Annotated in this window: 55 protein-coding genes (2 of these 55 running past the window's edge); 34 read left to right on the top strand and 21 right to left on the bottom strand. The window is 58.9% G+C overall.

What is annotated here, in order from left to right; genetic code table 11:
• Positions 1-717, top strand: partial view of an endonuclease III gene (nth, locus tag Q666_RS39045; RefSeq protein ID WP_023002447.1) — the 3' portion only. The gene continues 99 nt to the left of window position 1, outside the view; only the last 717 of its 816 coding nucleotides appear in the window; the start codon falls outside the window, past its left edge; the stop codon is at positions 715-717.
• A gap of 23 nt (positions 718-740) precedes the next feature.
• Positions 741-1,262 carry a GNAT family N-acetyltransferase gene (locus Q666_RS0132860; protein WP_161633274.1) on the top strand — a complete coding sequence of 174 codons (522 nt, stop codon included), beginning with the start codon at positions 741-743 and terminating at the stop codon, positions 1,260-1,262.
• Positions 1,263-1,287: 25 nt separating this feature from the next.
• Here the strand turns inward: Q666_RS0132860 and irrA are convergent, their stop codons facing one another.
• Positions 1,288-1,722 (bottom strand): iron response transcriptional regulator IrrA, encoded by a 435-nt coding sequence (gene irrA / locus Q666_RS39050; protein ID WP_023002449.1) that lies wholly within the window; start codon positions 1,720-1,722, stop codon positions 1,288-1,290.
• A gap of 420 nt (positions 1,723-2,142) precedes the next feature.
• Here irrA and fabA point away from each other — a divergent pair, with 420 nt between their 5' ends.
• From fabA to fabI, 3 genes are all read left to right on the top strand, one after another.
• Positions 2,143-2,649, top strand: a complete 507-nt coding sequence (fabA, locus tag Q666_RS39055; protein ID WP_023002450.1) for a 3-hydroxyacyl-[acyl-carrier-protein] dehydratase FabA — start codon at positions 2,143-2,145, stop codon at positions 2,647-2,649.
• Positions 2,650-2,788: 139 nt separating this feature from the next.
• Positions 2,789-4,012 carry a beta-ketoacyl-ACP synthase I gene (gene fabB, locus Q666_RS39060; RefSeq protein WP_031269976.1) on the top strand — a complete coding sequence of 408 codons (1,224 nt, stop codon included), beginning with the start codon at positions 2,789-2,791 and terminating at the stop codon, positions 4,010-4,012.
• Between the two features lie 10 nt (positions 4,013-4,022).
• Positions 4,023-4,835: an enoyl-ACP reductase FabI gene (fabI, locus tag Q666_RS39065; protein WP_023002452.1), complete on the top strand. Its 813-nt coding sequence runs from the start codon at positions 4,023-4,025 to the stop codon at positions 4,833-4,835.
• 125 nt (positions 4,836-4,960) lie between these two features.
• Here the strand turns inward: fabI and Q666_RS39070 are convergent, their stop codons facing one another.
• The gene (locus tag Q666_RS39070; protein WP_031269978.1) at positions 4,961-5,458 is read right to left on the bottom strand and encodes an SH3 domain-containing protein; all 498 of its coding nucleotides are present in this window, start codon (positions 5,456-5,458) and stop codon (positions 4,961-4,963) included.
• Between the two features lie 288 nt (positions 5,459-5,746).
• On the opposite strand from Q666_RS39070, the gene Q666_RS39075 reads away from it, so the two are divergent.
• Both Q666_RS39075 and Q666_RS39080 read left to right on the top strand, forming a co-directional pair.
• Entirely contained in the window at positions 5,747-6,733 is a 987-nt protein-coding gene (locus tag Q666_RS39075) for a D-glycerate dehydrogenase (RefSeq protein ID WP_023002454.1), read from the top strand.
• Between the two features lie 21 nt (positions 6,734-6,754).
• Positions 6,755-7,648: an aminoglycoside phosphotransferase family protein gene (locus tag Q666_RS39080; RefSeq protein WP_023002455.1), complete on the top strand. Its 894-nt coding sequence runs from the start codon at positions 6,755-6,757 to the stop codon at positions 7,646-7,648.
• A gap of 33 nt (positions 7,649-7,681) precedes the next feature.
• Here Q666_RS39080 and dnaQ read toward each other — a convergent pair whose 3' ends face one another.
• The 5 genes from dnaQ to Q666_RS39105 all read right to left on the bottom strand — a co-directional run bounded on the left by dnaQ (position 7,682) and on the right by Q666_RS39105 (position 11,585).
• Entirely contained in the window at positions 7,682-8,395 is a 714-nt protein-coding gene (gene dnaQ, locus Q666_RS39085) for a DNA polymerase III subunit epsilon (protein WP_023002456.1), read from the bottom strand.
• A gap of 288 nt (positions 8,396-8,683) precedes the next feature.
• Positions 8,684-9,271 carry a dephospho-CoA kinase gene (gene coaE, locus Q666_RS39090; protein ID WP_023002457.1) on the bottom strand — a complete coding sequence of 196 codons (588 nt, stop codon included), beginning with the start codon at positions 9,269-9,271 and terminating at the stop codon, positions 8,684-8,686.
• Positions 9,268-10,116 (bottom strand): shikimate dehydrogenase, encoded by an 849-nt coding sequence (locus tag Q666_RS39095; RefSeq protein ID WP_023002458.1) that lies wholly within the window; start codon positions 10,114-10,116, stop codon positions 9,268-9,270. Before Q666_RS39095 ends, coaE begins: the two co-directional genes overlap by 4 nt.
• The gene (locus Q666_RS39100; protein WP_031269981.1) at positions 10,113-10,712 is read right to left on the bottom strand and encodes a Maf-like protein; all 600 of its coding nucleotides are present in this window, start codon (positions 10,710-10,712) and stop codon (positions 10,113-10,115) included. Before Q666_RS39100 ends, Q666_RS39095 begins: the two co-directional genes overlap by 4 nt.
• A 12-nt stretch (positions 10,713-10,724) precedes the next feature.
• Positions 10,725-11,585, bottom strand: a complete 861-nt coding sequence (locus Q666_RS39105) for a pyruvate, water dikinase regulatory protein (protein WP_081713190.1) — start codon at positions 11,583-11,585, stop codon at positions 10,725-10,727.
• Between the two features lie 424 nt (positions 11,586-12,009).
• On the opposite strand from Q666_RS39105, the gene hemE reads away from it, so the two are divergent.
• The 9 genes from hemE to Q666_RS39150 all read left to right on the top strand — a co-directional run bounded on the left by hemE (position 12,010) and on the right by Q666_RS39150 (position 22,800).
• Positions 12,010-13,038 carry a uroporphyrinogen decarboxylase gene (hemE, locus tag Q666_RS39110; RefSeq protein WP_023002461.1) on the top strand — a complete coding sequence of 343 codons (1,029 nt, stop codon included), beginning with the start codon at positions 12,010-12,012 and terminating at the stop codon, positions 13,036-13,038.
• A 4-nt stretch (positions 13,039-13,042) separates the two neighbouring features.
• Positions 13,043-13,471: a protoporphyrinogen oxidase HemJ gene (gene hemJ / locus Q666_RS39115; protein WP_023002462.1), complete on the top strand. Its 429-nt coding sequence runs from the start codon at positions 13,043-13,045 to the stop codon at positions 13,469-13,471.
• A gap of 299 nt (positions 13,472-13,770) precedes the next feature.
• Positions 13,771-15,036: a transcription termination factor Rho gene (gene rho, locus Q666_RS39120; protein WP_023002463.1), complete on the top strand. Its 1,266-nt coding sequence runs from the start codon at positions 13,771-13,773 to the stop codon at positions 15,034-15,036.
• A 132-nt stretch (positions 15,037-15,168) separates the two neighbouring features.
• Positions 15,169-15,750 (top strand): GNAT family N-acetyltransferase, encoded by a 582-nt coding sequence (locus Q666_RS39125; RefSeq protein ID WP_023002464.1) that lies wholly within the window; start codon positions 15,169-15,171, stop codon positions 15,748-15,750.
• 1,003 nt (positions 15,751-16,753) lie between these two features.
• Positions 16,754-18,103 carry a tRNA uridine-5-carboxymethylaminomethyl(34) synthesis GTPase MnmE gene (mnmE, locus tag Q666_RS39130; RefSeq protein ID WP_023002465.1) on the top strand — a complete coding sequence of 450 codons (1,350 nt, stop codon included), beginning with the start codon at positions 16,754-16,756 and terminating at the stop codon, positions 18,101-18,103.
• A 298-nt stretch (positions 18,104-18,401) separates the two neighbouring features.
• Complete coding sequence (gene mnmG / locus Q666_RS39135) at positions 18,402-20,288, top strand: tRNA uridine-5-carboxymethylaminomethyl(34) synthesis enzyme MnmG (RefSeq protein WP_023002466.1); 1,887 nt, start codon at positions 18,402-18,404, stop codon at positions 20,286-20,288.
• A 14-nt stretch (positions 20,289-20,302) separates the two neighbouring features.
• Entirely contained in the window at positions 20,303-20,944 is a 642-nt protein-coding gene (rsmG, locus tag Q666_RS39140) for a 16S rRNA (guanine(527)-N(7))-methyltransferase RsmG (protein WP_031269986.1), read from the top strand.
• Positions 20,945-20,963: 19 nt separating this feature from the next.
• Positions 20,964-21,788 (top strand): ParA family protein, encoded by an 825-nt coding sequence (locus Q666_RS39145; protein WP_023002468.1) that lies wholly within the window; start codon positions 20,964-20,966, stop codon positions 21,786-21,788.
• Positions 21,789-21,894: 106 nt separating this feature from the next.
• Positions 21,895-22,800: a ParB/RepB/Spo0J family partition protein gene (locus Q666_RS39150; protein WP_023002469.1), complete on the top strand. Its 906-nt coding sequence runs from the start codon at positions 21,895-21,897 to the stop codon at positions 22,798-22,800.
• Positions 22,801-23,058: 258 nt separating this feature from the next.
• Here the strand turns inward: Q666_RS39150 and holA are convergent, their stop codons facing one another.
• The 4 genes from holA to Q666_RS39170 form a co-directional block, all read right to left on the bottom strand.
• A complete protein-coding gene (holA, locus tag Q666_RS39155; protein ID WP_023002470.1) occupies positions 23,059-24,099 on the bottom strand; it encodes a DNA polymerase III subunit delta in 1,041 nt (346 codons plus the stop codon).
• Between the two features lie 24 nt (positions 24,100-24,123).
• On the bottom strand, positions 24,124-24,699 hold the full coding sequence (locus Q666_RS39160; protein ID WP_031269989.1) for a hypothetical protein: 576 nt from the start codon (positions 24,697-24,699) through the stop codon (positions 24,124-24,126).
• Positions 24,686-27,307: a leucine--tRNA ligase gene (gene leuS, locus Q666_RS39165; RefSeq protein WP_031269991.1), complete on the bottom strand. Its 2,622-nt coding sequence runs from the start codon at positions 27,305-27,307 to the stop codon at positions 24,686-24,688. Before leuS ends, Q666_RS39160 begins: the two co-directional genes overlap by 14 nt.
• 152 nt (positions 27,308-27,459) lie before the next feature.
• Entirely contained in the window at positions 27,460-28,167 is a 708-nt protein-coding gene (locus tag Q666_RS39170; protein WP_023002473.1) for a transporter substrate-binding domain-containing protein, read from the bottom strand.
• 257 nt (positions 28,168-28,424) lie between these two features.
• On the opposite strand from Q666_RS39170, the gene Q666_RS39175 reads away from it, so the two are divergent.
• Entirely contained in the window at positions 28,425-29,096 is a 672-nt protein-coding gene (locus Q666_RS39175; RefSeq protein ID WP_023002474.1) for a YggS family pyridoxal phosphate-dependent enzyme, read from the top strand.
• Positions 29,097-29,513: 417 nt separating this feature from the next.
• Entirely contained in the window at positions 29,514-29,744 is a 231-nt protein-coding gene (locus tag Q666_RS39180) for a hypothetical protein (protein WP_023002475.1), read from the top strand.
• 159 nt (positions 29,745-29,903) lie between these two features.
• Here the strand turns inward: Q666_RS39180 and Q666_RS39185 are convergent, their stop codons facing one another.
• Positions 29,904-31,343, bottom strand: a complete 1,440-nt coding sequence (locus Q666_RS39185) for a TrkH family potassium uptake protein (RefSeq protein WP_031269993.1) — start codon at positions 31,341-31,343, stop codon at positions 29,904-29,906.
• 252 nt (positions 31,344-31,595) lie between these two features.
• Between Q666_RS39185 and dctP the strand changes: the two genes are divergently transcribed.
• The 9 genes from dctP (at position 31,596) to rimM (ending at position 39,374) form a co-directional block, all read left to right on the top strand.
• On the top strand, positions 31,596-32,588 hold the full coding sequence (dctP, locus tag Q666_RS39190) for a TRAP transporter substrate-binding protein DctP (RefSeq protein WP_023002477.1): 993 nt from the start codon (positions 31,596-31,598) through the stop codon (positions 32,586-32,588).
• 149 nt (positions 32,589-32,737) lie between these two features.
• Positions 32,738-33,232: a TRAP transporter small permease gene (locus tag Q666_RS39195; protein WP_023014458.1), complete on the top strand. Its 495-nt coding sequence runs from the start codon at positions 32,738-32,740 to the stop codon at positions 33,230-33,232.
• The gene (locus Q666_RS39200) at positions 33,229-34,503 is read left to right on the top strand and encodes a TRAP transporter large permease (protein ID WP_023002479.1); all 1,275 of its coding nucleotides are present in this window, start codon (positions 33,229-33,231) and stop codon (positions 34,501-34,503) included. Before Q666_RS39195 ends, Q666_RS39200 begins: the two co-directional genes overlap by 4 nt.
• A gap of 10 nt (positions 34,504-34,513) precedes the next feature.
• Positions 34,514-35,386: an isocitrate lyase/PEP mutase family protein gene (locus tag Q666_RS39205; protein WP_023002480.1), complete on the top strand. Its 873-nt coding sequence runs from the start codon at positions 34,514-34,516 to the stop codon at positions 35,384-35,386.
• A 134-nt stretch (positions 35,387-35,520) separates the two neighbouring features.
• On the top strand, positions 35,521-36,135 hold the full coding sequence (locus tag Q666_RS39210; protein ID WP_023002481.1) for an exopolysaccharide biosynthesis protein: 615 nt from the start codon (positions 35,521-35,523) through the stop codon (positions 36,133-36,135).
• Between the two features lie 354 nt (positions 36,136-36,489).
• Positions 36,490-38,031, top strand: coding sequence for a signal recognition particle protein (ffh, locus tag Q666_RS39215; protein ID WP_023002482.1), 1,542 nt, complete (start codon positions 36,490-36,492; stop codon positions 38,029-38,031).
• Positions 38,028-38,351 carry a chorismate mutase gene (locus Q666_RS39220; RefSeq protein ID WP_023002483.1) on the top strand — a complete coding sequence of 108 codons (324 nt, stop codon included), beginning with the start codon at positions 38,028-38,030 and terminating at the stop codon, positions 38,349-38,351. The genes ffh and Q666_RS39220 overlap by 4 nt, the downstream gene beginning before the upstream one ends.
• 19 nt (positions 38,352-38,370) lie before the next feature.
• Positions 38,371-38,769 (top strand): 30S ribosomal protein S16, encoded by a 399-nt coding sequence (gene rpsP, locus Q666_RS39225; RefSeq protein ID WP_023014459.1) that lies wholly within the window; start codon positions 38,371-38,373, stop codon positions 38,767-38,769.
• A 50-nt stretch (positions 38,770-38,819) separates the two neighbouring features.
• Positions 38,820-39,374 carry a ribosome maturation factor RimM gene (rimM, locus tag Q666_RS39230; RefSeq protein WP_023002485.1) on the top strand — a complete coding sequence of 185 codons (555 nt, stop codon included), beginning with the start codon at positions 38,820-38,822 and terminating at the stop codon, positions 39,372-39,374.
• On the opposite strand, the gene Q666_RS39235 is transcribed toward rimM, so the two are convergent.
• The gene (locus tag Q666_RS39235) at positions 39,323-39,856 is read right to left on the bottom strand and encodes an antibiotic resistance protein VanZ (RefSeq protein WP_023002486.1); all 534 of its coding nucleotides are present in this window, start codon (positions 39,854-39,856) and stop codon (positions 39,323-39,325) included. The two genes, rimM and Q666_RS39235, sit on opposite strands and share 52 nt — an antisense overlap.
• Positions 39,857-40,037: 181 nt before the next feature.
• Between Q666_RS39235 and trmD the strand changes: the two genes are divergently transcribed.
• The 6 genes from trmD (at position 40,038) to Q666_RS39265 (ending at position 47,323) form a co-directional block, all read left to right on the top strand.
• Entirely contained in the window at positions 40,038-40,748 is a 711-nt protein-coding gene (trmD, locus tag Q666_RS39240) for a tRNA (guanosine(37)-N1)-methyltransferase TrmD (RefSeq protein ID WP_031269998.1), read from the top strand.
• A gap of 223 nt (positions 40,749-40,971) precedes the next feature.
• A complete protein-coding gene (gene rplS / locus Q666_RS39245) occupies positions 40,972-41,442 on the top strand; it encodes a 50S ribosomal protein L19 (protein WP_023002488.1) in 471 nt (156 codons plus the stop codon).
• A 304-nt stretch (positions 41,443-41,746) separates the two neighbouring features.
• A complete protein-coding gene (leuC, locus tag Q666_RS39250; protein WP_023002489.1) occupies positions 41,747-43,159 on the top strand; it encodes a 3-isopropylmalate dehydratase large subunit in 1,413 nt (470 codons plus the stop codon).
• Between the two features lie 383 nt (positions 43,160-43,542).
• Positions 43,543-44,100 carry an HNH endonuclease gene (locus Q666_RS39255; RefSeq protein WP_006936861.1) on the top strand — a complete coding sequence of 186 codons (558 nt, stop codon included), beginning with the start codon at positions 43,543-43,545 and terminating at the stop codon, positions 44,098-44,100.
• Between the two features lie 307 nt (positions 44,101-44,407).
• Positions 44,408-45,748 carry a TadE/TadG family type IV pilus assembly protein gene (locus tag Q666_RS39260; RefSeq protein ID WP_023014460.1) on the top strand — a complete coding sequence of 447 codons (1,341 nt, stop codon included), beginning with the start codon at positions 44,408-44,410 and terminating at the stop codon, positions 45,746-45,748.
• A gap of 150 nt (positions 45,749-45,898) precedes the next feature.
• The gene (locus Q666_RS39265) at positions 45,899-47,323 is read left to right on the top strand and encodes a TadE/TadG family type IV pilus assembly protein (protein ID WP_023002492.1); all 1,425 of its coding nucleotides are present in this window, start codon (positions 45,899-45,901) and stop codon (positions 47,321-47,323) included.
• Between the two features lie 87 nt (positions 47,324-47,410).
• Here the strand turns inward: Q666_RS39265 and acs are convergent, their stop codons facing one another.
• Both acs and Q666_RS39275 read right to left on the bottom strand, forming a co-directional pair.
• The gene (gene acs, locus Q666_RS39270; protein ID WP_023002493.1) at positions 47,411-49,348 is read right to left on the bottom strand and encodes an acetate--CoA ligase; all 1,938 of its coding nucleotides are present in this window, start codon (positions 49,346-49,348) and stop codon (positions 47,411-47,413) included.
• Positions 49,349-49,553: 205 nt separating this feature from the next.
• Positions 49,554-49,952, bottom strand: a complete 399-nt coding sequence (locus tag Q666_RS39275; RefSeq protein WP_023002494.1) for a DUF1761 domain-containing protein — start codon at positions 49,950-49,952, stop codon at positions 49,554-49,556.
• 158 nt (positions 49,953-50,110) lie between these two features.
• Between Q666_RS39275 and Q666_RS39280 the strand changes: the two genes are divergently transcribed.
• Positions 50,111-52,114, top strand: coding sequence for a VWA domain-containing protein (locus Q666_RS39280; protein WP_081713191.1), 2,004 nt, complete (start codon positions 50,111-50,113; stop codon positions 52,112-52,114).
• Between the two features lie 67 nt (positions 52,115-52,181).
• Here the strand turns inward: Q666_RS39280 and Q666_RS39285 are convergent, their stop codons facing one another.
• The 6 genes in view from Q666_RS39285 to ureC are tightly spaced (at most 33 nt apart) and all read right to left on the bottom strand, a layout consistent with a single transcriptional unit that may run on beyond the window.
• Positions 52,182-52,886, bottom strand: coding sequence for a hypothetical protein (locus Q666_RS39285; protein WP_023002496.1), 705 nt, complete (start codon positions 52,884-52,886; stop codon positions 52,182-52,184).
• Positions 52,887-52,907: 21 nt separating this feature from the next.
• Positions 52,908-53,525 carry an urease accessory protein UreG gene (gene ureG / locus Q666_RS39290; RefSeq protein WP_023002497.1) on the bottom strand — a complete coding sequence of 206 codons (618 nt, stop codon included), beginning with the start codon at positions 53,523-53,525 and terminating at the stop codon, positions 52,908-52,910.
• Positions 53,522-54,253, bottom strand: a complete 732-nt coding sequence (locus Q666_RS39295; protein ID WP_023002498.1) for an urease accessory protein UreF — start codon at positions 54,251-54,253, stop codon at positions 53,522-53,524. The genes ureG and Q666_RS39295 overlap by 4 nt, the downstream gene beginning before the upstream one ends.
• Positions 54,246-54,770, bottom strand: a complete 525-nt coding sequence (locus Q666_RS39300) for an urease accessory protein UreE (protein ID WP_023002499.1) — start codon at positions 54,768-54,770, stop codon at positions 54,246-54,248. The genes Q666_RS39295 and Q666_RS39300 overlap by 8 nt, the downstream gene beginning before the upstream one ends.
• A complete protein-coding gene (locus tag Q666_RS39305) occupies positions 54,767-55,372 on the bottom strand; it encodes a glutathione S-transferase family protein (RefSeq protein WP_031270004.1) in 606 nt (201 codons plus the stop codon). Before Q666_RS39305 ends, Q666_RS39300 begins: the two co-directional genes overlap by 4 nt.
• Before the next feature lie 33 nt (positions 55,373-55,405).
• Positions 55,406-56,939 carry the 3' portion of an urease subunit alpha gene (gene ureC / locus Q666_RS39310; RefSeq protein ID WP_023002501.1) on the bottom strand. It continues 179 nt past the right edge of the window, so the window shows 1,534 of its 1,713 coding nt (coding positions 180-1,713); its start codon lies beyond the right edge, outside the window — the gene reads right to left on this strand; its stop codon occupies positions 55,406-55,408.

Here is a 56,939-nt window from a genome sequence, read left to right on the forward strand (position 1 = left end):
AAGGTGCTGAAACGGTCCCGCTATACGAAAGCGGAAACCTTTGCGATCTTCCAGCGCTTCCATGCCGACAATCCGGAACCGAAGGGCGAACTGGATTATGTCAATGCTTTCACGCTTCTGGTTGCCGTGGTGCTTTCGGCCCAGGCAACCGACGTTGGCGTGAACCGGGCAACAAGACACCTGTTCCAGATTGCCGACACACCGGAAAAGATGGTGGCGCTCGGGGAGGACCGGGTGCGGGAGGAAATAAAGACGATCGGCCTTTACAAGAACAAGGCCAAGAACGTCATCCTGTTGTCCGAGCAGCTGATCCGCGACCATGGCGGCGAGGTTCCGGAAGACCGCGAAGCGCTGGAAGCGCTGCCCGGTGTCGGCCGCAAGACCGCAAATGTGGTTCTGAACATCTTCTTCGGCCACCCGACCATTGCCGTCGACACGCATCTGTTTCGCCTGGGCAACCGCATAGGCATTGCCCCCGGCAAGACGCCTCTCGACGTGGAAAAAGCCATGGAGAAGGTCGTGCCGGTGGAATTTGCGCTCCATGCCCACCACTGGCTCATCCTGCATGGCCGGTACATCTGCAAGGCGCGCAAACCGGAGTGCCGGCGCTGTGTGATTTACGATCTGTGCCGGAGCACGGAGAAAGAACTTTTTGATGCGGTGCCGGATATTGCCCTGCGCACCAAAGCCCTTATTGAAAAGGAAACAGTTGCGTGAGTTTCCCGCTTGGACCATTTCCCGTGAGCGAGAGGCTTCGCTTCCGCTTGCCTTCCAGCAATGATGCCGCTTTTTACCACCAGCTCATGAATGAGCCGGATTACATCCGATTTATCGCCGACCACGGTATCAAGACCGAGGAAGACGCGGCCAACTACATCAAGAACAAGACGCTGGCGCGCTTTGCCGCCCATGGAGTCGGGCTTTGGATCCTGGATCTGAAACCATCGCTGACACCGGTTGGTGTGTGCGGTCTGGTGGTGCGCAAGGAACTGAAGTACCCGGACCTTGGCTTTGCCTTTCTGGAAGACCACCGCGGAAAGGGGTTCGGGCGCGAGGCCGGGCAGAGCGTGCTGGACTTCGTTACCCGGGAACTTAAGCTGCGCACGCTGTGCGCGATCACGCATCCGGAAAACGTCCGCTCCGCCAACCTCCTGAAGAAACTTGGCTTCGAGCCGGATGGCCAGCGGCATCTGGCGGAGATCGGGACGACCTCCAACTATTACGAATGGAAATTGCGTTATGTGGAAAGCGGTCTGGCCTGAGGGCCGCCGCAATCAATCGCGACGATCAGCGTTTCTCGCGAACGCGTACGACCACGTCGACACGAACGATTTCCATGCCTTCGGGTGCTTTCGGCAGAGCGCCGATGCCTACACCTTCGCCCGGAATGTCGATCACCCGGTTTTCGCCTTCGATGAAGAAGTGATGGTGGTCGGACACATTGGTGTCGAAGTAGGTCTTGTTGCCGTCGATCGCGACTTCGCGCAGCAGACCGGCTTCGGTGAACTGGTGCAGCGTGTTGTAGACCGTGGCGAGAGAGACCGGCACATCGGCGTCGACCGCCTCTTCATGAAGCAGCTCGGCCGAGATGTGGCGATCGCCCCGGGAGTACAGAATTTCTGCAAGCGAGACACGCTGGCGCGTCGGCCGAAGGCCTGCAGACCGCAGCATGTCGGTCACATTCTTCTTGTCGCCGGTTTCATGCACCACAAGTGTTGTCATTCCGATCCGATCCAGGTCCAGGGTCGCTTCTTGAAACGGCGCAAATATGTACCGCGCAAACGTTGCGCCGGGCCGTTTTCACTAACATTGGCCTATATCTGCCATTTCTTGTACCCAAGATGCAAGTTTTAAACGTAAAGGGCAACCTGAGCGGAAATCAGGGCGCAACTGCGGCGCGTTCGGAAGGTTCGTGCAAGCGCTGACCAAACAGCCGCAAGCCGGTGTCCCGGAGCCGGATGCGCAGATTACGTCGAATACGCACAAAACTTGGCGAAACGCCCGAAAAAACCGAGTAACTTCGCGCAAGTGACATCTTTCGGTCATGGTTCCCCTGTGTTAGGAAGGCGCCTCAAACGAACCGAAAACAAACCGAACCTGCCCTGGGAATTTCTCTGGCAGGAGACAAAACACGGATCCCGAATGACCGATCGCCGCTCCAGCTACGATTATGAAGCACTTCTCGCCTGCGGCCGCGGCGAGCTGTTTGGCCCGGGCAATGCCCAGCTGCCTCTTCCCCCGATGCTGATGTTCGACCGGATCACGGAACTTTCCGAAACCGGCGGTGAATTCGACAAGGGGTTCGCTCGCGCCGAGTTCGACATCAAGCCGGATCTCTGGTTCTTCCCGTGCCATTTCCAGGGAAATCCGGTGATGCCGGGCTGCCTTGGTCTCGACGCCCTGTGGCAGCTGACCGGTTTCTTCCTTGGCTGGCTGGGCCTTGAAGGCAAGGGCATGGCCCTGTCGACCGGTGAAGTGAAGTTCAAGGGCATGGTTACGCCGGACGTGAAGCTGGTGGAATACGGTGTCGACTTCAAGCGGGTCATGAAGGGTCGCCTGGTTCTCGGCATTGCCGACGGCTGGTTGAAGGCGGACGGTGAACAGATTTACAAGGCGACCGATTTGCGCGTCGGCCTGGCAAAGACCTGACACCCGTTCGCAGGATCAATTGATGGCACCGGCGCTTCTTTTTCATTGGGAGCGCCGGTTTGCATATTATGTATGTGCCTGCAGGCTCTCGACACACCCCCTGAGAGCTGTGGTGCAGTCAAGACAATAGGAGACCGCAATGAGACGCGTTGTCGTCACCGGCATGGGTATCGTGTCGTCCATCGGAGCAAACACCGAAGAAGTGCTGTCCAGCCTTCGAGAAGGCAAGTCCGGCATCAGCTTCGCTCCGGATTACGCGGAACACGGCTTCAGAAGCCAGGTACACGGCATGCCGAATGTCGATATCGCTTCGCTCATCGACAAGCGCCAGCTGCGCTTCATGGGCGACGGTGCCGCCTATAACTACATCTCCATGCAGCAGGCGATTGCCGACAGCGGTCTGGAAGAAACCGACATCTCCAACCCGCGCACCGGCCTGATCATGGGTTCCGGTGGTCCGTCGACCAAGAACCTGTTCCAGGCGCACCAGATCGTGCTGGAAAAAGGGTCGCCCAAGCGCATGGGCCCGTTCATGGTGACCCGCGGCATGAGCTCCACCAACTCTGCCTGCCTGGCGACGCCGTTCAAGATCAAGGGCATCAACTATTCCATCACGTCGGCCTGCTCCACCTCGGCACATTGCATCGGTGCAGCTACCGAACAGATCCAGTTCGGCAAGCAGGACGTCATGTTTGCCGGTGGTGGCGAGGAACTAGATTGGACCCTGTCCTGTCTGTTCGACGCCATGGGCGCCATGTCCTCCAAGTACAACGACACCCCTCAGACCGCATCGCGGGCCTATGACGCGACCCGCGACGGCTTCGTGATTGCCGGTGGTGGCGGTGTGGTGGTTCTGGAAGAACTGGAACACGCCAAGGCGCGCGGCGCGAAAATCTATGCCGAGGTTACCGGCTACGCAGCCAACTCCGACGGCTACGACATGGTGGCGCCTTCCGGTGAAGGCGGCGAGCGCTGCATGCGCCTTGCCACCTCGACCCTGGGCGACCGCAAGGTCAACTACATCAACAGCCATGGCACCTCGACACCCGTCGGCGATATCGGCGAAATCGAAGCGATCCGCCGCGTGTTCGGTGAAAACCAGCCGCCGGTGTCTTCGACCAAATCGCTCACCGGCCACAGCCTGGGTGCGACCGGCGTTCAGGAAGCCATTTACTGCCTGCTGATGCTGCAGAACGACTTCATGACAGCGTCTGCCAACATCAACGAGCTGGATCCGGCCCTGAAGCCGGGCGAGATCGTGACCGAGCGCGTGGACAATGCAGGCCTCGACACGGTTCTTTCCAACAGCTTCGGCTTTGGCGGCACCAACGCGTCGCTCGCGCTGTCGCGCTTTCACGGCTGAGGAGTTTTGAATGTCTGATCTGATGAAGGGCAAACGCGGCCTGATCATGGGCGTTGCCAACGACCACTCCATTGCCTGGGGTATTGCCAAGACGCTCGCCGATCACGGTGCCGAACTTGCCTTCACCTATCAGGGAGAGGCTTTCGGCCGCCGTACCAAGCCGCTGGCGGATTCCGTCGGTTCCAAGATCCTTGTGCCGTGCGACGTGGAAGACATTGCGTCGGTCGACAGCGTGTTCGACACGTTGAAGGAAGAGTGGGGCAGCATCGACTTCCTGGTGCATGCGATCGCCTTTTCCGACAAGACGGAACTGCGCGGGAAATACGCCGATACCACGCGGGAGAATTTCTCCCGCACCATGCTGATCTCCTGCTTCTCCTTCACCGAGATCGCCAAGCGGGCTGCCGCTCTGATGACCAATGGCGGTTCCATGGTGACGCTGACCTATGGTGGTTCCACCAAGGTCATGCCGAACTACAACGTAATGGGCGTTGCCAAGGCTGCTCTGGAATCTTCCGTCCGTTACCTGGCGGTGGACTACGGTGAGCAGAACATCCGCGTGAACGCGATTTCCGCAGGCCCGGTTCGGACCCTTGCAGGATCCGGCGTTTCCGATGCCCGCCTGATGTTCAACTTCCAGAAGCGCAATTCTCCGCTCTGCCGGACCGTTTCCCTGGACGAAATCGGCGGAACCGGCCTCTATCTCCTGTCGGATCTTTCCGGTGGCGTGACCGGTGAAGTGCACTTTGTCGACAGTGGCTACAACATCATGTCGATGCCGCGTCTGGAAGAGCTCAAGGTTCAGGAAGTTCAGGCCGACTGAGGCCTGTCCAACAATCCAAACATGCAAAAGGCGGCCGGATGGCCGCCTTTTTTGTTTCAGAAATTCCGCGCCGTATTCCTCAGGATGAGGGATCAGGAAACCCAGGCAATCGAGGGAGGAGGACGTCAGTCTCCGATCAGCTCGTCCGGATAGACACCGAACAGGCGGGTCTGATCCAGCCAGCCGTCATAATTCTCGCCGTTGACCCGGCACCAGCCTCCGGCACATTCGGAAACCGTCGTCAGCACGAAGGGATCCAGTTCGGCAACGATATCGGCGTCGGAGCGGGAGCGGGAGCGCAGCGGTGTGCGGTCGCTTTTTTCCCATGGGGTGACGAGAGCCGTGCGGCGGCTGGACAGCAGCGAGCGGAACACCCAGCCCTGCTTGCCTTCCCAATCGCGAATGCGGCGCCAGTTCTCGAATTCACCGACGATTTCCACGGGCAAACCGGACTGCACGAAGGTCCACGCGATATCATGTTCGCGCGAAGGCCCGATGCGCACATTGACCCGGTCGGACTTCAGACTGACAAATCTCGGCACCGGCAGGCCGCTTGCGCCGGTCGTGGTGCCCTGGGCCTGCGAAGCGACCGAAGTTGCGAGCAGACCGCACAGCAATGTCATCACATTGAGGAAGATCCGGGTAGCCTGGAACGAGCGAGCCATATTGTCCGGTTGTCCAATTGTTATTGATCTTTGATTTGAGGCAAATCTCTACCGAAAAATTTGCGCGAAAACCAGCTTGGTCGTTTTGGCCGGTTGGCGATCCGCAGCGATTGAAACCGATCCCTTGTTTCTGCCGGACCATCTGGTAAGGAAAAGGGGTGGTCTCATCCGCTCGCGCAACGCGCAGCGTCAAAGTGGTACCGTTGAGGTTAACAAGTCCTCAACGAAGCGCGAAAGGCAATTGGTATGGCGAAAAAGAAGCCTGTCGTTGTGGTGACCCGGAAGCTTCCGGACGTGGTCGAAACACGGATGCGTGAGCTTTTCGAGACGCGTCTAAATGATAATGACAGGCCCTTCAGCCAGGCGGAACTGGTGGAAGCGGTGCGAACCGCCGATGTTCTGGTGCCGACCGTTACCGACCGGATCGACTCATCTGTCCTCTCGCAGGCTGGTGAAAACCTGAAGCTCATCGCAAACTTCGGTAATGGTGTCGACAACATCGATGTCGTGAGTGCCAACAACCGGGGAATCAATGTCACCAACACGCCGGGCGTGCTGACCGAAGACACCGCGGACATGACCATGGCGCTGATCCTGGCCGTACCGCGTCGACTTGCCACAGGCATCAAGGCGCTGGAAGCCGGCGACTGGGCCGGCTGGTCGCCGACCTGGATGCTTGGCCACCGGATCTGGGGAAAACGCCTGGGTATCATCGGCATGGGCCGCATTGGCCAGGCCGTTGCGCGCCGTGCCAAGGCCTTCGGCATGTCGATCCACTATCACAACCGCCGCCGCCTTGCCGAAAGTGTCGAGGAAGAGCTTGAGGCAACCTACTGGGACAGCCTTGACCAGATGCTGGCGCGCATGGATGTCGTCTCCATCCACTGCCCGCACACGCCGGGAACGTTCCACCTTCTGTCCGCCCGCCGCCTGAAGCTTCTGAAAAAGGATGCCTACGTCGTGAACACCGCCCGTGGCGAGGTGATCGACGAAAACGCCCTGATCCGGATGCTCGAGAGCGGTGAGCTTGCCGGCGCCGGTCTGGACGTGTTCGAGCACGAACCCGCGGTCAATCCGAAGCTGGCCAAGCTGGAAAGCGTTCTGCTGCTGCCGCACATGGGGTCGGCCACCATCGAGGGCCGTATCGAAATGGGCGAGAAGGTCATCATCAACATCAAGACCTTCATGGACGGGCACCGCCCGCCGGATCGTGTTCTCCCGTCGATGCTTTGACCCGTTTGCGAGTCTCATGTCTTGGCTGATCGTTTCATCGGCAGCGCGGTTGCCGTGCCGGCCAGTCTCGACTGGCTGAGGGCGACCGAAACCGGCCGTATCTGGCTCGACAAGCTGCCGGTGCTGCTTGAAACCGCGTGCGAACACTTCGGACTTTCAGAAATTGGGAGCCCGTTTTCTGGCGGTAATGTATCTCTCGTCGTTCCGGCAAGGCACGACGGTGAGGATGTTGTCCTCAAACTGCAGTTTCCCGATCACGAATGCCGCCACGAAGCCGAGGCACTGTGGCGCTGGAACGGCAAGGGTGCCGTTCGGCTTTTGAAGCATGCGCCGGAACTCGGCGCACTGCTGCTGGAGCGCTGCAGGCCGGGACAGTTTCTGGCCGACGACACCGAAACGGACCGGATTGGCGTTGTTGCAGGATTGCTGCGTCTCCTGACGATCCCCGCCGGTGATCCGTTTACCCGCCTCAACGATGAAGCCGCACGGTGGCGGGATAGCCTCGACCATAACTGGATGGCTGCCGGGAAGCCTTGCGAGCAATATCTCGTGGACGCTGCGCGCAAGGCCTTGCAGGACCTTTGTCTCGAGAAAGAGGCGGAAGAGGTCCTGCTTCACCAGGACCTGCACGGACACAACATTCTGTCCTCTGAAAGAGATACCTGGCTTGCCATCGACCCGAAGCCTCTCGCCGGCGATCCTGCCTTTGCGCTAAGCCCGATCGTCAGGAGCTTCGAGTTCGGACATTCGAAAGCCGAAGCGCGTTACCGCCTGGACCGACTGTCGGAAGAACTGGAGCTTGACCGGGAGCGGGCAAGATATTGGACCATCGGCCAGACCATGGCCTGGGCATTCAGCAGCAGCTATGCCGAGCGGCACTTTGAAACAGTGCGCTGGTTGCTGGCGGAAAATTGATCCACCAAATCCGTTTAAGAGGTCTTTCGAGCCTCAGCCGTTGTATTTTGACCAGATCGCACTGTCGCCCATGCCTTCGATGAAGGCCTTGTGGGCTTCAAGCTCGCTTTCCTGCAACAGGCGCTGCAACGGCGAGGGACGCTGGCGGGCGTTAAAGGTGCCGAGTTCGCCAGGTTCGAAGCTGGAGCCTGCAGAAGAGGTTTCTTCCTCGTCCGTCATCAGGCCAAGGGCCGTCTGGCGGCCGCCGATAAGCTCCAGATAGACTTCAGCCAGGATTTCCGCATCCAGAAGAGCGCCGTGCTTGATGCGCTTGGAGTTGTCGATGCCATAGCGAGAGCACAGCGCATCCAGCGAATTCGGCCCTGATGGGTGCTTGCGGCGGGCAAGATCCAGAGTATCGAGCACCTGGGTATTCGGAATTGTGCGCCGTCCAGCCCGTTCCAGCTCCATGTTGATGAAGCCCATGTCGAAAGCCGCGTTGTGGATCACCAGCGTGGCATCGCCAACGAACTCCAGAAACTCATCCGCAACGTGCTCGAACAAGGGCTTGTCGGACAGGAACTCCGCCGACAGGCCATGAACCCGGAAAGCTTCTTCCGGCATGTCTCGCAGCGGGTTGATGTAGACATGATAGGAATTGCCCGTCGCGATGTGGTTGATCAACTCAACACCGCCGATTTCCACCAGCCGATCGCCTCCGCGCGGGTTCAGGCCTGTTGTTTCCGTATCGAACGAGATCTCGCGCATTTTTCCGCCTTTTGCCTATGGATTCACTGTGCAGCTTGCAGGGTGAGTGGCAAGAGTTGCGCGCGGTTTTCCCCGGTGTTCTGGGGTTCTGGCGTTTGATCCCAGTGCCCCCGTGCCTGTTCCGTCCAACACTTCATTCAAAGGAGCTCGGCATTGCCGGGTGTCTCGAAGGATGGGTCACTGGTTTCGGAGTATGCCGCCCATCCTTCGAGACGGGCCTTGCAGGCCTTCCTCAGGATGAGGGAGAAGTTGAAAAGACCTTCGGTGCAAGAGGAGATCAGAGAGACGTCACCCTGCCGCGGCCAATGCCTTCAGGATCGCTCTCACCTGCCGCTTGGCCGCTTCCATGCCCCGGCCGGTATCGACCAGGAAATGCGCGCGGCGGCGTTTTTCGGCGTCATGCATCTGCTTGGCGAGGATCGCCTCGAACCTGTCTTCGCTCATGCCAGGCCGGGCGAGGACACGGTCTCGCTGAACCTGTGCATCGGCGGTGACAACAACGACGACATCCACACGGGCCTCACCGCCGGTTTCAAACAGCAGCGGAATATCCAGCATGACGATACGCCGGTGGTCCGCCCGGGCGCGTTGCAGAAAGAGCTGCTCTTCCTCACGCACCAGGGGGTGAACGATGGCTTCGAGCTTTTTCATGGCCTCGGGCTTGCCAAGCACATGCGGAGAGAGCAGCGTACGGTCGACCTTGCCGTCTGATACCGTGCCGGGAAACGCCGCCTCGATCAGCGGTGCGGCCCGGCCCGAATAGAGCGCGTGGACCGTGGCATCGGCATCGTGCACGGGAACACCTTCAGCGGCGAACATTTTTGCCGTTGTCGATTTGCCCATGCCGATGGAGCCGGTAAGGCCGATCCGGATCACGCAGTTACTCCAAGGTCTGCGAGTATGAGGTTGCGCAGGGTGTCGTCCACTTCCGGCCGAACCCCGAACCAGCGCTCGAAAGCCGGGACGGCCTGATGCAGCAGCATGCCAAGGCCGTCCACAGTCTGGTTGCCCCGCGCCTTCGCGCTGCGCAGCAGGTCGGTTTCAAGTGGAGCATAGACTGCGTCAGTGACGATTGCCGTCTTCGGCAAGGGTGACAGATCGATTTCCAGCGGCGCCTTGCCGGCCATGCCGAGCGAAGTGGTGTTCACCAGAAGATCGGCTTCTTCAAGCACTGTCCCTAGGTTGTCCCATTCATGGGCAATTGTTCCGGAACCAAACATATCCGCAATGGCTTTTGCTTTTTCGAATGTCCGGTTGACGATATGCACTCTTGTGAATTTCCGTGAAAGCAATGCCCACACTACGGCACGTGCGGCTCCGCCTGCCCCCAGGACCACGGCAGATTCACGTGAAACGTCCCACCCGGGGGCGAGCTGATCAAGATTGCCGAGAAAGCCGAGACCATCCGTATTGGCCCCGCACAGCCGGCCGCTGTCGTCCAGCCAGATCGTGTTGGCAGCCCCCATGGATTTTGCCGCATCGTCCAGCCAGTCGCAGGCTGCGGCAGCCACTTCCTTGTTAGGAACAGTGACATTGGCGCCGGACAGACCCGCGTCAGCAAAATTCCGGTAGAAGTCCTCGGCAGTTTCCGGCGGAACATCGATCCTGCCATATTCTCCCGCGATACCATGCTTCTTCAACCAGTATCCATGCACCAGCGGAGAGCGGGAGTGTGTGACCGGATGGCCTGTGATAGCCGCTTTTTTCACGGATCCGCTCATGTTTCGATCACCTTCAGGCTGCGCAGTTCTGCCAGAAGAGGCAAAAGCGGCAGGCCAAGAATGGTGAAATAGTCGCCATCTATCTTTTCAAAAAGCTGCACGCCGAGACTTTCCAGCTGATAGGCGCCGACGCTGGAAAGCACGTCCTCACCGGCCGCAGCCAGATAATGGCCAATGAAGGCCGGGCTCAGTTCGCGCATGGTCAGGCGTGCCGTGGAAACGTGGCGCCAGATTGCTTCGCCATCCTTTGAAATCACCACGGCGGAATGCAGTTCGTGGGTCTTGCCGGAAAAGGCGAGCAGTTGCCGGCGCGCAGCTTCCATGTCCTCCGGTTTTGTGCGTCTTTCACCTTCGAACGCCAGAATCTGATCGGCACCGATGACAAGATCTCCGGCGCGGCGGTCACTGACGTCATTCGCCTTGGCTTCCGCCAGAACGCTTGCCAGGTCTTCCGGAGGAAAGCCTGCTTCCAGGAGCGGGGCTTCGACAACACGTTCGTCGACATCGGCCGGGTCGACCTCAACGTCGAGCCCGGCGTTTTTCAGAAGATCAGCGCGGATTCTGCTTCCGCTTGCCAAGACAAGTGCCATTTCCATCCCTTTTGCTGGTTATCCGGCGCGCCCGGTTTCTCCTCCGCCTTCCTGCCCTGATTTGAATTCCTTGAAAAGGGTCAGAATCTCCGCAGCTGTCTCCTCGACAGAACGACGCGTAACGTCAATCAGCGGCCAGCTATGTTCCGTGCAGAGCCTGCGGGTCATGTTGATCTCCTGGGAGATCTCCTTCCGGTCGACATACGTGTCGTTATAGCCTTCCGAATTCAATGACAGCACACGGTTGCGGCGGATTTGCTGAATGCGTTCGGCAGAAGCGATCAGACCGACAATCATCGGCTGCTTGAGTTTCTTCACATGTTCGGGCAGGGCAATGCCCGGGACCAGCGGAACGTTTGCAGCCTTGATGCCCCGGTTGGCCAGATAGATGCAGGTTGGCGTCTTGGATGTGCGCGAAATGCCGATCAGCACGATATCGGCGGATTCCAGATCGTCCCAGATCTGACCGTCATCATGCAGCATGGTGTAGTTGAGCGCTTCCATCCGGCGAAAATATTCCGCATCCAGTTCATGCTGTCCGCCAACCCTGTGGGTTTGGGTGACATTGAGATAGGACTGGAAGACCGCGAAGACCGGATCCAGGATATTGACGAAGGGCACACCCAACTCGCGGCACTTCAGTTCCAACCGGCCGGCGATTTCCACATCGACCAGGGTATAGAGGACGATGCCGGGTGCCTTTTCGATTTCAGTGATTACCCGGTCGAGCTGCTTCTGGGAGCGCACCAACGGATAGACATGCTCGATTTCCTGCACGTTCTCGTACTGAACCGTCGCCGCACGGGCCACTGTCATCAGCGTTTCGCCGGTGGAGTCGGACACGAGATGGAGATGGAAGTAGTGTCTCGACTTGTTCACGTTGTCATCCCCAGGCCTGTTGATGATTTGGGTAAGATGTCTGCCACCCAGTGCCTAGCACGAAGTTTATGCCCGCTCAGCCGAATTTATTAACAATGCTTAAACGAGCGGAAACTGATGCCGAAACGGTTGTGCATGGATGTGGATTCACAAAGGCGCTGTGACATATCGACAGATTGTCCACTGCCGCCCAATTCCTTAACGAAACGTAAACAAGCGGACAAGTGATTGTAATTCAATTCGTAATCCTGTTATCGACTCCTGGGGAGGAAATCTGCTTAACAAGTAGCGGATTTTTTCCCGCCGAGAAAATCAGGCTGATGGATTGTGGATAGAAAATGATCCCGGTAATCCACGCACAAATAGAAAAAACAGATTCAAAATAAGAATCTTTATTGATTTGAAATGTGGGAAAGGCGACCTCATGAAATCCCAAGACAGGTCCGTGATGCGGGTACTCTCCGGAGAAAAGCTCTGGCCGCCTCCCATCTGGATGATGCGTCAGGCCGGACGCTATCTTCCCGAATATCGCGAAGTGCGTTCGAAAGCGGCAAACTTTCTGGAGTTCTGCTATTCGCCCGACCTTGCAACAGAGGTCACGCTCCAGCCGATCCGCCGGTATGGTTTTGATGCAAGCATTCTGTTTTCCGACATTTTCGTCGTACCGGACGCCATCGGGTACCCGGTTCGTTTTGAAGAAGGACGTGGTCCTGTTCTGGAACCGCTGTCTGCTGATCTTCTGGATCGTCTGGAACAGGATCGCGCCGAGGATCATCTCAAACCGGTCATAGAGACGGTTTCCCGCCTGCGTGCGGAGCTGCCAGAGGAAACGACGCTTCTGGGCTTCTGTGGCGCTCCGTGGACGGTTGCCTGCTACTCCGTTGCCGGTCACACCACCCAGGACCAGGTTGCCGCCCGTGTGGGCGCCTATCGCGATCCTGACCTGATGCAGCGTTTCGTCGATCAGCTCGTCACCGCCTCGATCCGCTATCTCATCCGACAGCTGGATGCGGGCGCGGATGCGGTCCAGATTTTCGATACCTGGGCAGGCGTTCTGGATGAAGCCGGTTTCAAGCGCTGGTCGATCGAACCGACACGCCGGATCGTTGACGGTGTTCGGGCCGTGCGGCCGGATGCGAAGATCATCGGTTTCCCGAAAGCTTCCTCGGCTCGGATGATGGCATTCGTGGAAGGTACGGGTGTGGATGCGGTCGGTTTCGACTGGACGGCTCCGGACCAGGTTGCGCTCGACATTCAGAAGAAGGTCCCGATCCAGGGCAATCTCGATCCGATGCGGCTGGTGGCTGGCGGCAAGGCGCTGGAAGAGGGCGTGGCCCATATCCTGAACACCTTCGACAAGGGTCCACTGGTCTTCAACCTGGGGCATGGTGTGACGCCGGACGCGGATCCGGAAAACGTTGCCCGCATGGTCGAGCTGGTCAGGAAGGGATAAGCGCATGGATCTCTTTCTCTGGATCAAGGCGCTCCACGTCATCTCGATCATCGCGTGGATGGCCGGCATGCTCTATCTGCCGCGGCTGTTCGTCTACCATGCGGCCACGGAAATCGGATCGGAACAGTCCGAGACCTTCAAGATCATGGAACGGCGGCTGCTGAAGGCCATCATCAATCCGGCCATGATCGCCTCCTGGGGGTTTGGCCTGTGGCTCGCCTGGGAACTTCAAGCCTGGCAGGACGGGTGGTTCCACGCCAAGTTCACGTTTGTCCTGATCATGTCCGGTGTGCACGGCCATCTCAGCAGCTGTGTGAAGAAATTCGCCCGCGACGAGAACAAAAGGTCGCAGCGTTACTACCGGATACTCAACGAAGTTCCGACTGTCCTGATGATCGGGATCGTCATCTTCGTCATCGTCAAACCGTTTTAAGCGGCACAAAATAGGCAATAGAGACAGCCGCAGACATGCGGCCGTCATTTTCACCTTTCGAATTCTAAGTGTGGCCTAAAAAACCGGCAGAATTCCGGGCTTGCGCTTTATTGCAAATCAACGTATCTTTCGCGCATCTTCATACGGCACAGTGTTCGTTTTCAATCGCTCCGCAGTCGCCGTACAATCTGGACACGCCTAAAAGTCTCTCAGATATCTTCTGGCCGACCCATCCATACGGCGCAGAACGACCTTTCCAAACCTAAATCCATAACAACACAAAAAAAGACCCCAACTCGATGCGGGAAATGAAACTCAAAGACCTAAAAGAAAAAACACCGACAGAGCTGCTCCAGACTGCTGAGGAGCTTGAAGTCGAAAACGCCAGCACCATGCGCAAGCAGGAGCTGATGTTCGCCATCCTGAAGAACCTAGCTGCTCAGGATGTGGAGATTATCGGCGAAGGCGTCGTTGAAGTCCTTCAGGACGGCTTCGGCTTTCTCCGGTCTCCGGATGCGAACTATCTGCCGGGCCCGGACGACATTTACGTCTCGCCCTCGCAGATCCGCCGCTTTTCGCTGCGGACAGGGGACACCGTTGAAGGCCAGATCCGCAGCCCCAAAGAGGGCGAACGGTATTTTGCCCTTCTCAAAGTCAACACCATCAATTTCGAGGATCCGGAAAAGGCCCGGCACAAGGTTCACTTCGACAACCTGACGCCGCTTTATCCGGATGAACGTTTCCGGATGGAGATCGAAGATCCGACCATCAAGGATCTCTCCTCCCGCGTAATCGACCTGGTAGCGCCCCTCGGCAAAGGCCAGCGTGCGCTGATCACCGCGCCGCCGCGCACAGGTAAAACGGTGTTCCTGCAGAACATCGCGAAGTCCATCACCACCAATCATCCGGAATGCTATCTGATCGTTCTTCTGATCGATGAACGTCCGGAAGAAGTGACCGACATGCAGCGCACGGTCGACGGCGAAGTGGTTTCCTCCACGTTCGACGAACCGGCCGCCCGCCACGTGCAGGTTGCCGAAATGGTGATCGAGAAGGCCAAGCGCCTGACCGAACATGGCCGGGACGTCGTCATCCTGCTGGACTCCATCACGCGTCTGGGACGTGCGTACAACACCGTCGTTCCGTCTTCAGGCAAGGTGCTGACCGGTGGTGTGGATGCCAACGCCCTGCAGCGGCCGAAGCGCTTCTTCGGTGCGGCCCGTAACATTGAAGAGGGTGGCTCGCTGACGATCATCGCGACCGCACTGATCGATACCGGCAGCCGCATGGACGAAGTCATCTTCGAAGAGTTCAAGGGCACGGGTAACTCCGAAATCATCCTGGATCGCAAGATCTCCGACAAGCGTGTTTACCCGGCCATTGATATTCAGCGCTCCGGTACGCGTAAGGAAGAGCTTCTGGTACCGGCCGAACGTCTCAAGAAGACCTTCGTGCTGCGCCGGATACTCAACCCGATGGGGACGGTGGATGCGATCGAGTTCCTGCTCGACAAGCTCAAGCAGACCAAGTCGAACGACGATTTCTTCGACAGCATGAACACTTGATCCCAAACGGATCGGGTTCTATTCAAAGGCGCGGCCCGCGAGGGTTCGCGCCTTTACTTTTTGTTAAGAATTAAACACCCCACCACCGTGTTTCACGTGAATCCTGCCTTTTGTTGAATCGGACCCGTTCTGATGCCTGAAGCTTCGTTCCTGTTAGAGACTGACCGGCTCCTGCTTCGTCCATGGAAGGATGAAGACCTGGACCCATTTGCCAGGCTCTGTGCCGACCCCGAGGTGATGAGATTTTTCCCTGAGGTGCTGACGCGGGAGAAGTCAGACTTGCTGGTTGCGCGGTGCCGGGAAAAGACGGTGAAGGACGGTTTCAGCATGGCGCCGATTGAAATCAAGGAGACGGGAGAATTTCTCGGCTTCGTCGGTTTGAACGTTCCGTCCTATGCGGCGCCCCTGCCATTCGAGCCATGTGTCGAAATCGGCTGGCGCCTGAAGCGGACTGCCTGGGGGAAGGGCTATGCAGGCGAGGCTGCGCGGGAGTGGCTTCGATTCGGTTTTGAAACCATCGGTCTTGAAGAGATCGTGGCTTTCACCATCCCGGACAATCTGCCGTCGCAAAGGGTCATGGAAAAGATCGGCATGACACGTGACAGGGATGGGGACTTTCTTCACCCCAGTCTTCCGGCAGATCATCCGATCGCAAAGCATGTGCTCTATCGCCTGACGAAGTCCGACTGGATGTCCGGCCCGAAGCAAGTCTGACTTCTGGTCCGGTGTGTTGATCAGATTCACGTGAAACAAAACCGCATCGCATCCGTTTCGACGTGCTTGATTTCGACGACGAAGATGTGCTGCCCAATGGTGCCGGTGTCTATATCGCTTGGTGACTGACGCCTTTCCCGACAATGTTCCCACGCAGGAACCGACGAGCCGAATTGGAATGGGGTGCGATACACCCGGCGATTTCCTGCATCCGAACCTTCGAGACGGATGCCGCTTCAAACGGAATGTTCTCGAAAAGTCTGACAGAAGCCGATTGCCAGATGCCGGCGCTGGGTAAGATCACTTCAAGACGAATACTGCCAGCGCATAGATTCACGTGAAACAGAAGAGGGGCGGCGTCACGGGTTGAATTTGTTTCACGTGAATCCGTCACGTTGAATCGGCTCCGATCCGACGGCCGGAATTGTCACTTGAGGGGGGCTTCTTTCTCACATCCTGCAAGCTTAAATTCGAATCCGACGTCAAGTCTGATTGCAGTGGCTGGACCAGAGGACGAGGGAGAAATCCCGGAAGCGGTGTTTCACGTGAATCCCCTGTTTTGAATCGGCTCCGAATTCATCGCCTACTGTTGTGTTCAGGAGCTTAACCGCCTCCACTTACATCGTGTGACGACATGGGTGAAAGACCTCGACCCTAGGCCTTCGAACAGATTGTGAGGTTGTGACGTAGTCTCCCCAAATGAAATGCGATTCCCTCATTCAGTGTGTTTCCGTCCTGGACCCGATTTGAAGGGGGAGCAGGAAATGAAGGAGACTGGGTACACTCTGGCCGAAGCTGTGTGTGAGGGACGAGAACCGCGCCGGAAAGGAAAGCCGCTCCTGTTCAGGACAGGTATTTTTCTGACAATTGATTCACGTGAAACAGATCGCCGTCTCACCGATCACTTCGATTCGGCGGCGGAATGGCGAGGCTTGTTCTTTTCCGCGGTGACGAGAGTTGATAAAGAGGCGGTCCACGACCCGACCACGAACCGGATGACACCATGGCTGACACGATCTTTGCGCTCTCCAGCGGAGCTGTGCCTTCGGGCGTTGCGGTGATCCGTGTGTCTGGTCCAGGTACCAGGGAGATCGTTGAGACGGTGGCTGGCAACGTGCCACAGCCACGGAAGACGATGCTTGCCAAGCTCCGGGATCCGGAAACGAAGGACGTTCTCGACGAGGCCCTGGTACTCTACTTTGAAGGACCTTCCAGCTTCACGGGAGAGGACGTTGCCGAGTTCCAATGCCATGGTGGACGTGCCGTGGTCTCAAGCCTTCTGTCCGTACTTTCCCGGTTTTCCAATTGCCGTCCGGCCGAGGCAGGGGAGTTCACGCGCCGCGCTTTTGATCGTGGCCGCATGGATCTGACGGAAGTCGAGGGCCTGGCAGATCTCATCGCTGCAGAGACCGAGAGCCAGCGCAAGCAGGCAGTCCGTCAGATGGGTGGAGCCCTCGGCAAGCTCTATGACGACTGGAGAAAGCGTCTCATCCATATGCGGGCAATGATCGAGGCAGACTTCGATTTCGCCGATGAAGAGGATGTTCCTGGCAGCGTTGCCGATGAAGTCTGGGCGGAAGCAACCCAGCTCCATGGTGAGATTGCAGATCATCTTGAGAAATCCCGCAGCGGCGAGCGTCTACGGTCCGGCTTGCAGGTGGTGCTGATGGGGGCGCCCAATGCCGGCAAGTCTAGTCTCCTGAACGCCATCGCAGGACGGGAGGTCGCCATCGTCACGGAAGAAGCCGGAACGACCCGGGACGTGATTGAGGTTCATCTGGATCTTTCAGGGTATCCCGTGACGCTTGTCGATACCGCCGGCCTCCGGAAGACGGAGGGTGTGGTTGAGAAGGAAGGCATACGCCGGGCGGAGGAACGGGGCCGGGGAGCGGATCTCATCCTGTGGGCGGTGGAGCCTGGTGGGGTGGAACAGGACGATGTCATCGCCGGCCTTCCGGAAGACCTTCGCCGTAGCGTGCCTGTCTGGACCGTTCGAACGAAGGCTGATCTTGAGACTCTTCCGGAACAAGACTCTTCCGGAACGATCCAGGAAATTGCTTGTTCCAGCAAAAGCGCTGAAGGTATGAACCCACTTTTTTCCCGGCTTACCCGTTTTGCCGAGGAAACGATATCTGTCGGCGAAGCACCACTGGCCACCCGGGAACGGCACCGTCACTATCTCAAGGATTGTCTGTCCGGCCTGAGAGCTGCCGTGGATATGGTGCACCTGCCGGCGGAATTGCGCGCGGAAGACCTTCGCAGGGCTGCGGATGCTCTCGGGCGGATCACCGGGAGGATCGATGTCGAGGATTTGCTTGATGTGATCTTCCGGGATTTCTGTATCGGCAAGTGACCTGTTTCACGTGAATCATCTCAGGTGAACTGCGGATCGATTCTCTACCGGAACATGTTTCACGTGAATCATTTTCTCTGCCGTAAGTGCAAAATGACCAGCGCCACCAGACGATCTGTCTGCTGACCTGAATTCCGCTTTGACCTACAGCTGCGTCACACGTATAAGTCTCGGCGAACAAGTGCCGGTTTGCGCGGCCTGTGATAGTCTGGCCTAGGCCGGAGAAAGATCCCGAAAACCGAACCGGAAAAACCCGGACCCGAGGCTCTGCTGTCGGGTTTCGTGAGCGGTAGAGACTATGAACGAACTGGACCTGACATTCGATGTGGTGGTGATTGGTGGCGGTCATGCCGGCTGTGAAGCTGCGGCGGCATCGGCACGTGCTGGCGCCGCGACTGCTCTGGTCACCCATCGCTTCGATACAATCGGTGTGATGTCCTGTAACCCGGCCATCGGTGGTCTGGGGAAGGGGCACCTCGTTCGCGAGATCGATGCGCTTGATGGATTGATGGGGCGTGTTGCCGACAAGGGCGGGATCCAGTTCCGCATGCTTAACCGGCGCAAGGGACCGGCGGTGCGGGGTCCGCGTGCGCAGGCAGATCGCAAGCTCTACCGGGAAGCGATGCAGCGTGAGATTGCCGCTGTCGAAGGTCTGAGCGTCGTTGAAGGCGAAGCCCACAAGATCCGGTTTGCGGTTGACGGCGAAAAACGTTCTGTCTCGGGTATCGAACTGGCCGATGGCCGGGTGATCAACTGCCGCGCCATCGTGCTGACGAGCGGTACATTTCTCCGGGGCCTCATTCATATCGGCGACAAGAAGATACCCGCGGGACGCTCCGGCGAAGCGCCGGCACTCGGGCTGTCTGAATCACTGGAGGAAATCGGCTTCGATCTTGGGCGTCTCAAGACAGGTACGCCCGCACGGCTGGACGGCCGGACGATCCACTGGGACAGGCTGGAAGAGCAGCCGGGCGATGACGACCCGATTCCGTTTTCCACCCTGACGGACAGGATCGAGACACCTCAGATCCCGTGCCACATCACACGCACGACGCCCGAGACACATCGCATCATTCGTGAGAACCTTTCTCGCTCTGCTATGTATTCAGGCGAGATCAAGGGGCGGGGGCCACGCTATTGTCCATCCATCGAAGACAAGATCGTTCGCTTCGGCGACAGGGACGGGCACCAGATTTTCCTGGAGCCGGAAGGACTGGACGATCACACCGTCTATCCGAACGGCATTTCTACATCGTTGCCGGAAGATGCGCAGATAGCGTTTCTGAAGACCATTCCGGGTCTGGAAGATGTGGTGGTGCTGCAGCCGGGTTACGCGATCGAATATGACCATGTCGACCCGCGCGAGCTGCGTCCGACACTGGAAGCCAAGCGGTGCTCTGGTCTTTACCTGGCCGGCCAGATCAACGGTACGACCGGGTATGAGGAAGCTGGGGCACAGGGTCTTGTGGCCGGGCTCAACGCCGCTCTGAAGGCTGCCGGCAAGGCGCCGTTCGTGGTTGACCGGTCCGAGGGATATATCGGTGTCATGATCGATGACCTGATCACCAGGGGCATCACCGAACCCTATCGGATGTTCACGTCGCGTGCAGAGTACCGGTTGTCCCTGCGGGCGGATAATGCGGACCAGCGCCTGACCCCTTTGGGTATCGCTATTGGGTGCGTATCCACCACACGTAGAGAAGCCTTTGAAGACAAGATGGCCAGGATCGCCATTGCGCGGGAACTTCTGACGACGCTGACCGTGACGCCTTCCGAAGCTCAGAAGAAGGGCCTGCCTGTAAATCAGGATGGCATTCGCCGGTCTGCTTTCGATCTGCTGTCCTATCCCAATGTCACCTTCGAGGGCCTGTCGGACATCTGGCCCGAACTGAAGGATATTGATCCGGCGATCGCTGAGCAGGTTGCGACAGATGCGCTTTATGCCGTTTACCTCGATCGTCAGATGGCAGATATCGAAGCCTTGAAACGCGATGAAGCCTTGTCGATCCCGGATGGTTTCGACTACGAAGCGATCATTGGTCTTTCCAATGAAGTGCGCCAGAAACTGATCGACATTCGTCCGGCCACTCTTGGCCAGGCTTCTCGCATGGATGGCATGACACCCGCCGCGCTCACGCTGATCCTGTCGCATCTGAAGCGCCAGAGCCAGAAAGGGGCTGCCTGATGGGCCGCCCAGTGATGTTGAATACCTCTGGACAGGTTGTGCATAAGTTTGGGGATGTTTCACGTGAAACGTTGGATAGACTCCAGATCTACGTCGACCTCGTTCTGAAATGGCAGCCTGCGCAAAATCTCATTGCACCGTCGACCATCCCGGATATCTGGACCCGTCACGTGGCGGATAGCCTGCAAACCCAGTGGTGTTATCCGGAAGCAAGGACCTGGGTTGATATCGGCAGCGGCGGCGGGTTTCCCGGTGTGGTGACCGCAATCCTGCTCGCCGATGAGCCGGACGCACATGTGCACATGATCGAGAGCAACCAGCGCAAGGTGGCATTTCTCAGAACGGCCTTGAGGGAGACAGGGTCCAAGGGGACAGTGCATCCTGGCCGGATCGAATCGGTTGCGAAAGATTGGAAGCATGGCCAGGTGGACGCTGTTTCTGCGCGCGCTTTGGCGTCGCTGGATCTGCTTTTTCAGCTTTCAGAGCCGTTTACGGCAGCCGGCGCAAAGGCTGTTTTCCACAAAGGTCAGGATTTTCAGCGAGAAGTTAACGAAGCTACTGCCCGTTGGCAGTTCGACATGATAGAAAAAGACAGTCTTGTTGATCCAATGAGCCGGATGCTTCTTTTCTCGAATATTTCAGCCCGGCCGGAGTAGCCAGGAAGGTGTTGTAGCAATGAGCATGCTTCCCGAAATGCCGCGCGTTCTCGCGCTAGCGAATCAGAAGGGCGGGGTGGGCAAAACCACGACCGCCATTAACCTCGGCACGGCGCTTGCGGCGATTGGCGAAAAAGTTCTGGTGATTGACCTTGACCCGCAGGGTAACGCTTCAACGGGTTTGGGTATCGAGCATCGCGACCGTGGTCTGTCGACATATGAAGTTCTGAGCGGCGACTGCTCCCTTGCAGAGGCCGTTCGCGAAACGGCTGTGCAGCGTCTTTGGGTGGCGCCGTCCACAATGGATCTGCTGGGACTCGAACTGGAAATCGCCTCCACGGGTGACCGGGCGTTCCGCCTGCGCAGTGCCATCGAGAACCTGACCCATTCGCGTCTGTTCCAGGAGATCGGCTTTACCTACGTGCTGGTCGACTGTCCGCCGTCACTGAACCTGCTGACGATCAATGCCTTGTCTGCGTCGCACTCCATCCTGGTGCCGCTGCAATGCGAGTTCTTCGCGCTTGAAGGTCTCAGCCAGTTGCTCAGCACGGTTGAGCAGGTCAAGAACGCGCTTAATCCTGAACTCAGCATCCATGGCATCGTTCTGACCATGTATGACAGCCGCAACAATCTCTCCAGCCAGGTGGTCGCCGATGTGCGCGAAACCATGGGTGATGCGGTTTACGAAACGATCATTCCGCGCAACGTTCGTATTTCGGAAGCTCCGTCCTATGGCAAGCCGGCGCTGCTTTACGATTTGAAATGCGCCGGCAGCCAGGCATATCTGCGGCTTGCTTCTGAAATCATCCAGCGTGAGCGCGAACTGCGACGCGTCGCGGCATAAAGCCCGATCGATTCGGCTCCGTTTTGGCGAGCCTTGATGCATGGCGGCGAAGGGGCACAGTCGCCATGCTATATCCTATTGAAATATAAGAAGAAAAAGGTGCGGTATGGCGGAAAGAGACGTCAAGAACAAGCGTTTGGGCCGTGGTTTGGCGGCGCTGATCGGGGATTCGGCTCCCGAAGCGGCCGCACCGCCGGAAAAGATCATTCGCGACTCCCGCAGGGTGCCGATCGAACATCTGGAGCCCAACCCGCGCAACCCGCGCAAGACCTTCACCGAGAAAGACCTGGCGGATCTTTCCGAGTCCCTGAAGGCAAAAGGCATCGTCCAGCCGATCCTGGTACGTCCGGCGGCAGGGAAGGCCAATCGTTTCGAAATCATCGCCGGCGAGCGCCGCTGGCGGGCCGCACAGCGGGCCGGGCTGCACGAAGCACCGATCATCATTCGGGACGTGACCGATCAGGAAGCGCTTGAGCTCGCCATTATCGAGAACGTCCAGCGTGCCGATCTCAATCCGATCGAAGAAGCGATGGGCTATGAGCAGCTCACCGCCGAGTTCAGCTACAGCCAGGGCGAACTTGCAAAGGTGATCGGCAAGAGCCGTAGCCACGTGGCCAACACCATGCGCCTGCTGAAGCTGCCGAATTCGGTAAAGGACTATCTGCACGAAGGCCTGCTCACGGCCGGCCACGCCCGGGCGCTGATCACCATCGAGGACCCGAGCGCACTTGCCGATCTGATCGTCGAAAAAGGCCTCAGCGTCCGCGAGACCGAAAAGATCGCCCAGGACCCGGATGCTCTCGCCAAACTGATGGGCCAGAAGAACCCGACCGAGAAGGCCCCGAAGGACGCCGACACCAAGGCTCTGGAAAAGCGCCTCACCGACACGCTCGGTCTGAAAGTCACCGTCGGCCACAAGCCGGGCAAGGAATCGGGTGACCTGAAAATCAAGTACACGTCGCTGGAACAGCTCGACGAGATCTGCAAGAAGCTGGGCGTTGAGACGCGCTAAGATATTGAATTTATTTTAAATTTTAGAGCCGGAGCGATTATTGCTCCGGCTTTTTTGTTTTGATTTTGCCAGCCTGTAATCCCAACATCCCTCATCCTGAGGACTGTCATCAGGCCCGTCTCGCAGAATGGCCCACATGTCCCGGTGGTTGCCGTCCATCCTTCGAGACAGCGCTTGCGCGCTTCCTCAGGATGAGGGAGGCGTGTGAGTGAACGCCAAGAATACAGGGAGACTCAGGGAGAGGAGCAGGTAAGCTCGTTAGCGCCGCTGTTGCCGCGCTCTGGCGGCTCTGCCGAGCTTCAGGAGAGCTTCGGAGAGGACGGGTACACCAAGGGCATCGTTGAGGCGGGAAATGCGTGTAGCCTCGCTCAAAATGTCCATGGCGCGTTCCAGATCCGTCAGGGACCAGATCCGCAGCTGCTGGGTGAATTTCGGCTTGCGGGAGAAGAAGATAGGCGGTCGCTGTCCATCGACGACGGCCTGGGCGTTTTTGCCCGGTTCGATATCGATTCGCATCCGGTGCAAATGTTGAAAATGCTTCAATGTCTGGTTGGCGATCACCGAGGCCTTGGAGCCGGCTTCCGCGAGCCGTTCCAGCCCGTGGTCCAGCAAGGCAAGGTCTCCCGATGCTGCAGCATCAATCAGCTCCGACATTTCGAAGGCGGATGCATCGCCGATGATAGCCTCGACATCCTCGCTGTCGATCCGGCCCTTGTTGAGGGCATAGAGGCAGAGTTTTTTCAGCTCACCGCGGCTGGCCATGCGATCACCGCCCAGCAGGCTGTGCAGTGCTGCCCGGGCTTCCCGGGTAACCGAAAGACCGGCTTCGCGGGTTTCCTCGTCGATCAACTGGTCGATGCCCCGGTCATTGTCGGCATAACAGGGCAGCGCAACGGCGCGTTTGTGCGATTCGATCAGCTTTCTGAGGCCGACGCCCTTCTTGATGTCGCCGCCCTCAAGGACCACCAGCGTCTGCCAGTCGTCCAGCTTCAGAACGGGTTCGACTGCAGGATTGAGATTGCGGGAGGAAGCATCCTTCACCCAGACGATCCTGCGGCCACCAAAAAGCGGAACGGTCAGAACTTCGTCGATCAGCCGATTCGGATCCGAACCGAGATCAGATGCATCAAGCTTGACCAGATTGAACGGATCGCTTTCGCCTTCGGAGGCCTTGTTGACGAGGCGGGTGGCGCGTTCCGATACAAGTCCGGTATCCGGACCGAAGATCAGGACAACGCCGCCAGCTTCCGGGGGATTGGCGACGAAACGGTCAATCTCCGCGGCTTTGAGGACGGTCACGGCCGTTTGCCTCCGGGGTCAGTGTTACGACTGGCTGGCGAAATAGCCGGCAATCCGGGCTGCGATATCGTCAGCAACTGCCTTGGCAACACGTTCCTGAGCATCACGATAGGCACGGGTGTTGGCAAAACGCTGGTTGGAGAAGTCGTAGGAAGCGGATTTGAACGCCCGGCCGGTCATCAGGGTCTCGTCGGTCGCCAGATCGCTCAGGACGAAGGTCGAGTTCATCGTGGTCGTGTAGGCGGAAGGCACGTCGGAGAACTGTTCAACACCGACTTCCGAACTGCCGATGTCCATCAACACCTTGAGACGATATTTCTTGGCACCAGAGCCTGCCCCACGTTCGAACCGGTAGGTCAGTTCATTGTAGAGAACACGCGATGCATCGTCGTTGGCGTACTGGCTGGAGATGGATTCCAGGTCGATCGCCGCAAGTTCCGCCGCTACGGGAGAGGGCTGGGAACCGAAGTCGCCCGTGCTGCTGCCGTAAAGCGGGCGGACCTGACATCCGCCCAGAGCCATGGCAGCTGCCAGTCCGGCGCAAAGGGCAGCGCGACGCAACGCGCCGCTGCTCTGGAAGAGGTTGTTAAACAACGACATTCACGATCCTTTGCGGTACCACGATGATCTTCTTCGGCGCCTTGCCTTCAAGAGCCTTCTTGACTGCGTCGAGGGCCAAGGTAGCCGCTTCGACCTCGTCTTTGGAAGCCTCTTTTGCAATCGTCAGTTCACCGCGTTTCTTTCCGTTGATCTGGATCGGGTAGGTGACGGTGTCGTCGGACAGCAGGGCCTCGTCGGCCTGCGGCCAGCTTGCTTCCGAAATCAGATTGTCGTGGCCGAGTGCAGACCAGCATTCTTCTGCCAGGTGCGGCATCATCGGAGCCATCATCTGCACGAGGTAGTCGGCTGCCTCACGTACGGCATATTCGGTGCCGGCATCGGCTTCGCCCTCGTTGAAGACCTTGCTGATGGTGTTGACCAGCTCATAGAGGCGGGCCACGGCCCTGTTGAAGCCGAGGCCTTCCAGATCGGCGGAAACGGCCGCCAGGGTCTTGTGGCTGGCCCGGCGCAGATCAAGCGCCTTGCCGTCGACTTCCGGTGCCTTGCCGCCACGAGGTTCGATCTTCTCGGCAATGTCGCCGATCAGGCGCCAGACGCGCTGGACAAAACGCCAGGCACCCTGCACGCCGTCCTCGGTCCAGATCACGTCCCGCTCCGGCGGGCTGTCGGACAGCATGAACCAGCGGGCGGTATCGGCGCCGTAGGTGTCGATGATGTCGGTCGGATCGACAGTGTTCTTCTTCGACTTCGACATCTTCTCGATGGAGCCGATGGCAACGTCTTCACCGGTTTCGACAAGAACCGCGCGGCGCTTGCCGTCGACATCCTCGATACGGATTTCGGACGGGGCAATCCAGCGCCCGTTCGCACCTTCGCCGACGCGATAGGTCTCGTGGGTGACCATGCCCTGTGTAAACAGGCCCTTGAACGGCTCCTTCAGATCAAGCGCACCGACCTTCTGCATCGCCCGCGTGAAGAAACGGGAATAGAGCAGGTGCAGGATGGCATGCTCGATACCGCCGATATACTGGTCCACCGGCAGCCAGCCGTTGGCGGCTTCCGGGTCGGTCGGCTGATCGCAGTCCGGCGCCGTGAAGCGGGCGAAGTACCAGGAACTGTCCACGAAGGTGTCCATGGTATCGGATTCGCGGCGGGCAGGCTTGCCGCATTTCGGGCAGGACGTGTTGCGCCAGGTCGGGTGACGGTCGAGCGGATTACCGGGCTTGTCGAAGTTGATGTCGTCCGGCAGCTGGACCGGCAGGTTCTCGTCCTTCTCCGGTACCACACCGCAATCGTCGCAATGAATGACCGGGATCGGGCAGCCCCAGTAGCGCTGACGCGAAATGCCCCAGTCGCGCAGACGGTAATTCACCTGGCGTTCTGCCTGGGATGCGCCGTCGACGGTGATCTCTTCCAGCTTCTTGGCCACCGCTTCCTTGGCGTCCGGAATGGAAAGACCATTGAGGAAGTCGGAGTTGAAGATGGTGCCGTCGTCGGTGAAAGCCTCGTCGGCTATATCAAAGGTTGCCGGATCGGCATCCTTCGGCAGCACGACGGGCGTGACAGGCAGGCCGTATTTGCGGGCGAAGTCCAGGTCGCGCTGGTCATGTGCCGGGCAGGCAAAGATGGCGCCGGTGCCATAGTCCATCAGGATGAAGTTGGCGACATACACCGGCAGCTCGATGGAGGCATCCAGCGGGTGCTTGATGCGCAGACCGGTATCGAGGCCTTTTTTCTCTGCCTTTTCAATTGCTTCTTCGGATGTACCGACCCGGCGGCACTCTTCGATGAAGGCTTTCAGCTCCGGATTGCTTTCCGCCAGCTTGGTCGAGATCGGATGATCCGGCGACAGGCCCATGAAGGACGCACCGAACAGCGTGTCCGGACGGGTGGTGAAGATTTCCAGCGTCTTGTCGCCGGTGGGCGCAGCCTCGGTGAACTCGAAGCGCACACGCAGGCCTTCGGAGCGGCCGATCCAGTTCTTCTGCATCAGGCGCACCTTGTCCGGCCAGCGGTCGAGCGTGTCGATCGCCTCCAGCAGGTCTTCCGAGTAATCGGAAATCTTGAAGAACCATTGGGTCAACTCGCGCTGCTCAACCAGAGCGCCGGAGCGCCAGCCGCGACCGTCGATTACCTGTTCGTTGGCCAGAACCGTCATGTCGACCGGGTCCCAGTTGACCTTGGCGTTCTTGCGGTAGACGAGGCCGGCCTCCAGGAACTTCAGGAAAAGCCGCTGCTGCTGGGTGTAATAGGCGACGTCGCAAGTCGCGAATTCCCGGCTCCAGTCCAGCGACAGGCCCATGATCTTGAGCTGGTCGCGCATGGTGGCGATGTTTTCGTAGGTCCAGTCCTTGGGATGAACCTTGTTCTGCATGGCCGCGTTTTCCGCCGGCATGCCGAAAGCGTCCCAGCCCATCGGGTGCAGGACGTTGAAGCCCTTGGCGCGTTTGTAACGGGCAACAACATCGCCCATGGCGTAGTTGCGCACGTGGCCCATGTGGATGCGGCCGGACGGATAGGGGAACATTTCAAGGACATAGTATTTGTCGCGGGGATCGTCGTTGTGGGTGACGAAGACGTCCTTGTCGTTCCAGACCTTTTGCCAGCGCGCTTCGACTTCGCGCGCATTGTACCGTTCCGTTGCCATCAAATGTGCCGTTTGTTCTTGCCGCCGGATCCGGCGGATTTCCTGAAAGATTGACTGCCGGACTGTCACCAGAAATCGCGTCCGGGGTCAACATGTGAGAAGAGATTGATCTTGCAGATGCCTGTTTATTTCGCAACGCCGCATTCGTAAAGCTATCGGATGGCCGCTTCCGGCGTTGTTTCGGGATCAGGCGGGCTTGAAGCTTCCCAGATTTCCAACAGGCGCCGCCCGTCCGGGTGCTTCCTGCTGAACATGGGATACATGGGCACTTCCAGGAAGGTGGGGGAGTGAACGAGCAGGCTTGCTTCGTCACCCAGGAACACGGCCTTCCGGATCATGCCGACTTCCGTGCTCTCCATATAGACATCGGCCCGTTCGTGCAGAAGCATCGACCAGGCAAGCTGTTCCGTCGACACATATTCAACAGTGACACCGGCCGCCTCCAGCATGTCTTCATACCAGTAGTTTCTGACCGCGACCACGGAGAGCCCTTCCTTGCGAAGATCATCGAAGCTCAGTGGCCCGATGCCGTCCGGAAACCGGTCTTTCTTGTAAAAATGTACGTAGGTCGCCAGTCCGACGGGTCGTTCGGGAAAATAGAATTCCTCGCTTCGTTCATCCGTGTAGGACCAGGAAAAGGTTGCGGCGTAAGTCCCGTTCCTGACCATCTGGTACGATCGCTGCCAGGGCAGAAAGTCGAATTTCGCCTGATGCCCGGCTTTTTCGATTACGCGCCTGACGATCTGGGTGTGGCTTCCGAAGCCCGGTGACTTCGCGCCAATAAAAGGCGGCCATTCGCCAACCGCGAACGTGAAGGTTTCACTCCGCGATGCAGGAACGTACAGAAAGCAGAACAACATCAGTATGCAGATAAATGAACCGAGTTGCCTCACACCGGGCCCTCCATCTTCATTTGATGCAAGCGGCGAGACACTATCGGCAAACCTCTAGGAAAAGGTGAACCTGATTGAATACCTGGCGTGAAAATTCACCGGCTGTGCACTCACGTCAGGTTGCTTGGGTCTTTGCAAAGACCACTTGAGATCAAGGGGCGACCGGGCCTATGAGAAGGAACGCGCGATCCGGCAGAGCACCTGACAATTTGAAGGACCAACTGATGACCTCCGCAGCAGACCGACTGGCAAACGTCCAGGCAGATATCAGAAGTGCCGAAGCCGAGTTCGGCAGGCCGGAAGGGTCGGTAACGTTGATTGCGGTTTCCAAGACCTTCGAAGCGGACGAGATCCGCCCGGTGCTTGAGGCAGGTCAGCAGGTTTTCGGCGAAAACAGGGTGCAGGAAGCCATGCACAAGTGGCCGGGGCTTCGCGAGGACTTTGATGGTATCGAATTGCATCTGATCGGCCCGCTGCAATCCAACAAGTCCAAGGAAGCGGTCGCGACCTTTGATGTCGTCCATACGGTTGACCGGCCGAAAATCGCGAGGGCATTGAAAGCCGAGATGGAAAAGCAGGGCAGGGATCTGCCGTGTTTCATTCAGGTAAACACGGGTGAAGAGCCCCAGAAGGCAGGCATCGCACCGAAGGATGTCGATGCCTTCGTGAAAGAGTGCAAGGAAGATGTCGGGCTCAACATTGTCGGCCTGATGTGCATTCCGCCGGTCGACGAAGCACCGGGCGAACATTTCGCGCTTCTGGAAAAAATCGCCGCCCGCAATGGTCTTGAGCAGCTTTCCATGGGCATGTCTTCCGACTATCCGGTCGCGGTCGGCTTTGGGGCCACGCACGTGCGTGTCGGATCCGCCATCTTCGGCTCGCGCGACTACACCTGATCAGAGCCTGCCGTTTCACGGAACGGCAATCAGACCGGGACTGGTATTGCTTCGGTTTGCAGGACTGGTCGCGAACCGAAGCATGGATAGCCGTTTCAACCAGTTTGTTTCGAATTTATAAATAAAATCAAATAGATATTCAGACTGATTTTTCCAGCGGAAGCCCCAGAACTGCCCAAAATCGTTAAAAATGACGGTAGTTTGACCGACCTGTGGCTGATCCCCATGGCGGAACACAACATTGCCGCGAAGGTTTCAAAGAGCTGCCCTTTGCCGGTCGCGATCGGCCCGCAGTGTTTGTCTCGTTCCGGTTCGACGGGTCGCAGGGGCCTGGCGAACGGACGGAACGACAGGTGAGCCCAAAGCCGAATGGCACACGGGACACCTGACAAGACCCAAACCATTGGAGGTCATATCATGTCCAAACGTCTTACTGCTGCTCTTCTGATCGGTGCCTTTACCGCGTCTTCCGCAGCTCTTGCCCAGGGCATGTCGTTCGAGGCGGTGGATCTCGATCAGGACGGTTATGTCAGCTTCGAGGAAATCGCGGCAGCCGTCCCGACCCTTTCCGAAGATGCATTCAACGCGGCTGACAGCAATCAGGACAGCCTTCTGGATCCGGAAGAGTTCTCCTCCGTCCAGCCGTAACCGGGCTTCGGGCAATCAAACCCCCCGTCGGCTGCGTCAGCAGCCAGATTGCCCGAACAAGACCACCGTCGGTAAGGTCACGCCGGCGGTGGTTTTCCGTTTTGAAGGGGACTTTCGAACTTTACTCGAACAATTGAGCCAACCCGGTCGGGCCAGGCTTCAGTCCAGCCAGAAATCCGGCGTCAGGAGCAGGATACCTGCCAGGATTTCCAGTCGACCGAGGATCATCTGAACCGCCAGAAACCATTTGGCGAGATCCGGCAGGGACTGGAACGTACCGGACGGACCAATGGTATCGCCAACGCCGGGACCGACATTCGCAAGGGCTGTGATGGAGGCGCTGAGCGCCGTCTCGAGATCAAGACCGAGCATCATGTAGACCAGCGAAAACGCCGCAAAAGCGCCCGCATAAAGAACGGCGAAGACAAGCACACCTTCCAGAACCGGATTTGACACGGCCCGACCCTGGTATTTCGGCTCGACCACCCGGTGTGGCCGGATCATCCGTCGGAAGAGGCCCTGGATGTAACTGCCCAGAATTGCGATCCGGAACATCTTGAAGCCTCCGGACGTGGAGCCGCTACAGCCGCCGAAGAACGTCAGCACGAAGAAAATCGCGATCACGGGCGGACCGAACTGCAGGTAGTCGTTGGCGGCATAGCCGGTGGTGGTGATCACCGAAACCACGTTGAAGACCGCGAATGTGAACATCTGGAACGGCGTGTCATGTCCGATGAACCGCTCGAACAGGAACACGCTGATCGAAGCTGCGGCGACAATGGCAAGCAGCAGCATAATCTGGACGTCTTTTACCCAATGCCGTCGCTCGATACTCCGGATCAGATAGAGGAACGGCACAGCGGATCCCAGCATGAACACCGAGGCGACCCAGTAAACGGCGAGGCCGTCGAATTGGCCGAAGGACTGGTCGGACGTGGAGAAGCCTCCCGTCGAGACAGTGGTCATCGAATGGATCACCGCTTCGAAAAAGGTCATTCCACACAGAAGGTAGAGCGTGGCGCAGGCAATCGACAGTCCGGCATAAAGGGCCAGCAGCCGATAGACGAACGGGCCGACATGACCATAGGGCTTGCTGGTATTTTCAGACGATTCCAGCGCGAAGAGCTGGCTGCCACCAACGCGCAAGCCCGGCAGAAGCCAGATCCCGATGGCAACCACGCCAATGCCGCCAACCCATTGCAGCAGCGCCCGCCACAGCAAAATGCCCGGCGGCAGAGTGTCGAGACCCGTCAGGATTGTCGAACCGGTTGTGGTCAGGCCGGAGGCGGTCTCGAAGAAGGCGTCTGTGAAGCTGATGCCGAGGCCGCTGAAGTAGAAGGGTACGGCACCGGCGAAGGAGAAGGTGAACCAGGCGGCGTTGACGAACAGGATCGCTTCGCGAAAGTGGCTCGGCGGCTGTTCTCCCTGGAAAGCCATGGTCATGAGCAAGCCTGCGGTTCCAAGAACCAGGGCCGATACCAGAAAGACCTGCCAGTCCGAGTTTCTGGCGAACACATCCGCGATACCCGGAACGATCATCAGAACTGAAATCAGGATGAGCAATCGTCCGATTGGCAAAGCAATGGCGCGATAATTCATAGACTGGACGTCCGCAACGGTCGGCTGTCAGGACAGCAGGCGTGTGTGTCAAAAGACTGTCGTTATCTGCCTGTGCACCGCAAAAAGCAAGGCCGTCGGGTTTTAGGCCTGCCAATCGCCTGGAATGACCGGCAGGGTAGCTGACCTGCGGGCGATCGGCAAAACTGCTTCTAAAACACACCTATACGCCAGTTCATGTTGACCGGACCGGGAGGCTTTGCCAGAGTGATTTCATAAATTTGGGAGGAAAACATGAAAGTACTTTCCTGGGCGCTTGGCGCGGCAATGGCGCTTGGCCTGGCAGCCGGTTCGGCACAAGCAGCAGACACAACCTTGCGCATTTCGCTGCAATTGCCTCTGACGAGCCACCTCGGCCAGAATCTGCAGCTCTTCAAGGAAGAAGTAGAGAAAAACTCCAACGGCGACATTGCCGTGGAGATCTACGATTCCGCTCAGCTTTACAAGGACAACGAAGTTCCGGCAGCCGTCGGCAGCGGCTCCATTGAAATGGGCGTTGCGTCGCTGACGCGTTATGTCGGCGACATTCCTGCCGTCGACGTCTTCTATCAGCCGTTCCTGTTCGACACGGAAGAAAAGGTTCGTGCGGCCGTAGCCAAGGGATCTCCGGTGCGCGGACCGCTGGATGAGGCAATCGCGGAAACCGGTTCCACCGTTCTGTGGTGGCAGGCTTATGGCGGCTCCATCATGCTGTCCAATGGCGGACCGCTGAAAACCCCGGAAGATCTGAAAGGCAAGAAGGTTCGCGTCTTCGGCAAGACGCTTGGCGATTTTGTCACGGTTGCCGGCGGTGCGCCGACGCTGATTTCCGGTTCCGAACAGTATCTGGCCTACCAGCGCGGCACCGTGGACATCGGCATGACCGGCGTTTCCGGCGTGAAATCCCGCAAGCTCTGGGAAGTCATGGACACGATCACCGTGACCAACAATGCGGATATCGAGTTCATCGTCGTGGTGAACACCGATTTCTGGAACGGCCTGCCGGATGAGCACAAGAAGATCATCGAGGCTGCTGCCCTCAAGGCGGAAGCCGATGTGCGGGATCGGATGTCCCAGATCGAAGCTGAAGCTTACGAGATTTCGGAGCAGAACGGCATGACCATCTACACGCCGACCGCAGAAGAAATGACCGCCTGGAAAAGCGTAAGCCAGCCGGTCTACGACAACTTCGTCGAAAAAGCGGGCCCCCTCGGCAAGCAGGTTCTCGAAGCCGCTCAGAAATTCTGACGGTCCGCGGATCCTGAACGACGGAAGCGGCCGCGGTCATGCTGGCCGCTTCCAGTCACGGATGCCGGAGTTCCGGTGTCTTTTCGCGACCGGGTTTCACCGGCCGTCTTTTCCCGGCCTTGCCGATTGCTCGATCGACAGATGGTTTCATGAAAGCCTTCTATTTTCTTCTTCAGGCCTTTGCCTGGATCGCCGCGCTGCTGTTCGTCGCCGTGGGCTGCATGCTCACGTATGAAGTTCTGGCCCGGTATCTTTTCGTTGCACCGACCATCTGGGCGTCGGAGTTGTCTCAGCTGTGCCTGATCTGGGGCACCATGCTTGCCATGCCATGGCTGTTGAAAGCCGGTCGGCACATTGCGGTTGATGCGCTGACAGACCAGCTGAGCCCGGGCTGGCGCCGCGCCTGCCATGTGGTTGCCATGGGCTTTGTTGCGGTGTTCAGCATCCTGGTCGCCTGGAAGGGTGGCGGGATCTTCTACGATTCCTTCGAGCGAGGCCGCACCTCGGGCTCCATGCTGGACCTTCCCATGTGGATCTCCGAACTGTCCGTTCCTGTCGGGTTTGCGCTTCTGTTCGTGCAGGCCCTCATTGAGCTGGGCCAGAAGCCCAAGTCGGGCGATCATGAAGCGGTGGTGATGGAATGACGACGGTTCTCATTCTCGCTTCGCTGTTCACCTTGTTGCTGATCCGCGTGCCGGTGGCGTTCGCGCTGGGCGGTCTCGGCCTTGGAATGCTCATTCTCGGTGGTTTCTCGCCGCTGATGGCGCCCCAGGCGATCCTGTCGACCCTGGATGGCTTCATTCTTCTGGCGGTACCGCTGTTCCTGCTGATGTCCAACATCCTGCTGAAAGGCGGGGTCGGGCGGGATCTCTTTGCCGCCGTTCATGCCTGGGTCGGTCACTGGCCGGGTGGACTGGCCGTCGCGACCATCCTGTCCTGCGCCATCTTCGCAGCCATTTCCGGATCGTCTGTGGCAACGGCCGCCACCATCGGAACAGTTGCGATCCCCGAAATGATCCAGCGCGGCTACGAGCGGAAATTCGTCTACGGCCTGCTTGCCGCCGGTGGCACGCTCGGCATTCTGATCCCGCCGTCTATCCCGATGATCGTCTATGGCTTCGTTACCGAACAATCGGTGATCGCGCTGTTCCTGGCGGGTGTTGGCCCGGGCCTTATGCTTGTGGTGTTCTTCATCGTTTTTTCCATGGTCTATGCCCGCTGGTTCGGCGGCTACACGCCGGAGCCGGCGTCAAGCTGGGACGAGCGCATGCGGGCAACAGTGCGGGCATTTCCGTCGATCCTGTTGGCGCTTGTTGTTATCGGCGCCATCTACAGCGGCGCGGCGACACCGACGGAAGCTGCAGCCATCGGCTTTGCCGTGGCGCTGCTGATTACCGGGCCCATCCTGCGTACGCTTACCTGGCAGGGTCTGAAGGAAGCCGCGTTCGATGCCATGGTGACGACCGTTGCCATCGTCTTGATCATTGCCGGGGCCAAGGTGTTCGGCAAGGCGATCACGCTTTACCGGATTCCGCAGGATATCTCGGTCTTCATCGGCCAGACCATCGATACGCCGCTCGCATTCATCATCGTGGTGTCGATCGTGCTTCTGATCATGGGGCTGGTGTTCGAGGCGCTGTCCATGGTGTTGATCATGACGCCCGTACTGCTGCCGGCAGCCATGGCATTGGGCTTCGATCCGATCTGGTTCGGCGTCTACATGGTCGTCATGGTGGAATGCGCCCTGATCACACCGCCGGTCGGGCTCAATCTCTATGTCATCCAGTCAGTCGCGCGATCGAAGCTGTCCGACGTCTCCCGTGGCGTGCTGCCGTTCCTGGTGATCATGTTGATTTCGGTCGCGATCCTGTATGTCTGGACCGATCTCGCGCTCTATCTGCCATTCAAGTTCTGAGGTTTTTGTCATGCCGTCACCGGCAGCTACCCTTCGCGCGCTGCTGGAGCAGCCGAAACTTCACGTCATGCCTTGCTGTTATGATGCCTTGTCCGCCAAGCTGATCGAGCAGGCAGGGTTCGATCTCACCTTCATGTCCGGCTTTGCCGCCTCCGCATCGCGGATCGGGCAGCCGGATCTGGGGCTGATGTCCTATGGCGAAGTGCTCGATCAGGCGCGCAACATCACCGATGCGGTCCGGATTCCGCTGCTGGCGGATGGCGACACTGGTTACGGAAATGCCATGAACGTGCGCCGGACCGTGACCGGCATGGCCAAGGCAGGCGCTGCGGCCGTGATGATCGAGGACCAGGTGGCTCCGAAACGCTGCGGTCACACACCGGGCAAGGCGGTCGTTTCGCGCGAGGAAGCCTTTGACCGGATCCGGGCGGCGCAGGATGCCAAGGAGGCAGGGGCCGATATCCTGATCCTTGCCCGGACCGATGCCCGTCATGAGCACGGCCTTGCCGAGGCAATTGCCCGGGCGGCAAAGTTCAAGGAACTCGGTGCTGATATCCTGTTTGTCGAGGCGCCCAAGACGGTTGCCGAAATGCAGGAAATCTGCCGGGAACTGCCGGGTCCGAAGATGGCCAACATCGTGGAAGGCGGCGAAACTCCCGACCTTTCGCATGAAGAGCTTCGGGACATCGGTTACGCCATTGCCGCCTATCCGCTGACCCTGATGGCCAGCGCCATGAAGGCAATGGTCGCGACGTTGCAGCAGCTGAAGAGCGACCAGGACCGCACACCGGATCTCATGGACTTCAAGGAGCTTCGGGACCGGATCGGCTTCAACGACTATTATGAGGTTTCGGCCAAATACGAGACGTCCAAGCGGGATTGATGCCGCCGGACTGTCCGGAACCCGGTCGCTCTGCCGAACTGCAAAATACGCCAACCCGTGCTACTCGGCGTTGGATTTATTGCAGATGGAATGTTAGACCCTGCGCGACTCAGAAGCTGTAACGGAAATCTTGAATGCAGGGCGAAAGACGCCGAAGACCTTCGCTGTCGCTGCCGATCCTGCGGACATCGCGCGACCAGCACCGGGACGGCACACTGACGCTCGGCAATTTGCTGTTGGCGCTGGGCGAGACGTCGTTCGGCTGGGCGATCGTGCTGTTTTCCCTGCTGACGCTTCTGCCGTTGCCTCCCGGCTCCTCGCTCGTCACCGGTCTGCCGGTGCTCGTCACCACGTTTCAGATGGTGCTCGGCTTTCCGCACGTGAAACTGCCCAGGCCGCTTGCACGCCTGTCGCTCAATCACAACAAGCTGCGTCGAACGATGGTGCGCCTGCGTCCCGTCACAATGCGGCTGGAGCGTGTGCTGGCCCACCGGTACGAAGGTCTGTTTGCACGAAAACATGAGCGCTTGCTCGGGCTTGCGTTGTTCGTCATTGCTTTCACGTTGTTTCTGCCAGTGCCGCTCAGCGGCTGGTTTCCGGCGGTCGCGCTGTTCATCGCCGGCGTCGGCATTGTCGAGCGCGACGGACTGGTCGTCATCTTCGGTCTGCTGCTGGGTCTGGCCGCGGTGCTGCTCACCATCGCCATCCTGACGTCGATTGCGATCAGTACCCAAGCGTTCATGGCCTGAACCGAAAACCAGATGTTCGACAAGACGAAACGGCATGGATCCCATGGTCAAGCCACGGGATGACGGTGTAGAGACAGAAATCCGGATCAAGGAAAACGGGAATTTCCGCCGCTTCCTTGACTCTTGCCCGGGTTTCGGGCATATCCCCGCGAACTCCATATGAGTGATTGAAATTTCGATCCGCCGACCGGGACCCGCAAAGGTGTAAAGAGTTCCCGGAGGTTAACATCCGACAGCGCGTTGCGCCCTCGGGTGTCAAACTGCTTTGCGCGGATTGATCCGGTTGGAAATGACCGGCGGTTGCCCATATGGTTCGGGAGACTTCCCGAAACCGAGACTATTCAAGGACTACTGATGTTTGAAAGCCTGTCCGATCGATTAAGCGGTATTTTCGACAAGCTCACCGGCCGCGGTGCGCTGTCGGAGAACGACGTCAACGAGGCGCTGCGCGAAATCCGCCGCGCGCTGATCGAGGCCGACGTTGCGCTGCCGATCGTACGTTCCTTCACCGACAAGGTGCGCAATCGCGCCGTCGGTGCCGAGGTGGTCAAGTCCGTGACCCCGGGCCAGATGGTCGTGAAGATCGTTCATGACCAGCTGGTCGAGATGCTCGGTGAAGAAGCCCATCCGATCGACCTGAACGCTCCGGCACCGGTGGCGATCATGATGGTCGGTCTGCAGGGCTCCGGTAAAACCACCACCACGGCCAAGATTGCCCGTCGCCTGACCCAGCGCGACAAGCGCAAGGTGCTGATGGCATCGCTCGACACCCGCCGTCCGGCTGCCCAGGAGCAGCTGAAGGTTCTGGGTGAGCAGAACGACATCGACACGCTGCCGATCGTTGCCGGCCAGGGCCCGGTCGAAATTGCCAAGCGGGCCATGTCCGCCGCCAAGCTCGGCGGTTATGACGTGGTCATGCTCGACACCGCTGGCCGTATTCACATCGACGAGCCGCTGATGGTTGAAATGGCAGAGGTGAAAGCCGCTGCCCAGCCGCATGAAATCCTGCTGGTGGCGGATAGCCTGACCGGTCAGGACGCCGTCAACCTGGCGCAGAGTTTCGATGAGCGCGTCGGCATCACCGGTATCGCCCTGACCCGTATGGACGGCGACGGCCGCGGCGGTGCGGCGCTCTCCATGCAGGCGGTCACCGGCAAGCCGGTCAAGCTGATCGGTACCGGCGAAAAATCAGACGCACTTGAAGACTTCCACCCGCGCCGGATCGCCGACCGCATCCTGGGCATGGGCGACATCGTCTCGCTGGTGGAAAAGGCTGCAGAAGCCATCGACGCGGAACAGGCCGCGAAAATGGCGAAGAAGATGCAGAAGGGTCACTTCGACCTGGAAGATCTCGCCGAGCAGCTGCGCCAGATGGAAAAGCTGGGCGGCATGTCCGGCATGATGGGCATGTTGCCGGGCATCGGCAAGATGAAGAAGCAGATCGAGGCCTCGAACATCGACGACAAGATGTTCAAGCGTCAGGTCGCCATCATCGAATCGATGACACCGGCCGAGCGTCAGAAGCCCGAACTGCTCAAGGCCAGCCGCAAGAAGCGTATTGCAGCCGGGTCGGGCATGGATGTTGCCGACGTCAACAAGCTTCTGAAAATGCACCGCCAGATGGCGGACATGATGAAGAAGATGGGCAAGGGCAAAGGCATGCTGGGCAAGCTGATGGGCGGCCTTGGCGGCGGCGGAATGCCGGATGTCGATCCCAAGCAGCTTGAAGAAATGGCCAAGTCCGGCCAGTTGCCGGGCGGCATGGAAATGCCGAAAGGCCTGCCCGGCGGGTTGGGCGGCGGTCTGCCGCCAGGCATGGGCATGCCGGGCCTTCCGGGCCTCGGCGGTCCGAAACTTCCCGGGTTTCCGGGTATGGGCAAAGGCAAGAAACGATGAGCGAAGCGGAGAACAAGCTGGGTGAAAGCCCCGCCTTGCGCGAACTGAAGGCTCTTCGGGCGTCCATCGACAACATTGATGCGGCTCTTGTTCACATGCTCGCCGAACGGTTCAAGTGCACCCAGAAAGTGGGTGTGCTGAAAGCCACCAACGACCTGCCGCCGGCTGATCCGGCGCGGGAGAAAATTCAGATCGAACGGCTGCGCCAGCTTGCGGGCGACGCCAACCTCGATCCTGACTTTGCCGAGAAATTCCTGAACTTCATCGTCAAGGAAGTGATCCGGCACCACGAAGCCATTGCCGCTGAAGCCGGCAACTGAACAAACTGGAGACATAAAAATGGCTACGAAAATTCGCCTGGCACGTGGCGGTTCCAAGAAGCGCCCGTATTACCGCATCGTTGTTGCTGACATCCGCTCCCCGCGCGATGGCCGTTTCATCGAAAAGGTCGGTTCCTACGACCCGATGCTGCCGAAGGATTCCGAAAACCGCGTGACCCTGAACGTCGAGCGTATTCAGCATTGGCTGGACAGCGGCGCAAAGCCGACCGACCGCGTTCACCGTTTCCTGGATGCTGCCGGCCTCTTGAAGCGTGAGCCGCGCAACAACCCGAAGAAAGCCGAGCTGGGCGCAAAGGCGAAGGAACGCGTTGAAGCCAAGCGTCAGGCTGAAGAAGAAGCAGCTGCTGCTGCCGCTGAAGCTGCTGCCGCTCCGGCAGAAGAAGCAGCTGCCGAATAAGCAGATGCGCCAAGCCGCACCGGAAGACATTGGCCAGGGAGCCTTTTGAGATGACGTCCAAGGACGATCAGAAGGTACTGATGGCCAAGATCGGTGCGGCGCATGGCATTCGCGGGGAAGTGCGGGTCAAACCTTACGGCGATGACCCGCTTTCCTTTGCCGATTATGGCATTCTGACCACCCGGGACGGCAAACGTTCCTTCGAGGTGGAACGGGCGCGGGTGCAGAAGACGGTGGTGATCACCAAGTTCAAGGGGATCGCGGACCGCAACCAGGCGGAAGAGCTGAACGGTGTCGATCTCTTTATCGACCGTGACCAGCTGCCCGAACCTGAAGAAGACGAATTCTACTATTCCGACCTGACCGGCCTCGATGTGCTCGACCAGACTGGCGAGACACTCGGGAAGATCATTGCGGTGCAGGATTTCGGAGCCGGCGATCTGCTGGAAGTCCGGCCAAAACGCGGCCGCAGCTTCTATGTTCCGTTCACGAAGGAATTCGTGCCGGAGATCGATCTGGAGAACGGCCGGGTCAGCGCTTCGCTGCCGGAGGATTACTTCTCCGAAGGAGCTCCTGAGCCTTCTGAAGACGAGCCGGACAGGTAACGCGTTGGCACGGGCTGCAAGCCCATCTTGCGTAGGTTGAGCTCTTCGCGCTCCTCCGCGGGAACGTCCTGGCGGGCAGCCTGCCGAACCTCGGAACGCTTCAGCGCAATCAGTGCGACGACCAGTGCAACCCCGATCCCGTTGGCAAAGGCATCCTGCAACGACATTTCGTGGTGGGGAATGAAGCCTTGCACCACTTCACCCGCCAGGCCCATGCCGAAGGCGACGACGGCGGAAATACGCAGCCGGCAACAGAACAGCGCATGGATCGACAGGGTCAGAAGTGCGAAAAAGCCGATATGGATGACCTTGTCATAGGGGTGGCCGACGCCGGTGTTGAACACAAGGCCGGCCAGCACGCCGAAGGTCATCAAGGCGAACAGGGGCAGCACGCGGCTCAGGGAAATGTCGAGATAGTGGCGGTCGACATGCACCTGAATGAAACGGGGAAGCTTGAAACGCAGGACTGGAAATTTTGCCACGGCAATAAACCCGATTGAAACGCTCTTGCCACTTTATACTGCGAGCCTTAATCAGAGCTTTCTTTCCGGCGGCTACCCTGAAGAATTCGACAGGTTTTTAGGAAAGCGGTAAACGGCTCGTTAACCAATGAGCGGTTTTGGACCCGGGCATACCGGCCAATCAGCAGAACTGACAGGCGTAATGACGTTCAAGGCAACCATTCTGACGCTCTACCCGGACATGTTTCCAGGGCCCCTGGGCCACAGCCTTTCGGGCCGGGCGCTGGACAAGGGGCTTTGGCAGTTGGAAACCAGCCAGATCCGCGACTTCGCGACGGACAAGCACCGCTCCGTTGACGATACGCCGGCCGGTGGCGGTGCCGGTATGGTGCTCAGGGCCGATATCCTGGCCAGGGCCATTGATGCGGCGGCCCCCGCTGAGGACCCGCGCCCGCGGCTCCTGATGAGCCCGCGCGGGGCGCCCTTTACCCAGGACCGTGCGCATGAACTTGCCGAAGGCCCTGGCGCAGTCATCGTCTGCGGCCGCTTCGAAGGGGTCGACCAGCGGGTGATCGACGCGCGCGGTCTGGAGGAAGTCTCCGTCGGCGACTACATCCTGTCCGGCGGCGAAATCGGCGCGCTGACCATGCTGGACGCTGTTGTCCGGCTCATCCCTGGCGTCATGGGCAACATGGACAGTGCGGAAACCGAAAGCTTCGAAGGTGGCCTGCTGGAACACCCGCAATACACGCGGCCGGCCGAGTTCGAAGGCCTGACCATTCCCGAGGTTCTGACCTCGGGCAATCACCGGAAGATCCACGAATGGCGCATGGCCGAAGCCGAGCGCCTGACACGCGAGCGGCGGCCGGATCTCTGGGATGCCTATATGGCGGATGAAGACGACCTGGATTGAAGAATCCGCATGACAGTGGCGCAAATTTCCTGTATATGCGCGCGGAAGCTGGGTGAAGTTGTCTCTTTTCCTTGGAAAGACCTGCGTCCTGAACCGGACCAAAAGGACCGGAAAATCAGGAAAGTCCAGCCGACAAGCAACATGGCCCAAAGTCGGTGAACCCGTTTCCGGCCAAAACCGGAAAACGCTCTGACCGCTTTGTAATTCAAAAGGGAAATATGCCATGAACATCATCGAGCAGCTCAATGCTGAGGAAATGGCGAAAATCGAAGAGCAGCGCAAGCTGCCGGAATTTTCTCCTGGTGACACCGTTCGCGTCAACGTGAAGGTCACCGAAGGTACGCGTACCCGTACCCAGGCTTACGAAGGCGTCTGCATCGCCCGTTCCGGCGGCGGCATCAACGAGAGCTTCACGGTTCGCAAGATTTCTTACGGTGAAGGCGTCGAGCGCGTTTTCCCGGTCTACTCCCCGATGCTGGAAGGCGTTGAAGTGGTTCGCCGCGGTAAAGTCCGTCGCGCGAAGCTCTACTACCTGCGCGACCGTCGCGGCAAGTCTGCCCGTATCGTCGAAAACACCAATGCTCGTTCCAAGCGCCTCAACGAAGAAGTGCGTGCGGAAGTGGCTGCTGCCAAGGCAGCTGCTGCAGAAGCCAAGGCCGCTGCCAAGGAAGCTGCAGAGAACGCAGCCGAATAAGCCGGCCCGGCAAAACGTTTCGAAAAGGCGGTCCTTCGGGCCGCCTTTTTTGCGTTTGCGCCAAACCCCGGCGCAGCCCGATGCAAATCCGGGGTTTTGCGCCCCGTTCTTCCTGCGCCGGTCAATCTGAGTTGAATTCAGCTCAACTCGGAACGCTTGACCTTCAGGCGGCGCTGCGTCATTCACTAGCTACGATAAACGAGGATAGACCCTTGCGGCAGGACGCGCCGCGACGGGCATCACCGGGCATTTCGCAAACTTTAGACCGTTTGACCGTTTGCTCGGATGGACCGAGGAGAGACCCATGGCCAACGCACGGACGCTTTACGACAAGATCTGGGACGACCACGTGGTCGACATGCAGCCGGACGGAACCGGTCTGCTCTACATCGATCGCCACCTGGTGCATGAAGTTACCAGCCCGCAGGCATTCGAAGGCCTGCGCATGGCCGGCCGCCAGGTGCGCCAGCCGGAGAAGACGCTTGCCGTGGTCGACCACAACGTTCCGACCACCGATCGCCGTCACGGCATCGATGATCCGGAATCGGCCCTGCAGGTCGACACGCTGGCCAAGAACGCGGCGGAATTCGGCATCGAATATTATTCCGAACTCGACATGCGTCAGGGCGTCGTTCACATCGTGGGTCCCGAGCAAGGCTTCACCCTGCCCGGCATGACCATTGTGTGCGGCGACAGCCACACCTCCACCCATGGCGCTTTCGGCTCCCTCGCCCACGGCATCGGCACGTCCGAAGTGGAACACGTTCTGGCCACCCAGACGCTGATCCAGAAGAAAGCCAAGAACATGCTGGTGAAGGTCGACGGCAAGATCCCTGCCGGCGTCACCGCGAAAGACATCGTTCTGGCCATCATCGGCAAGATCGGTACCGCAGGCGGCACCGGTTACGTGATCGAGTATGCCGGCGAAGCAATCCGTGCCCTGTCAATGGAAGGCCGCATGACTGTCTGCAACATGTCCATCGAGGCTGGTGCACGCGCAGGCCTGATTGCACCGGACGAAATCACCTACAAGTACATCGAAGGCCGCCCCAAGGCGCCCAAGGGCGAAGCCTGGGACATGGCTCTCGGCTACTGGAAGACCCTGCATTCGGATGCAGACGCCTATTTCGACAAGGTCATCGAGCTGGACGCTGCCAACTTGCCGCCGATCGTTTCCTGGGGCTCGTCTCCGGAAGACGTCATCTCGGTGGAAGGTGTCGTGCCGGATCCGGCCGAAATCGCTGATGAAAACCGCCGCGAGTCCAAGAAGCGCGCCCTGGAATACATGGGCCTGCAGCCTGGCACCAAGATCACCGACATCAAGATCGACCGCGCCTTCATCGGTTCGTGCACCAACGGCCGCATTGAAGACCTGCGTGCTGCGGCGGCCGTCATCGGCAATCACAAGGTGGCAGCAGGCGTCAGCGCCATGGTTGTCCCGGGCTCTGGTCTGGTGAAGGAACAGGCCGAGGAAGAAGGTCTGGACGTCATCTTCAAGGAAGCAGGCTTTGAATGGCGTGAGCCGGGCTGCTCCATGTGCCTTGCCATGAATGCGGACAAGCTGAAGCCGGGCGAGCGCTGTGCGTCGACGTCCAACCGCAACTTCGAAGGCCGTCAGGGTCACAAGGGCCGGACCCATCTTGTTTCGCCGGCCATGGCGGCAGCGGCGGCAATCGCCGGCCATTTTGTCGATATCCGCGAGTGGACGACGAATTGATTCGACCGCATTTCGGTTCATGAGAAAGGGCGCCGCAAGGCGCCCTTTTTGCTTCTCCCCGTAAAACAGTCACAATGACGCAGGGGATTTTGCTTTTGCGTAAATAATTCATGTAGTTAAGAAAAATCCTTTGCCGGGTCTGATCTGGCGACAACTGCACTCAGAAATGATTTTCCCGGGCTTCACAAGACTGTCACCTCGGCACTACAATACTCCCGTCACAAAAGGACTGTTCCGCTGTCCGATTGACCGGATAACGGACATTCCGACAGGTCAACGCGCTGTCAGTTGGCACCTGATTGCTGGAAGTTGATCCAACGTAAGTCGTTAGAGCAACGCATCCGCGTGTGGATTCGGCATGCTCTGGGAATGAGGAGCGGAAGGTGACGATAGCGGTTTCGTCGGGCGCCCATCCGGCGTTGGTGCTCAATGCGGATTACCGGCCTTTGAGCTACTACCCCCTGTCGCTGTGGAGTTGGCAGGATACCATCAAGGCTGTGTTCCTGGACCGGGTGAACATCGTTGCCGAATACGATGCAGCGGTTCGAAGTCCGAGCTTCGAGTTCCGATTACCCAGTGTGGTCTCTCTCAAGACCTTCGTGAAACCCAGCCGATACCCTGCCTTTACCCGATTTAACGTCTTTCTCCGCGACAAATTCCAGTGTCAGTACTGCGGCTCCAAGGATGAGCTGACCTTCGACCACCTTGTGCCGCGTTCCAAGGGTGGTCTGACGACCTGGGACAATGTCATCACCGCCTGCTCCCCCTGCAATCTGCGCAAGTCCAACAAGTCGTGCCAGCAATTGAACATGTGGCCGATGCACATGCCGTTCCAGCCGACCATCCAGGACCTGCACAACAACGGCCGCGGTTTCCCGCCCAACTATCTGCACGATAGCTGGCTGGATTTCCTCTACTGGGATACCGAGCTGGAACCGTAGTCTCCGGTTCGTATTGCGAGCCTTCAGGCGGGGTCATCAAATGCCCTTGTGACGGCGCCAACGCGTCTGCGTCGGAGCGCCTATTCCACGTTGCAGGCAACTGGCAGTTGACATCCAGTGGATGTATTTATGCCGTTGAATATTTGATTTTAACGAGGCTTTAACCTCGTTCCCAAAGTTCATTCACTGTTTTTTCTTAAAGTGTGTAGTAGCTGTCTTTATCTCCCTTGAGGCGGCGCCATACATGTCTCTTCTTTTCTGGAATTTCAAAATAAACAGACGATTTCTCACGCAACGTGAAGGGGCCGTGCTGCCCATCTTTGCGTTGATGGTGATTTTTCTGATCGTCGTCATGGGCGCAGCCGTGGACGTTTCGCGCACGGTCAACGCCCGCGAGAAGCTGTCTTATGCGATCGATGCGGCCGCACTGTCCGTGGCGGCGGATCTGTCGACATCGCTCATGACGGATGAACAGATCAAACATGCGCTGACGGATTCCTTCAAGTCCAACCTGGACGGTGCCGAGTTTCTGACCGAAGCCATCAAGAACCTGACCTTTGTGGTCGATGCGGAAAATGGAACCATCAAGGTCTCCTCGACGGCCAGCCTGCAGAATTACTTCATCGATTTCGGTGGCTACATGATGAAGAACCTGGGTCCGGAGACTTTTGCCTTCGGAACCAGTTCACAGGTCTCCTATTCCAAGTTCAATGTGGAGCTGGCCCTTGTGGTGGACGTCACCGGCTCGATGTCCTCAAGTGACATGAACACGCTGCGCGATGCCTCGACGGCGGTGGTCAACATTCTGCTGCCCGAGGACGTGGAAGAAGACGATGCCAAGGTGCGCATTTCGCTGGTTCCCTACAGCCAGGGCGTCAACCTCGGCACCTATGCAAAAAAGGTGAAGGGCGGCGATTTCTACAGCGTCAGCGGCAACTGCGTCACGGAACGTCAGGATTATTCCACCTATGAGGTCATGCTCACGGACGATCCCTATAACTACTACAAGAAGTCCAGCCCTCCTCCGGCACAGACCTTTTTTGGCGGGGGCAGCAGCAGTTGCTCCTCCACGTCCAAGCTGGTGCCGTTGACCAAGAGCCGCTCCACGTTGCTGCCGGCGATTTCCGCTCTCAACAACACTGGCGGTACGGCGGGTCAGACCGGGGTTGCCTGGGGCTGGTACAGCCTGTCGCCGAACTACGCCAACGTATGGCCTGCGGACAGCGCGCCTGCGGCCTATTCAGACGGCGATACGCTCAAGTTCGCGATCATCATGACTGACGGCGACAACAACCGGTATTACCAATATATCGAACAGGAGGAGCAGTGCGGCTGGGTCAAGAAAAACGGCAAGTCGACCTGGCAATGCAGCACAGTGGCCGTGAACGCCTGGCGGGAAACAGGTGAAAGCGAAAGCTACAACAACACCTCTTCCGTCCGCTCACGAGACATCTGTGCGGCCATGAAGGCTGCCAATATCCAGGTTTTCGGAGTTTACTTCGGAACCAGCAATACATCCGCAGGGGCAAAAAACATGCAGTCCTGCGCAAGCCAGGGAAACTACTATCAGGCTGCATCGTCCGATGAACTCATAGGAGCGTTCGCAAACATCGCGCGGAAGATCCAGTCGATCTACCTGTCCAAATAAGACCTGCCGGACGACCGGCCAGCGAAAAGCGTCAGTCTCGATTCTTTCCGATTGGTTTACCAAACGGAAACAACCTCCTATTTTCTACATTCCGTTTAAGGAATTAGGTACTTTTCTAGAGTAACTGTCTCACAAAATGACGAGGCAGTAATGCAGTATTTGAAGCGTCTCATTTGCCGACCCCTGCTTGCAGAGTTTACCGGCGACCGCAAAGCATCCATTTTGCCCATTTTCGGTATGCTGGTGATCCTGATCGTCGTGATCGCGGGGATTACCATCGACGTGTCCCGAACGGTGAATGCGCGCGAAAAACTGTCCTTTGCGATTGATGCCGCGGCACTTTCGGTCGCGGCAGACCTGTCGACCAGCGTCATGAGCGACGACCAGATCAAGCAGGCACTGGCGGATTCCTTCAAGGCCAACCTGGCCGACGTCGAATTCCTGGACGAGGCAATCGACAATCTCGATTTCGTCGTCGATCCGGACAACGGCACCATCAAGGTAACGTCCACGGCCTCTCTCAAGAACTACTTCATCGACATGGGCGGTTACGGCAAGAGTGCCCTCGGCCCGGAAACATTCAGCTTCGGAACGAGCTCACAGGTCACCTACTCACGCTTTGACGTCGAACTGGCCCTCGTCGTCGACGTTACCGGGTCCATGCGCAACGACATGGATACGCTGCGGGATGCCTCCGAAGGCCTGGTGAACATCCTGATCCCGGATGGAACCGAAGAATCCGAAAGCAAGGTCCGTATTTCGCTGGTGCCATACAGCCAGGGGGTCAACCTGGGAGCTTACGCTTCCAAGGTGAAGGGCGGCCTCTTCGGCTATGCCGACAGCAGCAAATGCGTGACGGAACGCCAGGATTACGACGACGGCGAAGATCTCTACGAAGTTCGCTACACCGACAAGACATACAATTACTACGACAAGACCGATCCGCCGCCGAAGGCCGTGTTTTACGGCGGTGGCAGCAACAATTGTTCCAGCACGTCGAAGATGATCCCGCTGACATCCGACCGGGACGAGTTGCTCGATGCGATCGCCGACCTGGATGATAACGGCGGTACGGCAGGCCAGACCGGCGTGGTCTGGGGCTGGAACAGCATCTCGCCGAACTATTCGGACGTATGGCCCCTTGCAAGCAAGCCGGAGCCTTATGACAACGAGGATGTTCTCAAGTTCGCGATCATCATGACCGACGGGGATAACAACCGGTACTACGAATACATCGGCGAACGGGAAGAATGCGACTGGGTTTATTCCAGACGCCATGGCTGGCAGTACAAGTGTGAGACGGTTACGATCAATCAGTGGCAGGAACGCAGCGAAAGCGAGAGCTACAGCAACAATTCCTCAACGGCTCAGCGCGCGCTTTGCCAGGCCATGAAGGACGAAGGAATTTCGATCTTCGGCGTCTATTTCGGCACCAGCAACACCTCGGCCGGGTCGAGAAACATGCAGTCCTGCGCCAGCACGGGCAATTTCTACAAGGCAACGAGTTCGGACGAGCTGATCAACGCCTTTGCCAATATCGCCAAGAAGATCCAGCAGATCTACGTTTCGAGGTAATCGAAGCTTTTTGGGACGGGTCGACCAAACTGAAAAGGCTCGCCGGGTGGCGAGCCTTTTTGCATTTCATAGTCCGGAGTGTGCCGGTCAGCCGCGGTTCTGGCGGTTGTCGATCAGGTCGTCGACGACGGTCGGATCGGCCAGGGTCGAGGTGTCGCCCAGGCTGTCGAAGCTGTCTTCGGCGATCTTGCGCAGGATACGGCGCATGATCTTGCCCGACCGGGTCTTCGGCAGGCCGGGTGCGAACTGGATCAGGTCCGGAGAGGCAATCGGCCCGATTTCCGAACGAACATGCTTCACCAGTTCCTTCTTCAGGTCGTCGCTCGGCTCTTCGCCTTCCATCAGCGTGACATAGGCATAGATGCCCTGTCCCTTGATGTCGTGCGGATAGCCGACCACAGCGGCCTCGGAAACCTTCGGATGCGCCACCAGTGCGCTCTCGACTTCCGCCGTGCCCATGCGGTGACCGGAAACGTTGATGACGTCATCGACGCGGCCGGTGATCCAGTAGTAGCCGTCCTCGTCACGACGGCAGCCGTCACCAGTGAAATAGAGGCCCTTGTAGGTGGCAAAATAGGTCTGGACGAAGCGCTCATGGTCGCCATAGACCGTGCGCATCTGGCCCGGCCAGCTGTCCTTGATGACAAGGTTGCCTTCCGTTGCCCCCTCCAGGAACTTGCCTTCCGCGTCGACGATCGCCGGCTGGACGCCGAAGAACGGACGGGTGGCGGAACCTGGCTTCAGGTCGGTTGCGCCCGGCAGCGGCGTGATCAGGATCCCGCCGGTTTCGGTCTGCCACCAGGTGTCGACAATCGGGCAGCGCTTGTCGCCAACCACATTGTAGTACCAGGTCCAGGCTTCCGGATTGATCGGCTCGCCAACGGACCCCAGAAGACGCAGGGACTTGCGCGAGGTTTTGGTGACGTGTTCGTCGCCGGCGCCCATCAGGGCGCGGATCGCGGTGGGGGCCGTGTAGAAGATGTTGACGTTGTGCTTGTCGCACACTTCCCAGAAACGGCCCGGACCGGGATAGGTCGGAACACCTTCGAACATCAGCGTGGTGGCGCCGTTGGCGAGCGGGCCGTAGACGATGTAGCTGTGACCGGTGACCCAGCCCACATCCGCCGTGCACCAGTAGACGTCGCCTTCGTGATAATCGAAGACATATTCATGGGTCATGGAAGCGTAGACCAGGTAGCCGCCGGTGGTGTGCATCACACCCTTGGGCTTGCCGGTCGACCCGGAGGTGTAGAGGATGAAGAGCGGATCTTCCGCGTTCATTTCCGCCGGTGCGCAATGGTCGGACACACGGTCCGCCTCGTCGTGGTACCAGACGTCTCGACCGGCCTGCATGGCAATGTCGCCGCCGGTGCGCTTGACCACGATGACGCTCTTTACCGGCGCTTTTTCGGCAGCCTTGTCGACATTGGCCTTCAACGGCACCTTGCGGCCACCGCGCAGGCCCTCGTCTGCCGTGATCACGCATTCAGAGGCGCAATCCTCGATACGCTGGGCAAGGCTGTCCGGTGAAAATCCGCCGAAGACGATGGAATGCACAGCGCCGATGCGGGCGCAGGCAAGCATTGCATAAGCTGCTTCCGGAATCATCGGCAGATAGATGGTGACGCGGTCACCCTTCTTGACACCCTGGCCGTGCAGCACGTTGGCGAACTTGTTCACCTCGCGGTGCAGTTCCTTGTAGGTGATGACCTTGTGCTCGTTCGGGTCGTCGCCTTCCCAGATGATCGCGGGCTGGTCGCCGCGCTTTTCCAGGTGACGGTCAACGCAGTTGGCCGAAACGTTGAGCGTGCCGTCCTCGAACCATTTGATCGAAACGTTGTGATAGTCGTAGGAAGTGTTCTTCACCTTGGTGAAAGGCTTGATCCAGTCCACCCGTTTGCCGTGCTCACCCCAGAAGCCATCGGGGTCTTCCACGGAACGCTGATACATTTCCTGATATTTGGCATTGTCGACATGCGCCCGCGCGGCAACCTCCGCGGGAACGGGAAATACGGACTCAGTCATGTGAAACCTCCCAGAAACCACAATTGGACCTGCGGTAAGCGAGTTCTCCCTTCCGCGGCCTTATTTTGCCGGGGCCATTATGCGTATGGCCCCTCAAAGCGTCCAGAACCTAGACTTGGTACTTTAGTCGGCGAGTCTTTGGTCTATGGCAAGGCCTAAGACCTTCAATCTCGTACGGATTTACGCGTATTTCCCGGCGATCACGTCAGCTCAGCCATCCGATCACGATACCCTGGACAAGCAGTACCCCGAGCCAGTGACCGCCGTCGATCAGCGTCAGGTTCCAGGACAGCCCTTGAAAGCGGTGGTTGACGATCTGTGTGGTCATGACGATGCCGACCCAGATCATCAGCGCGGAGATGATGCCGTTCCTGATATCGGTTCCACCGGTGTGATAGATCACGCCCGCAAAGACGAATGCCATGATGATCTGGCAGAAAAAGGCCGTTGCAAAGACAACCGGGTTTGGCCTCGTCTGCTCCTTGGTCAGACCGGCGGCGTTCATCCAGGCCTTGCCGAGGATGCCGTACCAGAGCGCGCCGAACAGGAAAGACACAATGGCGGCCGCAGCAACTGCAATCAGGTTGATACCGTCGAACATCATTGCAGGTCTCCCAACGTCATTTTTTCCTTGGCAATTCTGTCTACTTGCGACTTTTATCACACTTCGGGATTGCAAGTGTCTCTAAATTCGGCCCGTCTCGCCTATCTCCTTTCCGGATAAGGCTTTTTCGAAAATTCATTACAGGAGCCCAAGGTTTCATGCTCTTTTCAAAGCGACCTGTGTTTCGACTTATGGGAGCTGCCCTCATCGGCGGCACGATGTTCATGTCCCCTGCAGGGGCACAGACGGACACACCTTCTGATCTTTTGTTCGTCCTGGATTCTTCCAATTCCATGTGGGGCCAGATCGACGGTACCGCGAAAGCGGAAATTGCCCGGTCTGCCTTCGAAGGCTTTGTTGCCGGTCTTCCGGATGGAACCAGGGCTGGTGTGATGGCCTATGGTCACCGTCGCAAGGCGGATTGCGGCGATGTGGAAACGCTGGTGCCGGTGAGTGAGCTGGACCGCTCCAAACTGGTGCAAAGCGTCAAGGCGCTCACGCCGCGCGGCAAGACGCCGATTACCGAAACACTTCGGCAGGCCGCGGAACTTCTGGCGCAGAACGACCGCCCGGGACGGCTGATCCTGATCTCCGATGGTATCGAGACCTGCGGCGGGGATCCTTGCGCCCTCGCCGAGGCACTTGCCAAGTCCGGTGTCGATTTCAAGGCCCATGTCATCGGTTTCGACATCGCCTCCAAGGCGGATCAGGCCAAGATTGCCTGTATTGCGCATCTGACAGGCGGCACCTACTGGAACGCCAAGGACGCCGATGGTCTGACCGAAGCGCTGAAGGAAAGCGTCGCCGCGGTTGAGGAAAAAGCGCCGCTGCCTGTGACAGTCCTGACGGCGGCGGACAAGGAAAGCGGCCAGCCTGTTTCAGGCCCTGTGCAATGGACAGTGGCAACCGTCGACGACGAGACCGTGGTGGCGTCCGGCATGACAGGTGGCAGCGTCGAGGTCGAGCTCGAGCCGGGATCCTACGTCGTCAGTGCAGAACTTGGTGAAAAGGCAGGCGGTGCATCGCTTGAGGTGTCCGACAAGGGCGGACAGCAGACTGTTCTTCTCGACGGCAATCTTCCCGAGGCGCGTGTCACGCCCGCCTCCCCTGAAGCACCTGCAACCTCGCTGCTGGAAGTTGCCTTTGAAGGCCCGGGCCTGGATGGTGATTTCCTGCGTGTCGTCACCCCGGACGGAAACAGGCTCGAACGGGATCTCTGGGTGTATGTGCGCGACGGTAATCCCGCCAAACTGGCCCTGCCAACCCAGCCGGGCGACTATGAAATCGTCTATGTCTGGGCCGATAGCGGTGAACGTGTTCTGGCAAAGGCGCCGATCAAAGTGACCGAAGTCCAGGCAATCCTGACCTACGCCCCCGAAGTTGCCGCCGGTCAGCCGGTGGAGATTGCCTTCGAAGGTCCGAACGGGCCGGAGGACTGGATCGGGATCGTTCCGAAGGACGGCACGGTTGACGATTACCAGGGCCGCTGGAAAGGCACTGCCGACGGGTCTCCCGTCACCCTTCAGGCACCGAGCGAAGCCGGCACCTATGACGTCATCTATGTCACCGGCATCGACCAGACGATCCTGACGCGCCAACCGCTAACCGTTGGCGAAAGTGCAGCAACGCTTCAGGCCGACAGCACGGTTGAGGCGGCCGGCAGGCTGAACGTGACCTGGAGCGGCCCGAAGGCGCCCGACGACTGGATCGGCATCGCGCCGGTCGGCTCCGACCCTTCGGCCTATGTGACCTACGAACGTCCGGATGGGGACAGCGTCTCGATCATCGCGCCGTTGGCTCGGGGCGATTACGAGCTGCGTTACATTCTCTCGACGTCCGACGGATCGAAGATCCTGGCCAGCCAACCGTTGAAGATCACGGATCCGAAGGTGACGCTGGAGGGCCCGTCCGAAGTTCCGGCCGCCAGCTATGTCAGCGTAAAGGCGAGCGGCCCTGCCAACAGCAGCAACTTCATCGGTTTTGCCGAACCGTCTCAGGATGCCTGGAGTACGGCGCCGGGCGCCTGGGAGATTGCGGACAACATCTCCAACGGCGTTGTGGAGGTGCGGACACCGGAAGAGCCGGGCACTTACGAGCTGCGCTTCGTGCTGTCCGCAGGTGACGCGGAAATCGTTGCGCGGCAGACCGTGACGGTGAAATAGCGCGACCGGTCATCAACGAAAATCGGAGCCCGCAGCTGTAAAGTTGCGGGCTTCGCCCTGTCCGGAGCTACTGTTTCAGCCAGACGGAAAGCTGTCCGCAAGGCTCGAAACCGAGTTGTCGATAGACCGGTAGCACGCTTGCGTCATTTTCGTAGGTGCAAATCGACCGGTTCGGAAACGGTTCCAGAAGATCGCGCAGAGCACTGTAGAGCCAGGTCTTGCGGCAGAAGACGTTTGAAAGGCCAAGGATATCCTTGCCGTCAAGCTTCGGACCGGTGTTGAAGACCGCCCCTGCCTTCACCTTGCCGTCCTTGACGATGGCGGCGAAATCAATGGTTTTGCGTTCCAGCAGTCTGGACGGGAAAACGGCATGGAGGCTTTCGTTCTCGTTCCAGCCGGCCAGCCACTTCTTCAGGCTTTCCGATGTCGCCACCTTGTGCCAATCGGAGCTGATCGAGGCACGTTTGGCACTTGGCGGCGGACGAAACAGCCAGGTGCCGGTAAAAAGCCTCTGAAAGCCGTAAGGTGCCAGATCCAGACTGTCGAAACTGTCCTTTACCCCGGCCCCCTGCGGCAAATCGGGCAGCGCGGCATAAAAATCCGCTCCCTGCTTCGGCGACAGGGTGACGATGTTCGGATAGAGCGGCAGGGCCTTGTCCCGAGCGCACCAGAACCCTGCATGAAACTCGGTTTTCGCACCTGCGGTTTTCAGGACCGCATCGCACCAGAGCGCATTGTTATGCGCGCAGGCATCCTGTCTGCCAGCGATCATTCGGCCATCAACATCGAAGATTTAAGCGTTCAGCCCACCCTTTTGGACGATGAAGTCTACCACGGATTCGACGCCCTCTCCCGCCTTTGTATTGGCGAAAACAAAGGGTCGTTCCTTGCGCATCTTCTTTGCATCCCGGTCCATAACCTCCAGATTGACGCCGACATAGGGCGCAAGGTCGGTCTTGTTGATGATCAGGAGATCGGAGCGCGTGATGCCCGGCCCGCCCTTGCGCGGAATTTCCTCGCCGGCGGCAACATCGATCACGTAGATCGTCAGGTCGGCGAGCTCCGGTGAAAAGGTTGCGGCCAGGTTGTCACCGCCGGATTCGATCAGGATCAGGTCGAGATCCGGGATGCTTTTGGTCAGGTCCGCCACGGCGGCCAGATTGATGGAGGCGTCTTCACGGATTGCCGTATGCGGGCAGCCGCCGGTCTCGACACCGCGAATGCGGTCACTGGTCAAGGCCTGCGAGCGCATCAGGGCTTCGGCGTCCTCGCTTGTGTAGATGTCATTGGTGATGACGGCGAGCGAGTAGCGGTCGCGCATGGCCTTGCACAGCTTGTCGGTCAGCGTGGTCTTGCCGGAACCGACGGGACCGCCGATGCCGACGCGCAAGGGACCATTTTGGGAAGTCATGAACGGAACAACCTCGAATACTGGGTTTCATGTGCCATGGAGGCGATATCTGCAAGGAAGGTGGAGGTGCCGAGATCGTCAAGACCTGCCGCCTCGGCCTCTTCTGCAATTTCGAAGATCACCGGTTCCAGACCAGCCAGCACCTTCTGGCCGTCGCTCTGGCCAAGCGGTACCACCCGCACGGCGACGGAAATCAGATTGGCCGCGAAAGCATGCAGGAAACAGTGAAGCGCGGCATCCACCGGCAAGCCGTGAGCCGCAGCTGCAAGTCCCAGCACTACCGGGTAAGGCCAGGAGGTGTTTTCCTTGCCCGCGAATTCGTGAAACAGGCGTGCGGCCTCGGTGCCCGCTTCCGGCATCCAGCTGTTGCACACGGCTCTGAAAAAGGCGCTGCCCTGGGCACTGGATTCCAGATGCCGCTCCCTGGAGGGTTGCAGGGCCAGCCCCAGGTCACGCAGCTCGTCAACGGTCGCTCGATCTCCCGCAAGAGCAGACCTGTAGGTTTCCTTCAGCAGGATGGCGTCGCTTCGTCCAGCGCCGAAGCGGAGGATTTCACGCAGCCAGACGCCAAGTTCCGCCGCACTTGCCACCCCGCCCTGCTCGATCACCTGTTCCAGCCCGTGGCTGTAAGTAAAGGCGCCGATCGGAAAGGCCGGTGAGAGAAAGGCCTGTAGCCGGTAGAGCGCCTGCGGTGACAGGGGCAGTCGCGGAGCTGAGGGCTCAGTCATGGGAATGTCCGGAATCGTGGTCGTGCCCGTGCCCGTGATGATGGTCGTGGGAATGCCCGTGCCCATGATCGTGGCCGTGGGTGCGACCATGGCCGTAGGCGCCGCCTTCCGGATCGAAGGGTGCGGATAGCCTGGTCAGCCGGCCGCCGAGCTTTTCCACCATGTCTTCAATCACGTGGTCCCGCCGGATCCGCAGGGTATTGCCCATGAGCTGCGTCGGCAGGTGCCTGTTGCCCAGGTGCCAGGCGATCTTCACCAGGTGGGCGGTGTCGTCGGCGTGAATTTCGACTACTTCCTCAGGTTCTGCGAGAACTTCGACGATCCGACCGTCTTCAAGTTCCAGTCCGTCGCCATGGCGCAAATGGATCGCCATCGGTTCATCCAGCAGGAAGGTCAACCCGGCTGCGCCGGTCAGGACTGCCCTGCGCCGATACCGGTCTTCCCGGTCAAGCGTGACCCGGTCGGTGACATCGCCGGTCCAAGTTTCGGCCTTGTGGATTTTCGCGACGCGGATCATGCGGCTTCCATCACCTTTGCCATCATGGCCTGGAAAGCGGGACGCTCCCTGAGGCGTTTGAAATAATCGTAGACCGGACCTTCTTTGGGCAGGTCGAACTTGGCGGCCAGTGCCCAGCCGGAGCAGTGCCCGACGATGATGTCGGCAATGGTGAAGGTTTCGCCCATGGCATAGGGGCCGTCACCGATCAGCGCTTCCAGCGTTTTCAGGCCTTGCTCGAATTCGAGCCGACAGACGTCCTTGACCGCCGGAACACGGACATCTTCGGGATGAATGAAGGTGTTCTTCGCAGCGGTCCAGAGCGCGCCTTCCAGCACATCGACACCGAACTGGGTGATGCTGTCCTGGCGGGCGCGATCAAGAGTTCCGGCAGGAAAGGTAAACCGGCCGTGCTTGTCGGCCAGATAGGTACAGATTGCGACGGAATCGGTGATGACGGCGTCACCGTCGACCAGCACGGGCACCTTGCCGCTTGGATTGAGCGCCTTGACGGTATCCGACTGCGGCAGAGCCGGGTCAACCTCGTAAGGCTCGCCCAGTTCCTCAAGCAGCCACATTACCCGCATGGCGCGGGTCCGCGGAAATCCGACGATCTTATACATGCCTTTCCTCTCCCGAACGCGTTCTTGCGGAGCTTAGAACAGGAAGTAGCGCTGGGCCATCGGCAACACTTCGGCAGGTTCGCAGGTCAGCAGTTCGCCGTCGGCGCGCACCTCGTAGGTTTCCGGATGCACTTCGATCTTTGGCATCATGTTGTTGTGAATCATCGACTTTTTGGAGATTCCACCACGGGTGTTCTTGACCGGAAGTACCAGGCTGTCGAGACCTGCCTTGTGCTTGACGCCGGTGTCATAGGCCGCCTGGGACACGAAGGTGACACGGCTGTGCGTCAGCATCTTGCCGTAGGAGGCGAACATCGGCCGGTAATGCACCGGCTGCGGTGTCGGGATGGACCCGTTCGGATCGCCCATCGGAGCGGTCGCGATGGAGCCGAGCTTCAGCACCAGCGCCGGCTTGATACCGAAAAATTTCGGGTCCCAGAGCACGAGGTCGGCCAGCTTGCCGACTTCAACCGAGCCGATGTACTCGTCCAGGCCATGAGCGATGGCCGGGTTGATGGTGGTCTTGGCCATGTAGCGCTTGACCCGGAAGTTGTCGTTCTCGCCGGTTTCATCCGAAAGGCGGCCGCGTTGCACCTTCATCTTGTGCGCGGTCTGCATGGTGCGGATGATGATTTCACCGACGCGGCCCATGGCCTGGCTGTCGGAGGAGATGATCGAGAACGCACCCATGTCATGAAGAATGTCTTCCGCCGCAATGGTTTCCTTGCGGATGCGGCTTTCGGCAAAAGCAACGTCCTCCGGAATGTCCTTGTGCAGGTGGTGACAGACCATGAGCATGTCGAGATGCTCTTCCAGCGTGTTGACCGTGTAAGGCCGTGTCGGGTTGGTGGACGACGGAATGACGTTGGGTTCGCCAACCACCTTGATGATGTCCGGTGCGTGGCCGCCGCCGGCCCCTTCGGTGTGGAAGGCGTGGATGGTGCGGTTCTTGAACGCAGCGGTGGTGTTCTCGACAAAACCGGACTCGTTCAAGGTGTCGGTGTGGATCATCACCTGGACGTCGTATTCATCGGCAACCGACAGGCAGTTGTCGATGGTCGCCGGTGTGGAGCCCCAGTCTTCGTGGATCTTGAGGGCTGCGGCCCCCGCCATCACCTGCTCTTCCAGCGCGGCAGGCAGGGAGGCGTTGCCCTTGCCGGCGAAGATGAGGTTCATCGGGAAGCTGTCGGCTGCCTGAAGCATCCGGGTGATGTGCCACGGGCCGGGTGTACAGGTGGTCGCGTTGGTGCCCGTTGCCGGACCGGTGCCACCGCCGATCATGGTGGTCACGCCGGAGCACAGGGCTTCATCGATCTGCTGCGGGCAGATGTAGTGGATATGAGCATCGATCGAACCTGCGGTGAGTATCTTGCCCTCCCCGGCGATCGCTTCCGTGCCGGGACCGACGATGATGTCGACACCGTTCTGGACATCCGGGTTGCCGGCCTTGCCGATGCCGACGATCCGGCCGTCCTTCAGCCCGACATCGGCCTTGACGATGCCCCAGTGGTCGATGATCAGCACATTGGTGATGACCGTGTCGACGGCGCCGGCGGAACGGGGTGCC

It is taken from the genome of Labrenzia sp. C1B70 (assembly GCF_000475395.1).
Classification (GTDB): domain Bacteria; phylum Pseudomonadota; class Alphaproteobacteria; order Rhizobiales; family Stappiaceae; genus Roseibium; species Roseibium algicola.

Bases quoted from the DNA above. Each gene is read 5' to 3' on its own strand.
- irrA (WP_023002449.1), bottom strand. From the start codon at position 1,722: ATGACAACACTTGTGGTGCATGAAACCGGCGACAAGAAGAATGTGACC.
- fabA (WP_023002450.1), top strand. From the start codon at position 2,143: ATGACCGATCGCCGCTCCAGCTACGATTATGAAGCACTTCTCGCCTGC.
- fabB (WP_031269976.1), top strand. From the start codon at position 2,789: ATGAGACGCGTTGTCGTCACCGGCATGGGTATCGTGTCGTCCATCGGA.
- fabI (WP_023002452.1), top strand. From the start codon at position 4,023: ATGTCTGATCTGATGAAGGGCAAACGCGGCCTGATCATGGGCGTTGCC.
- Q666_RS39070 (WP_031269978.1), bottom strand. From the start codon at position 5,458: ATGACATTGCTGTGCGGTCTGCTCGCAACTTCGGTCGCTTCGCAGGCC.
- Q666_RS39075 (WP_023002454.1), top strand. From the start codon at position 5,747: ATGGCGAAAAAGAAGCCTGTCGTTGTGGTGACCCGGAAGCTTCCGGAC.
- dnaQ (WP_023002456.1), bottom strand. From the start codon at position 8,395: ATGCGCGAGATCTCGTTCGATACGGAAACAACAGGCCTGAACCCGCGC.
- Q666_RS39095 (WP_023002458.1), bottom strand. From the start codon at position 10,116: ATGAGCGGATCCGTGAAAAAAGCGGCTATCACAGGCCATCCGGTCACA.
- Q666_RS39100 (WP_031269981.1), bottom strand. From the start codon at position 10,712: ATGGAAATGGCACTTGTCTTGGCAAGCGGAAGCAGAATCCGCGCTGAT.
- hemE (WP_023002461.1), top strand. From the start codon at position 12,010: ATGAAATCCCAAGACAGGTCCGTGATGCGGGTACTCTCCGGAGAAAAG.
- hemJ (WP_023002462.1), top strand. From the start codon at position 13,043: ATGGATCTCTTTCTCTGGATCAAGGCGCTCCACGTCATCTCGATCATC.
- rho (WP_023002463.1), top strand. From the start codon at position 13,771: ATGCGGGAAATGAAACTCAAAGACCTAAAAGAAAAAACACCGACAGAG.
- Q666_RS39125 (WP_023002464.1), top strand. From the start codon at position 15,169: ATGCCTGAAGCTTCGTTCCTGTTAGAGACTGACCGGCTCCTGCTTCGT.
- mnmE (WP_023002465.1), top strand. From the start codon at position 16,754: ATGGCTGACACGATCTTTGCGCTCTCCAGCGGAGCTGTGCCTTCGGGC.
- mnmG (WP_023002466.1), top strand. From the start codon at position 18,402: ATGAACGAACTGGACCTGACATTCGATGTGGTGGTGATTGGTGGCGGT.
- rsmG (WP_031269986.1), top strand. From the start codon at position 20,303: ATGTTGAATACCTCTGGACAGGTTGTGCATAAGTTTGGGGATGTTTCA.
- Q666_RS39145 (WP_023002468.1), top strand. From the start codon at position 20,964: ATGAGCATGCTTCCCGAAATGCCGCGCGTTCTCGCGCTAGCGAATCAG.
- Q666_RS39150 (WP_023002469.1), top strand. From the start codon at position 21,895: ATGGCGGAAAGAGACGTCAAGAACAAGCGTTTGGGCCGTGGTTTGGCG.
- Q666_RS39160 (WP_031269989.1), bottom strand. From the start codon at position 24,699: ATGTCGTTGTTTAACAACCTCTTCCAGAGCAGCGGCGCGTTGCGTCGC.
- leuS (WP_031269991.1), bottom strand. From the start codon at position 27,307: ATGGCAACGGAACGGTACAATGCGCGCGAAGTCGAAGCGCGCTGGCAA.
- Q666_RS39170 (WP_023002473.1), bottom strand. From the start codon at position 28,167: ATGTTGTTCTGCTTTCTGTACGTTCCTGCATCGCGGAGTGAAACCTTC.
- Q666_RS39175 (WP_023002474.1), top strand. From the start codon at position 28,425: ATGACCTCCGCAGCAGACCGACTGGCAAACGTCCAGGCAGATATCAGA.
- Q666_RS39180 (WP_023002475.1), top strand. From the start codon at position 29,514: ATGTCCAAACGTCTTACTGCTGCTCTTCTGATCGGTGCCTTTACCGCG.
- Q666_RS39185 (WP_031269993.1), bottom strand. From the start codon at position 31,343: ATGAATTATCGCGCCATTGCTTTGCCAATCGGACGATTGCTCATCCTG.
- dctP (WP_023002477.1), top strand. From the start codon at position 31,596: ATGAAAGTACTTTCCTGGGCGCTTGGCGCGGCAATGGCGCTTGGCCTG.
- Q666_RS39195 (WP_023014458.1), top strand. From the start codon at position 32,738: ATGAAAGCCTTCTATTTTCTTCTTCAGGCCTTTGCCTGGATCGCCGCG.
- Q666_RS39200 (WP_023002479.1), top strand. From the start codon at position 33,229: ATGACGACGGTTCTCATTCTCGCTTCGCTGTTCACCTTGTTGCTGATC.
- Q666_RS39205 (WP_023002480.1), top strand. From the start codon at position 34,514: ATGCCGTCACCGGCAGCTACCCTTCGCGCGCTGCTGGAGCAGCCGAAA.
- Q666_RS39210 (WP_023002481.1), top strand. From the start codon at position 35,521: ATGCAGGGCGAAAGACGCCGAAGACCTTCGCTGTCGCTGCCGATCCTG.
- ffh (WP_023002482.1), top strand. From the start codon at position 36,490: ATGTTTGAAAGCCTGTCCGATCGATTAAGCGGTATTTTCGACAAGCTC.
- Q666_RS39220 (WP_023002483.1), top strand. From the start codon at position 38,028: ATGAGCGAAGCGGAGAACAAGCTGGGTGAAAGCCCCGCCTTGCGCGAA.
- rpsP (WP_023014459.1), top strand. From the start codon at position 38,371: ATGGCTACGAAAATTCGCCTGGCACGTGGCGGTTCCAAGAAGCGCCCG.
- rimM (WP_023002485.1), top strand. From the start codon at position 38,820: ATGACGTCCAAGGACGATCAGAAGGTACTGATGGCCAAGATCGGTGCG.
- trmD (WP_031269998.1), top strand. From the start codon at position 40,038: ATGACGTTCAAGGCAACCATTCTGACGCTCTACCCGGACATGTTTCCA.
- rplS (WP_023002488.1), top strand. From the start codon at position 40,972: ATGAACATCATCGAGCAGCTCAATGCTGAGGAAATGGCGAAAATCGAA.
- leuC (WP_023002489.1), top strand. From the start codon at position 41,747: ATGGCCAACGCACGGACGCTTTACGACAAGATCTGGGACGACCACGTG.
- Q666_RS39265 (WP_023002492.1), top strand. From the start codon at position 45,899: ATGCAGTATTTGAAGCGTCTCATTTGCCGACCCCTGCTTGCAGAGTTT.
- acs (WP_023002493.1), bottom strand. From the start codon at position 49,348: ATGACTGAGTCCGTATTTCCCGTTCCCGCGGAGGTTGCCGCGCGGGCG.
- Q666_RS39275 (WP_023002494.1), bottom strand. From the start codon at position 49,952: ATGATGTTCGACGGTATCAACCTGATTGCAGTTGCTGCGGCCGCCATT.
- Q666_RS39280 (WP_081713191.1), top strand. From the start codon at position 50,111: ATGCTCTTTTCAAAGCGACCTGTGTTTCGACTTATGGGAGCTGCCCTC.
- Q666_RS39285 (WP_023002496.1), bottom strand. From the start codon at position 52,886: ATGATCGCTGGCAGACAGGATGCCTGCGCGCATAACAATGCGCTCTGG.
- ureG (WP_023002497.1), bottom strand. From the start codon at position 53,525: ATGACTTCCCAAAATGGTCCCTTGCGCGTCGGCATCGGCGGTCCCGTC.
- Q666_RS39295 (WP_023002498.1), bottom strand. From the start codon at position 54,253: ATGACTGAGCCCTCAGCTCCGCGACTGCCCCTGTCACCGCAGGCGCTC.
- Q666_RS39300 (WP_023002499.1), bottom strand. From the start codon at position 54,770: ATGATCCGCGTCGCGAAAATCCACAAGGCCGAAACTTGGACCGGCGAT.
- Q666_RS39305 (WP_031270004.1), bottom strand. From the start codon at position 55,372: ATGTATAAGATCGTCGGATTTCCGCGGACCCGCGCCATGCGGGTAATG.